Below are 57,671 nucleotides of genomic sequence, written 5' to 3' on the forward strand. Positions count from 1 at the left end.
AGAACAACTTGAACATATTTTTGAACCACTTATCCAAGCAGGGCAAGACGCGAGCCGTTATCGTCAAGGTGCAGGACTTGGGCTCTCCATTAGCCGTCAATTGATCGAATTAATGGGAGGCTCGTTATACGTCAGTAGCCAACCAATGGTCGGAACTACCTTCAGTTTCACTTTACCGCTCGCCAGTGAAGAAGAAATCCAAGCAACCCAGACTCTAGCTGCGCACGGACACTTCCAAATCCCTGAAGTTAATGTAGAGAACAGTGAAGACTTATCACTTCCAGAGAACCCAGACGGCCCGTTACTGTATGTTGCTGACGATGAACCAGTAAACTTACGCGTGCTTGAAAGCTTTTTACGTTTAGAGGGCTATCGTGTGCGTACCGTCTCCGATGGGCCAGAAACGTTAGCGCTCGTCGAGCAAGAGAAGCCGGAACTTCTGTTATTGGATATCATGATGCCAGGCATGAGCGGCTACCAAGTTTGTAGTGAACTACGTGAAGCCTATGATCATGCCGAATTGCCAATCATTATGCTCACCGCACTCAGTCAAACAGAAGATCGTGTAAGAGGTTTTGAAGCAGGAGCCAACGACTATTTATCGAAACCATTTAATAAACAAGAGTTGGCGGCACGTATCCAAGCGCATTTAACGGCAAGCAAAGCAGAAATGCGCCATATGGAAAACAAAGTGCTAGAGTCTGAACTTAGACAGCGAGCAGTCGTTGAAGCAAGCTTACTTGAGACTCAAGGTCGTTTGTTGGAACAGCTAGAATCGGCTCCTGAAGCAATCATCTGTCTACGTGAAGACAAGCGTATTCGCTTTGCTAACGAAGCTGCTTGTAAGCTATTCAAGCGTAGCTTAGAACAGCTAAAGCGCTCATCTGCTGATGAGCTGATTGCCCCTAAATATCTAACCGTCAAACAACCTCATTACTGTGGCAAGATTGATATCTATATTGAAGATATTCGTCAGAACATCGAAGCAGACATTCTTAAGCTCCCTGAAGGTTCAGGGTTAGATATCATGTACATCTTTAATGTCGGCGGTGGAGCCAGTGCCGCTCGCATACATAATCTAGAAACCGCCGTAGAAGTGCTTTCAAGTTATGCATTTGATGGTGACAAAGACCAATTACAAAAGCTAAAAGAGCTTGGCGGAGAATTTACGCGCCTTGCAGACAAAGCGCTCGGTAATAAAAAAGACAAGCAAGAACTTATGCGAGAAGTTCTAGTAGACGCAATGACACATGCTTTAGAGTATTGGGAATCTGTAACGGGTGAAAGTAAGTTCGCATTTGCAGAGCAAAGTGGCTTGTGGCGCGTTTATCTAGACCGTAGTACTTTGCAAACACGCACTTTAGATAAATACATGCGTATAGAAACATTACCCAAAACACCACGTTGGAGAACGGTGCTAAGCTCGATAGAGTTCATTCTCGAACACTGCAAAGAACAGAGCCCCGAGAGAGCATACATAGAAGCACAACGAGATAAACTACAGCGACTATTGACCAGCTAATATTTATCAAAAAAACTAGCCCAGCGTGCATGCTGGGCTTTTTTGTTATTCAAGTATTCCCTTCCTAGAGATAAAAGAGACCGCCTCTTCCTACCCCATTAACATATTTCCAATAACGAACATTCGGTTAGACATCGCTATCTATTGTTGGTCTTCAAACGTACGATCTTATCCATTTAACTGGCCTTAATTAGGTAAGTTCGAGCAACCAAAAAACTTCATTCATACAATAAAAAAAGGACGACAAACGGAAGAAAACTGTCGATAAAAAAGGCCACTTTTCAGATAACAAGCGGATTTTGACGAACTATTGATAGAGATTGCGAACTTAATCACAACAGAACGGCAGATTAATTTTTAGCTGATTAATTAACACCATTTCTGCATGTGAGCGAGATCTCCGAACCTAGAAACCAAGCAAGAAACGTATATTTTAAATGGATCACCAGGTTAGTAATCACCAACACTCATTATTAACAAGGATATAAACTGCGACGCATATCAACGTTTATTTTTTGTCCCTCTACTGGTTAAAATTAGCCAAAATAACGTTTATAACGGAGAGCTCAGAGATTTTAACGTTTTTAACGGGAATCAAGTTTGATTATTTTATGGATAAGGTGTTTTCTTACTCCTGCCTAAGGCCTACAGGCCACTCTTGGCGAAACTCAATGTTGTAATGAGTAAGGCATGTACAAGAGGTAGGTCTTAGAGAGTGTTTATCAATTGATGACATTCAATTCCATTTAGTGAAATGAAAGCAAATAGTAAGGAACAGCTATGCTTGCCAATATTAAAAAAACAGCACTAGCAACAGCAATTATTGCAACGGCTACTACAGGTTTTGCATCGGTAGCTACTGCGGCTGAACGCAGTGAACTGACTATCCACCCTAAAGAGTTTACAACTTTCGTTCGTAACTTTAACCCTTTCTTGGGTGCAACTAACCTGCACACAACAACCGACTTTATTTACGAGCCGCTCGTTGTTTTTAACGAAATGCACGGTAACACGCCTGTATTTCGTCTAGCAGAAAACTTTACCATGGCTGATGACCTGATGAGCGTAACCTTCGATATCCGTAAGGGCGTAAAATGGTCTGATGGCAAAGCGTTTACCGCTGATGATGTTGTTTACTCTTTCAACCTAGTTAAAGAGAAGCCAGAGCTAGACCAATCTGGTATCAACTCTTGGGTGACTGGCGTAGAAAAAGTTAACGACTACCAAGTTAAATTCCGTCTAAGCGAAGCAAACTCAAACGTTCCTTACGAAATTGCGAAAGTACCCGTCGTACCTAAGCACGTATGGAGCAAAGTAAAAGATCCAGCAACATTCACAAACGAAAATCCAGTAGGCAGTGGTCCATTTACCGAAATCGACACTTTCACACCGCAGCTATATATCCAGTGTGAGAACCCGAATTATTGGGATGCAGACAACCTAGATGTAGACTGTCTGCGTGTGCCGCAAATCGCGAACAACGACCAATTCTTGGGCAAAATCGTTAACGGCGAAATGGACTGGACGTCTTCATTCGTACCAGACATCGACCGTACGTACGCTGCAGCAAGTCCGAATCACCACTACTGGTACCCACCAGCGGGTACTCAAGCATTTGTAGTGAACTTCAAAAACCCAGACGCTGCGAAAAACGAAGCACTAACTAACGTTGACTTCCGTCGTGCGTTCTCTATGGCGCTAGACCGTCAAACTATCATTGATATCGCTTTCTACGGCGGCGGTACAGTGAACGACTTCGCATCTGGCCTTGGCTACGCATTCGAAGCTTGGTCTGATGAAGAGACGCACAACAAGTACAAAGGCTACAACACATACAACGCGGAAGGTGCGAAAAAGCTTCTAGCTAAAGCTGGCTTCAAAGATGTAAACAAAGATGGCTTTGTGGATACACCATCTGGCAAGTCTTTCGAGCTCCTAATTCAATCACCAAACGGTTGGACTGACTTCAACAACACAGTACAACTAGCCGTTGAGCAACTAGCAGAAGTGGGCATTAAAGCTCGTGCTCGTACACCGGACTTCTCGGTATACAACCAAGCAATGCTAGAAGGTACTTACGACGTTGCTTACACCAACTACTTCCACGGTGCAGATCCACACTTGTACTGGGATAGTGGCTACAACTCGAAGCTACAAGCTGGTGACGGCATGCCTCGCTTTGCAATGCACTTCTACAAGAACGATAAGCTAGACGGTCTTCTTAACAGCTTCTACAAGACAGCAGATAAGCAAGAACAGCTAGAGATCGCTCATGGCATTCAGAAGATCATTGCTCAGGACCAAGTAACTATTCCTGTGCTATCTGGCGCGTACATGTACCAATACAACACAACTCGCTTCACTGGTTGGTGGAACGAAGAAAACCCTAAGGGCCGTCCAAACATTTGGGCAGGTATCCCAGAGCGTCTACTTCACGTACTGGACCTAAAACCAGTTAAATAAGTAGAAGTTCATTTAAAGCGGCATACATCCCGTGTGCCGCCTATAAAAATCCCTTGTTAACGAAACCAATATGTGGCGCTCGTCGTCAGGGGATTTTTCGCTCTAAATTTCGCTAGGAGCGACCTGAAACCAGAAACAGGGAAAAAATCTGGGTGAGTAAGGTGTGAGTTATGGGTTATTTTTTAAGACGTTTGTCGTTCTATCTTGTCGCGCTCTTAGTTGCAGCGACGTTAAACTTTATTATTCCGCGAGCAATGCCTGGTGACCCAGTTACCATGATGTTTGCTAATGCTTCAGTACAGGTGACTCCAGAACGAATCGCAGCAATGAAAGAACTGCTCGGTTTCGTTGATGGGCCAATTTACATTCAGTACTTCTCGTACATTAAAAACATTCTAAGTTGGGAATTGGGCACCTCAATCCAGTTCTACCCACTTTCAGTTAATTCTTTACTAGGTAGTGCATTTGGCTGGTCACTATTTCTAGCTGGTACTGCGGTTGTACTTTCTTTCTCCATCGCTTCTGTCCTTGGTATTTTTGCCGCCTGGAAGCGCGGTAGTAAGTACGATGCATTCGTAACGCCTGGCACATTGATCATTCAAGCTATTCCACAAATGGTTATCGCAATGTTAGCGCTGTTTACCTTTGCGATTGGCCTGAAATGGTTCCCATCTGGCTATGCTTACACGCCAGGTACTATTCCTGATTGGACAAGCTGGGAGTTCATCAAGAACGTGGGTTACCACGCTGTACTACCTCTATTCTGTGCAACCATCGTTCAAATTGGTGGCTTCCTAGTTAACATGCGTAACAACATGATCAACCTTCTCGCCGAAGACTATATCACGATGGCTAAAGGTAAAGGGCTGAGTGAAAACCGCGTCGTCTTTAATTACGCCGCACGTAACGCACTACTTCCAAGTGTTACCGCACTGTCTATGTCTTTAGGTATGGCCATTGGAGGTCAATTAATCATCGAGATGATTTTCAACTACCCAGGCCTAGGTACTGTTCTACTTAACGCAATTCACGCTCGTGACTACCAAGTACTTCAAGGTCAGTTAATTATCATGACGATGTTCATGCTGTGCTTCAACTTAATGGCTGACATGCTGTACATGATTCTAGACCCTCGCCTACGTACGGGAGGCAAATAATCATGAAAGAACTATTCAAACTTATTTTAGGTAACGCATTTGCTCGCATTGGTCTTGGCATTGTTACGCTGTTCGTGTTCGTTGCGATTGCCGCTCCTTTACTTACAAAGCATGCGCCAGACAAGCGAACCGGTAACCCACACGAATACCCAAGCTTTGTTGTAAAACAGGCACAAAACAACCCTGATGGTTGGGTCGCTAAAAACCTAGCAGACGATCGTCGTACACTGCTTATGTCTAAAAAGGCCGACCACGTATTAGGTACTAGCCGAATGGGTCGCGATATCTGGTCGCAGGTGGCTTACGGTGCACGAGTATCACTGGGTGTAGGCTTTGGTGCTGGCATCATCGTGTGTTTCTTAGCAACAGTCATTGGTATATCGGCAGGTTACTTCGGCGGTAAAGTGGATGACGTATTGAGTGCCGCGATGAACATCATGTTAGTAATTCCGCAGTATCCATTGCTATTCGTGTTGGCGGCCTTTATCGGTGAAGCAGGCCCACTCACCATTGCCTTGATTATCGCTGGTACTTCTTGGGCATGGGGTGCACGTGTTGTCCGCTCTCAAACTATGGCACTACGCGAGAAAGAGTTCGTTAAAGCTGCCGAAGTATTGGGAGAGTCTTCATTCCGCATCATCTTTGTTGAGATTTTACCAAACCTTATCCCAATTGTCGGTGCGAGCTTCATTGGCTCAGTAATGCTGGCGATCAACACTGAAGCGGTCATTTCGTTCCTAGGTTTGGGTGATGCCAACACGATCAGTTGGGGCATCATGCTTTACAACGTGCAAACCTCATCAGCCATGCTGATTGGCGCATGGTGGGAAGTACTAGCACCTTGTATTGCCCTAACACTACTGGTTACTGGTCTTGCTCTGTTGAACTTTGCCGTTGACGAAATTGCGAACCCTCAACTTCGTTCTCACAAAGGCATGAAACGCTGGAAAAAACTAGCAGCAAAAGACAAGAAAGAGCGTGAGCCTGAACTGGCACCACAAAATGCACTATGGAGCGGAGATAAATAATCATGACTGCACCACTAATTTCCATCCGTAACCTATGCGTAGACTACATCACAGACGCGGGCGATGTCCGCGCCTGTAACAACGTGAGCTTCGACATTGCACCAGGTGAAGTATTCGGTCTGGCTGGTGAATCTGGCTGTGGTAAGTCCACTGTTGCCTTCTCACTAATGCGCCTTCATAAGCCACCAGCGTTTATCACAGGTGGTGAGGTTATCTTCAACGGTGAAGATATCCTTCAGTACAGCGATGATCGCATGCAAGCGTTCCGCTGGAGTGAAATGTCGATGGTATTCCAGAGTGCGATGAACGCTTTGAACCCTGTTCTAACCATGGAAGAGCAGTTCTGTGACGTCATCATGCGTCATACTAATATGACTCGCGCTCAAGCAAAAACACGCGCTGAAGGTCTGCTGGAAATCGTTGATATCCACCCTAGCCGATTGAGTGATTACCCGCACCAGTTCTCTGGTGGTATGCGTCAACGTCTAGTAATCGCAATCGCTTTGGCTCTGAACCCAAAAATGATCATCATGGACGAACCGACTACCGCATTGGATGTAGTGGTTCAACGTGAAATTCTACAAAAAATTTACGCGCTTAAAGAAGAGTTTGGTTTCTCAATTCTGTTCATCACACATGACTTGTCATTGATGGTCGAGTTCTCGGATCGTATCGGCATCATGTACTCAGGTGAGTTGATTGAAGTCGCGCCTTCTAAGCAAATTCTGGAAAGTCCTTACCACCCTTACACCAAAGGTTTGGGTAGCTCTTTCCCTCCACTAACTGGACCAAAGACCAAATTGACTGGTATTCCAGGTAACCCGTTGAACTTGCTAGAAGTACCACGGGGCTGCCGCTTCCAAGCTCGTTGCGATCGCGTACATGAAGCATGTACACGTGTACCAACCCAATTACGTCAAATTGAACCAGGTCGCCTCTCAAATTGCCATTTGTACGGCGACACCATTGCTCAAGCTAAGGTTTAACAACAAAAAAACGCTAGCTAAGAACAAAAATTACACTGGAGAGAATTATGAGCAAACAATTCGGCGAACTGCTGATTGAGGGTAAAAATGTCGTTAAGGACTTCCCTTTAAACAGTAACTCAATCAAACAATCTAAGATGCGCGCAATCAACGACGTCTCTTTCAAAATGTACAAGAGCCGCGGCTTGTCAGTGGTAGGTGAATCTGGTTCAGGTAAGTCTACTACTGCAAAAATGATTGCAAAAATGTACGCACCAACCGATGGCATCATTGAATACAAAGGTCGTGATATCCAAGACATCACCTCTCGTCACGATTTAATGACCTACCGTGAAGGTGTACAAATGGTGTGGCAAGACCCGTTTGGCTCGCTAAACCCAACGCACAATATCTTCCACCATATTGCGCGCCCGCTGCTGATTCATAAGAAAGTAGCACCGGGCAACAAGAAAGAACTGGAAGAGCGTGTGTACGACCTACTTGAACAAGTTGGTCTTATTCCACCAAAAGAAACGGCGCAAAAGTTCCCGCACCAGCTATCTGGCGGTCAGCGTCAACGTGTAAACCTAGCTCGTAACATCGCAGTTGGTGCAGAAGTGGTATTGGCGGATGAGCCAACATCGATGCTCGATGTATCAATCCGTGCCGGTGTTCTGAACTTGATGGAAGAGATGAAGTTCGAGAAACAAATGTCTCTGCTTTACATCACTCACGACATCGCAACAGCGCGTTACATTGCTGAAGATCTCGCGGTCATGTACGTAGGTCACATGGTTGAATGGGGCGATACTGAAGAAATCATTCACGATCCTCAACACCCATATACGCAACTGTTGGTATCTGCGGTTCCAGATCCATCGAAGTCTATTCACGAGAAACTGAAAGGCAACAAAGGGGAAATCCCACTTTGGACACCAGAATCTGTCGGCTGTCCATTTGCTGGACGTTGTGTACACGCTACCGACAAATGTCGCGAACGACTACCGGGCGTCACTCAACTGTCCGACAACCACTTTGTCCGCTGTTACTTATTTGAAGATTAATCATAACGAGGGTCAGGTTCAGCCTGGCCCATTCCTGTTTTTATCGTTTCCCGGAGACATTGAATGCTGCTACTGACTAACCACATTGGTTATGAACGTCTGGGCCCAAAGAAAGCCATTATCCAGACCGAACAACCACACTTGTCTTCTTACACTGCTCAATTGATTTGTGCCACTAGCGAGCAAACCGTGGCAACTTTTGCGGTTGAAGAACAAGGTAAAGTGGCGAACTGGCATCAGGGCTATTTCTACCTCATCGACTTTTCCTCTTTCACAACGTCAGGTGACTATTTCTTGCAAGTAGAAGATACGCGCTCTTCCTCTTTCATCGTTGGCGAACACATTCTGTTGGATCAAACTTTGTCAGATGTGATCCACTACTTCAAATCGCAACGTTGCGGCGGGATCTTCGATCAACAAGATCGACAACTTCCAGTACTAAACTCCAATAAAAAGGTTGATGTACACGGCGGCTGGTACGACGCATCAGGAGACGTTAGCAAGTATTTAAGTCACCTTTCATACGCGAATTATTTGAATCCTCAACAAACCCCAATGGTGGTTTGGAACATCCTAAAAGGGGTTTCATTGCTTGAAGGAAGCGAAGACATTGCAGCTTTCACACGTACACGTCTGATTGAAGAAGCCCTGTTCGGTGCAGACTTTCTTGTGCGTATGCAAAACGAAAAAGGCTTTTTCTACATGACGGTCTTTGACAAGTGGAGCAAAGATACTGCGCAACGCGAGATTTGCGCGTACGAAACTCAACTTGGTCACAAATTTGACGACTATCAAGCAGGCTTTCGACAAGGTGGCGGTGTCGCCATTGCAGCGCTAGCGGCAGCGTCGCGTTTAAGTGTTCACGGTGAATACGATCAACAAAAATACCGCAACGCTGCCGAAAATGGTTACTGGCACTTAAAAGAGCACAATACGCAGTACCTCAATGATGGGGAAGAAAACATTATCGACGAATACTGTGCGCTACTGGCTTGTGTAGAACTGTTTAAAGCAACCAAAGAAACTCGCTACTTGGAAGAGAGCCGTTTCTGGGCGCAACGTTTAGTTGCACGCCAAATGAGCGACGAACAGATTCAACACTTTTGGTCAGCAAACCAAGACGGCAGCCGTCCATATTTTCACGCAGCCGAAGCTGGCCTACCAGTTATTGCCCTATGCGAATATCTATTAATTGAAGACGACTCAGCACGAGCGGAATCGGTAAAACGTATCGTCAACCTAGCGTGTGAGTTTGAGATCACAATATCGAATAAAGTGATCAACCCATTCGGTTACCCTCGCCAATATGTTAAAGGCGTAAATGAGTCAAAACGCGAGGCATTTTTTGTCGCACAAAACAATGAATCTGGCTATTGGTGGCAAGGCGAGAATGCTCGACTGGGCTCACTCGCGACCATGGCGTACCTTGCTCAACCGCATATAGCGTCGCAAGAAGTACAGCAACAACTTTCTGTGTTTGCTCAAGATGCATTGAACTGGGTTGTAGGCTTAAACCCATACGACATGTGCATGCTAGATGGCCATGGTCGTAACAACCCTGATTACCTCCCTCAATATGGTTTCTTCAACGCAAAAGGTGGCGTGTGTAACGGAATCACTGGCGGCTTTGAAGACGAGGAAGACATTGCATTTAACCCACCAGCACAAAAAGAAGACGTGTTACAAAACTGGCGCTGGGGCGAACAATGGATCCCGCATGGCGCTTGGTACTTACTCGCGATAATGAGTCAAGCTCAGCATGTTTCTCAGTTGGCGACCTCTAAAAATATGAAGGAAGAATAATCATGGGAATGTATTTTGTCGGTATCGATGGTGGCGGCACGTCATGTCGAGCCAGGATTAAAGATTCACAAGGTAATTTTCTTGGCGAGGCCAAAAGCGGCAGTGCCAACATCATGCTAGGTGCTGAAATAGCAATGGCTTCGATTCTTGAATCCATCACTTCGGCTACCGAGCAAGGCGGTCTGACACAACAAGATTTCGCGTCGATGCACGTCGGCTTAGCCCTTGCTGGCGCAGAGCACAAAGCATCTTGGCAAGCCTTCATGTCTCTTCCTCATCCATTTGCCAGTATGACTCTGAATACCGATGCTTACGGTGCGTGCGTTGGTGCGCACAATGGCGAAGATGGCGCAATCATGATTGCGGGAACCGGTTCTTGTGGCATCTACCTTAACGGATTGGAGCAACATGTTGTCGGTGGTCGTGAGTTCCCTATTTCGGATCAAGGTGGCGGCGCAGTGATGGGGCTACGCCTAGTTCAGCAAGTTTTGTTAGCTGAAGATGGCATCAGAGAAAAAACGCCCCTAGCACAACACGTTATGACGCATTTCGAAAATGAGGTCGACAACGTGGTGGCGTGGTCAAAACAGGCGCTTCCTCGTGATTATGGGCAGTTTTCTCCGGCTATTTTCCAACATGCGGAACAAGGCGATGCACTGGCCATTGAAATGCTGAAGCAAACCGCAGCGGATATAGAAATGTTTCTCGTGGCATTAAACAAGCGCGGCGCAACACGTATTTGTTTAATGGGCAGCATAGCTGAACGCATTGTACGTTGGCTTTCACCACCAGTTCAGCAATGGATTGTTGAGCCACAGTTTGACGCGATTGAAGGCGCAATTATGTTTGCTGGCAAACCAGAACATAACCTTTACTCGCTCAGTGCGGCGTAGGAGTAGATATGGAATATCGTGTTGATCTCGTAGTCCTTTCTGAGCAGAAACAAAACTGCCGCTTTGGCCTCACCTTTCATAACTTGAGCGACCAAGACCTAAACAGCTGGAGCTTAACTTTCGCTTTCGATCGTTACATTCTTCCAAACAGCGTTTCAAATGGTCAACTGACTCAAATTGGTAGTTTTTGCACACTTAAACCAGAAGGGGTGGTACTGGCTGCCAACCATCACTATTACTGTGAATTCAGTATTGGTTCGAACCCATTCCGTTATTACTCGGATGGCTTTAACGAAGCGATGATCAACTTTGTCGTTGATGGAAACCCACAGCGCGCACAAGTGGATGTCACGCCTATCGTATTAGCTTCACCATACCGTGAACGCAGTGAGATTCCGGCAAGTTTAACCCATGCACAGCCCTTGCTGCCAAAACCAAACCATATTGAGGTCAGCGATCACTATTTTAGCTTTGATCATCATGCTGGCGTCGCGGTTTATTCAAGCCTGGCCAATTCAGCTAAAGAATGGCTACTTGAAGAGCTTAAGCGCATTCACCAATTTGAGTTCGCATCAGACAATGGCAGTCAGATCATCTTCAAAGGCAACCCAACCTTGGATGAAGGCGCTTACAAACTGAAAGTAGCCGAAGAGTCAATCAAAATTGAAGCAGGATCTTCGTCTGGTTTTACCCATGCTTGTGCAACGTTGTTACAACTAATCAAAGTTGGCGATCAACCTAACTCAATGGAAGTAGTTTGCTGTTCAATCAAGGACAGGCCACGTTTTCGTTACCGCGGTATGATGCTGGATTGTGCTCGTCACTTTCACTCCGTTGAGCAAGTCAAACGCTTGATCAACCAACTGGCTCATTACAAGTTCAATACGTTCCATTGGCATCTCACCGACGATGAGGGTTGGCGAATTGAAATCAAATCACTGCCTCAACTGACCGATATTGGTGCTTGGCGCGGATTGGATGAGATCAATGAACCACAGTACACGCACTTTGATGAACGTTACGGCGGCTTCTACACACAAGAAGACATCAAAGACGTTATCGAATTTGCATCGCAACGAGGCATCACCATCATTCCTGAAATTGATGTACCTGGTCATTGCCGAGCCGCCATCAAGTCGTTACCACACCTATTGGTAGAAGCGGAAGATACCACCGAATACCGCAGTATTCAGCATTACAACGACAACGTCATTAACCCCGCTCTGCCGGGGAGTTATGAGTTTATCGACAAAGTGCTAGAAGAAGTCTCTGCGCTTTTTCCTGCGCCTTACGTTCATATTGGTGCCGACGAAGTACCTAACGGCGTATGGTCAAAAAGCCCAGCATGCCAAGCACTAATGGAACAACTGGGTTACAGCGACTACAAAGATTTGCAAGGACACTTCTTGCGTTATGCCGAAGACAAACTTCGTAAATTGGGCAAACGCATGCTGGGCTGGGAAGAAGCTCAACACGGCGACAAAGTCAGTAAAGATACGGTGATCTACTCATGGCTAAGCGAAGAAGCGGCATTGAACTGTGCTCGCCAAGGCTTTGATGTGGTGCTGCAACCAGCACAAACCACTTACCTAGATATGACCCAAGACTACGCACCTGAAGAACCGGGCGTGGACTGGGCAAACCCACTGCCACTAGAAAAAGCTTACAACTACGAGCCGCTCGCTGAAGTGCCTGCTGACGACCCAATACGTAAGCGCATTTGGGGCATCCAAACAGCATTATGGTGCGAAATTATCAATAACCAACCTCGCATGGACTACATGATCTTCCCTCGTTTAACTGCAATGGCAGAAGCATGTTGGACAGACAAACAACACCGAGATTGGACCGACTATTTATCACGCTTGAAAGGCCATCTACCTCTGCTTGATTTGCAGGGAGTGAATTACCGTAAACCGTGGAAGTAATACAAAACTGATGTCGAAACATCACGCTTGAAGAGTTTTTAAATTTTGGCTGCTGATGCAGCTTCGTAAAAAGGAAAGACACAAATGAAATACGGCTATTTCGATAACGAGAATCGCGAATACGTCATCACTCGCCCTGACGTACCAGCACCATGGACCAACTACCTAGGTACTGAGAAGTTCTGTACGGTTATCTCGCACAACGCGGGTGGCTACTCGTTCTACAACTCTCCAGAATACAACCGTGTTACTAAATTCCGTCCAAATGCGACATTCGATCGCCCAGGACACTACGTTTACTTGCGTGATGATGAGACAGGTGATTACTGGTCAATCTCTTGGCAACCAGTTGCGAAGAGCCTAGACGAAGCAAACTACGAAGTTCGTCACGGCTTGTCTTACTCTAAGTTCAAATGTGAATACAGCGGTATTACCGCAACAAAAACTCTGTTCGTGCCAAAAGGCGAAGACGCTGAAATCTGGGATGTAGTGATTAAAAACACCTCTGACAAACCACGTACGATCAGTGCATTCTCATTTGTTGAGTTCTCATTCAGCCACATTCAATCTGATAACCAAAACCATCAGATGTCTCTGTACTCAGCAGGTACGGCTTACAATGAAGGCGTGATTGAGTACGACCTGTACTACAACACCAACGATTTCGAAGGTTTCTACTACCTAGCTTCAACATTTGATCCAGATTCATACGACGGTCAACGTGACAGCTTCCTTGGCCTATACCGTGACGAAGCAAACCCGCTAGCGGTAGAACAAGGGAAGTGTTTCAACACAGCACAAACGTGTTACAACCACTGTGGCTCTCTGCACAAGCAATTCACTATCCAGCCGGGTGAAGAAGTTCGCTTTGCTTACATTCTAGGTATCGGTAAAGGCAATGGTGACCGTCTACGTGCTAAGTACCAAGACCTTGCAGAAGTCGACAACGCATTTGCGGGTATCAAAGCACACTGGGATGAACGCTGTGGCAAGTTCCAAGTGAAATCACCAAACGAAGGTCTAGATACCATGATCAACGCTTGGACACTGTACCAAGCAGAAACTTGTGTGGTGTGGTCTCGCTTTGCTTCATTCATCGAAGTGGGTGGTCGTACTGGTCTTGGTTACCGCGATACAGCGCAAGATGCAATCTCAGTTCCTCACGCTAACCCAGCAATGACGCGAAAACGTATCGTTGACCTACTGCGTGGCCAAGTAAAAGCGGGCTACGGTCTACACCTATTCGATCCAGATTGGTTTGATCCAGAAAAAGCTGATGTTAAACCATCGAAATCCCCAACCGTAGTTCCAACACCTTCTGATGAAGACAAAATTCACGGCATCGAAGACACTTGTTCCGATGACCATCTATGGCTAGTTCCAACCATCTGTAAGTACGTGATGGAAACCGGTGAGCACAGCTTCTTCGACGAAGTGATCCCTTACGCCGACGGTGGCGATGCAACGGTTTATGACCACATGAAAGCCGCGCTAGACTTCTCGGCTGAATACGTAGGTCAAACCGGTATCTGTAAAGGTCTGCGTGCAGACTGGAACGACTGTCTGAACCTAGGTGGTGGCGAATCTTCAATGGTGTCGTTCCTACATTTCTGGGCACTGCAGGAGTTCATCGACCTAGCGAAATACCTAGGTAAACAAGCCGACGTTGAAAAATACACGGTGATGGCAGCAAACGTTCGTGAAGCGTGTGAAACCCACCTTTGGGATGACGAAGGCGGTTGGTACATCCGTGGTCTGACGAAGAATGGCGACAAGATCGGTACTGCGCAACAAGCGGAAGGCCGAGTACACCTAGAGTCAAACACACTTGCGGTACTTTCTGGTGCGGTATCTCAAGAGCGCGGCGAAAAAGCGATGGACGCTGTCGATGAGAACCTGTTCTCTGAATACGGCCTTCACCTAAACTCACCATCTTTTGCAACACCGAATGATGATATCGGCTTCGTAACTCGTGTTTACCAAGGCGTAAAAGAGAACGGTGCGATATTCTCGCATCCAAACCCATGGGCTTGGGTAGCTGAAGCGAAACTGGGTCGTGGTGATCGTGCAATGAAGTTCTACGATGCGCTAAACCCATACAACCAGAACGACATCATCGAAAAACGTATTGCAGAACCATACTCATACGTTCAGTTCATCATGGGTCGTGACCACCAAGACCACGGTCGTGCAAACCACCCATGGTTAACAGGTACGTCAGGCTGGGCTTACTTCGCTGTTACCAACTTTATTCTTGGTGTGCGTACAGGCTTCGATGGCCTAACTATCGATCCATGTATCCCAACGAACTGGCCTGGTTTCGAAGTGACTCGCCAATGGCTAGGAGCAACGTACAACATCAAAGTCGTTAACCCAGACTCAGTAAGCAAAGGCGTTAAGTCGATTACCGTGAACGGTGAAGCTGTAAATGGTGCCTCTGTCCCAGTTCAAGCGGAAGGTTCAGTAAACGAAGTTATCGTTACTCTAGGTTAATCATCTTTTGGGGGAGTCCTTCTCCCCTTTTGATTTATCCGGTGCATTTATGTTTTACAAGTGCATCGGTTCGCTAGCAAAGATTTAAGACGCGGTGGGATGCCGCTCTTATCGAGGATCGAATCATGATCAAATTTGGTACAGGCGGTTGGCGTGCATTTATCGGTGAGGAGTTCACTAAAGATAACGTACGCTTGGTTGCCCAAGCAGTTGCAAACATCACGAATAACGAATCGGTTGCTGATCGCGGTTTTGTGATTGGCTATGACCGTCGTTTTCTTTCCGATAAAGCAGGTCGTTGGTTCGCTGAAGTTCTAGCAGCAAACGGCATTGTGGTCAGCTTTATCGACAAATTTGTCCCAACACCTATCGTAATGTTTAAAGCGAAAGAAATGGGCTGCGCATACTCGGCATGTATTACCGCATCACACAACCCTGCCGATTACAACGGCATTAAAGTCTTCATTGAAGGCGGTCGTGACGCAGATGAAATCATCACCCAAAAAATCGAATCACAAATAGACGCGCTCACTGCGCAAGATGTAAAAAGCGTCGACTTTGAACAAGCGGTTGAAGATAAGCTGATTGAAATCATCAATCCGATGAACGAATTCGTTGACTCAATCATCGACTTTATCGACATCGAAGCGATCAAGAAGGCGAATTTACGTGTTTTGATCGACCCAATGTTTGGTGTCGCGAAAAACGCACTGCAAACCGTATTAATCAACGGCCGCTGTGACGTTGATGTGATTAACGATGGCAAAAACCCAGATTTCGGTGGCTTAATGCCTTCGCCAAGCGCTGCAACACTCTACCGTTTGATGCACCTAGTGAAAGAGCAAGGTTACGATATTGGCATCGGTACTGATGGCGATGCGGACCGTCTTGGTATTATCGACGAAAAAGGTAACTTCATTCATCCAAATGAAGTGCTACTGCTGCTTTACTACTACCTACTTGAATACAAAGGCTGGAAAGGCTCCGTGGTACGTAACATCGCAACCACCCACCTTCTCGATAAAGTCGCCGAAGATCATGGCGAGAAATGCTTTGAGGTTCCTGTAGGCTTTAAGCACATCAGCTCCCAAATGGAAGCGGATGACTCACTGATTGGCGGGGAAAGCTCTGGTGGCCTAACCATTCGCGGCCACATCAAAGGTAAAGACGGCGTATTCGCATCAAGCCTATTGGTAGAAATGATTTCAGTAACCGGCAAGAAGCTGTCTGAGTTGCTGGATGAAATCTACGGCAAGTACGGCTATGCCTACATGGCAGAAGGCGATTGCAAGTTCAAACCAGCGCAAAAAGACGTACTGTTCAACAAGATTTATGTTGAAAAGCAGTTGCCTGAGTTTGAGCTTGAAATCGAAAAAGTCAGCTATGAAGATGGTGCGAAAGTCTACTTCAAAAACGGCGGTTGGATCATCGCTCGCTTCTCTGGTACTGAGCCACTGCTACGAATTTTTGCAGAGATGCAAGATAAGGACACTGCGGAACGTGTTCTTCAACAGTTTAAAGACTTCTTGTCTTTATAACTGAACCTTGTGCCCGCTTCGAGCACTATGATGAGAGTCGACGCTGTCTGAAAAGGCGCTCATCAACAGGAGAAGAGCACTTGCCCGGCCCCACTGCCGGGCTTTTTTATTGTATGTTGGAAAGTCGTAAACGAGATAGCAAAGATACTCAGGACCGTTAAGCAAATGCCAGGACGCCTTGCGTTTCAATTTTCACCGCGACGGACTCACCTATATTTAATGCTTGCGAAGCTGTAGCTAACAAACGGTCACCATTCGCGTTAATCACATAACGGCAGTGATCACCCATAAAATGCTGTTCCAATACGGTTACCGAACTATCTTCATCGGATTGAATTTGCACATGCTGCGGTCTTAGCAGTAAAGAGCACTCCGCCTGTACTGGAATATCTTGTTGAGCCGTGGCTTCAACCACGCCCAAGTGGGTTTCATATTCTGAATTCGAAACTCGTTTAGCAGCAAGGTAACTGCCACCACCTAAGAAATCAGCGACAAATTTACTTGAAGGTTGGTAGTAAAGCTCAGATGCTGTGCCATATTGCTCGATGACTCCATTGTTCATCACTGCCATTTTATCGGCGAAAGCAAAAGCCTCTTCACGGCTATGCGTAACAAAAATGGCAGTCACACCTTGGGCCTTAAAAATCTTACGGATCTCACTTATCAACTCATGGCGAACTTGCGTATCAATATTAGAAAACGGTTCATCCAGTAACAGTAAGTCTGGGCTGTAAGCTAATGAGCGAGCAATCGCAACACGCTGCTGCTGTCCACCAGACAATTGATGAGGATAACGATCGCCATAACCTTGAAGATGCACGAGTTCTAACATCTCTTGAACTTTGGCATTTTTCTCTTTTGTCGAGCACTGCTTTAAGCCAAAGGCAATGTTTTGCTCCACCGTCAAGTGAGGAAAAAGTGCGTAATCTTGGAAAATCATCCCTATATTACGCTGTTCTGGCGGCAACCAGTTTTCCCCATCATCAATTGTGACGCAATTTAGACTCATTTCGCCTGACGTTAACGGCAATAATCCCGCAACGGCCTTTAATAGTGTTGTTTTCCCACAGCCACTAGCTCCTAGCAAACAGACAATCTGCCCTTGTTCTACCTCAAGAGACAATGATTCGAGTACGGTTTGATCATCATATTGGCACGTTAGGTTTTTAATTGATAATGCACAGCTCATCAGTGATTTTGCTCCAGTGAACGGTTAACAACAACAAGCGGGATCAACCCAACAAGAACCAACAGGACCGCTGGTAAAGCGGCCAATTCTAAATGCTCATCCGAGGCGAAGTTATAAACGTATGTGGCTAGTGTTTCAAAGTTAAACGGACGAAGTAACAAAGCCGCATTGAGCTCTTTCATTGACTCGATAAACACTAATAAAGCCGCAATCAGTGCACCGCGCTTAACCAGCGGAAAGTGCACGCGCCACAGCATGGCATTGGGCTTACAACCCATAGTGCGCGATGCCATATCTAACGACGGAGAAATTTTATTTAAATTACTTTCGATACTACCAATCGCTACCGCGGAAAAGCGCACAACCATGGCAAATACTAGTGCGAACATGGAACCAGAAAAGATAAGTCCCGGCCTTCCCCACTCCATGGCTTTAGCAACGTCGTTGACACGATGATCCATAAACAGCACAGCGACCATCACACCGATGGCTAGTACCGTTCCTGGTACTGCATAGCCCATAGAAGAAAGACGCATAAATGCCAAGCTTTCTCGTTTACCATTGACTCGATGGGTAAAGTTAACGATCAGTGCGACAGCAACACCAATAATCGCAGCAATAACAGACACAACTAAGCTATTCCATGCGTATTCACGAAACTCTGAGGTCCAACTCTGTGCAAAATAAGTGATCGCATAATCAATCAGCTGTAGTAGCGGCAAAATAAACGCGACCGAAACCAAGCCCCAGCACCAAACTAGTGCGGTCCACTTTTTCCAGCCCGTCAACTCGTAACGAAAATCTTCGTGACTGTTAAATTGGCTTTGAAAAAGCTTTTGTTTACGGCGGCTGTATCGTTCGGCACTAAGAAGCAGTACTACAATGACGAGCATCATGGCAGAAATCTTGGCTGCCGCATTAAGATTAGAGTACCCCAACCAAGTATCGTAGACCGCTGTGGTTAACGTATTCACCGCGAAGTAACTTACCGTACCAAAGTCACCAATGGTCTCCATTGCGACCAATGATAAACCCACTGCGATAGAGGGTCTTACTAACGGCATCGAGATGCGCCAAAAACTTTCCCATGGAGAGCACTTGAGCAAACGCGCGCTTTGCAATAAAGAGACATTTTGCTCCATAAACGCAGCCCGGCACAATAAATACACGTAAGGATACAACACCAAAGCCAACACAAAGGTCGCACCAGGCAACGTACGAATGTCAGGGAACCAATACTCGCCAGGTCCCCATCCGGTTACATCACGCAAAAAGATCTGAATCGGGCCTGCAAAATCAAACCAATCAGTAAAAATATAACCAATGATATAACCTGGCATTGCAAGAGGTAGTACCAATGCCCACTGCAACCATTTTTCGGTCGGCAGTTTACACATGGCCATTATCCAAGCGCTTGGAATACCAAGAATTAAGGACAGCACCATTACGCCAACAGTTAGCGCAACCGTGTTAAAAATATAAGTCGGCATGACCGTTGCCATTAAATGAGCAAACAAATCATCCGTTTCACCAATCGCGGTGTAGAAGATCGCTAAGATCGGCAAAACCAGTAGCAGAGTTATTACCCCACTACTGGTTTTCCATAAAGAGTGTTTATCTTTCATCGCCTAATTACTGCAAGGCTGTATGAAATACAAATGCTGTTGCAAATACATCTCATATCCTTTAATCAAATGGGGGTACTGTTATACCCCCACAAGGAATTAAAGGTCAAATTTCACTTCGTCTAATAGCTTAATTGCCGCTTCGTGGTTGGCTGCAATATCGTCTAGAGAAAGCTTGTCTGCTTTAAAGTCACCCCAAGATTCCACAAGCTCAGAACGCTTCACGCCTTCTTTAACTGGGTACTCATAGTTAACTTCTGCGTACATTTGCTGCGCTTTGTCACCCGTTAGGAATTCCATTAGCTTCACAGCATTGTCTTTGTTTGGAGAGTACTTCGCCATCGCCATACCAGAGATATTCACGTGAGTGCCTGTAGTCTCTTGGTTAGGGAAGTTGATGTAAACTGCATCAGCCCAAGCCTTTTGCTCTTTGTCGTTAACCATTTTACCTAGGTAGTAGCTGTTACCCAGAGAAACATCACATAGGCCTTCTTTGATCGCTTTAACTTGTGCACGGTCGTTGCCTTGTGGTTTGCGAGCAAGGTTTGCTTTCACGCCTTCCAACCACTCTTTGGTTTCTGCTTCGCCATTGTGAGCAATCATTGCTGAAACTAGAGAAACGTTGTACGGGTGCTTACCGCTACGAGTACAAATTTTACCTTTGAACTCTGGCTTAGCTAAGTCTGCGTAGTTGAAATCTGCGCCTAGTTTACCTACGCGATCACGTGATGAATAAACGCTACGAGAACGTAGAGTTAGAGCAAACCACTCATTCTCTTTATCTTGGTATTGAGCAGGTACGTTTTCTTCAATGATTTTGCTATCGACTTTCTGAACTAAACCTTTGTTTGTCAGTTCAGCTAGACGGCTGATGTCTGTCGTAAGAATAACGTCAGCAGGGCTGTACTCACCTTCTTGAGCTAGCTTTTCTGCTAAGCCTTTTTTAGCAAATTTTACGTTTACTTTGATGCCAGTTTCTTTAGTGAACTCATTGAACATAGGTTCAACTAGGAAAGGTTGACGGTAAGAGTAGACGTTCACTTCTTCAGCAGCCATTGCTGTTGGAGCTAGAGTAGCGCAAGTTAGTGCTGAAAGAGTTAGCAGTTTTTTCATTGTTTAATCCTTTACCATGCTAATGATAACGTTTATCAGTTGCGTTATTATATGTATGTTCAATAAGAAGACAATGACGAATATTAAAAAACCTGCTCATCGGAGCAGGTTTTATTGTGTTAAGTGTGTAACCATTTATTACAAGCTCATGATTATTTCACCGTAACAAACTCTGGGTAAGCACCAACACCACAATCATGCATGTCCATACCTTCCATTTCTTCATCTTCTGTAACGCGAATCCCAACGGTTGCTTTCAAGATTGCCCACACAACTAGGCTGGCACCAAATACCCAAGCAAAGATAACTACGGCACCTAAAAGCTGTGCACCAAACGTTGCATCACCGTTGCTCAGTGGCACTACCATTAGGCCGAAGAAACCACACACACCGTGAACTGAGATAGCACCTACTGGATCGTCAATTTTAAGTTTATCTAGAGCAATGATACTGAATACAACTAGTGCACCCGACACTGCACCAATCGCAACCGCGTACAGTGGTGATGGCGATAGAGGGTCTGCAGTGATGGCAACCAAGCCAGCTAGCGCGCCATTGAGAATCATCGTTAAATCGGCTTTACCCCAAGTAGTTTTACAAACGAATAGCGCCGCAATTGCACCGGCAGCCGCTGCTGCGTTAGTGTTTAGAAAGATCTGACCTACCGCTGTAGCATTCTCAAAATCTGAAACCATCAACTGAGAGCCACCGTTAAATCCAAACCAGCCAAACCAAAGGATAAAAGTACCCAACGTTGCCAAAGGCATGTTAGAACCTGGAATCGGATAAATTTCACCATTTTTACCGTACTTACCCTTACGCGCGCCAAGCAGTAACACACCAGCAAGAGCAGCAGAAGCACCTGCCATATGTACGATACCAGAACCCGCAAAGTCACTAAATCCAGCTTCTGCTAGGAAGCCTCCACCCCATGTCCAGTAACCTTCCATTGGATAGATAAACGCAGTTAAAATCGCAGAGAAAATCAAGAAAGACCAAAGCTTCATGCGCTCAGCTACCGCACCAGAAACGACGGACATGGCAGTTGCAACGAAGACAACTTGGAAGAAGAAGTCAGATTCTAAAGAGTGGTCGGCCCCTTCACCTTGAGTACCAATTAGCGTACCAAATGAAGGTAACCAGCCTCCTTCTCCATTATCGACATACATGATGTTATAACCGACGATCAGAAACATCGTACATGCGATGGCGTACAAACAGATGTTCTTCGTAAGAATTTCTGTTGTGTTTTTAGAGCGCACAAGGCCAGCCTCTAGCATCGCAAAGCCTGCTGCCATCCACATTACCAACGCACCGGAAATGAGGAAGAAAAAGGTGTCAAGTGCGTAACGTAACTCGGTTACTGTTGTTGTTAATTCCATAATAAGTATCTCCAATCCTTTGAATTCTTAAAGTGCTTCTGCGTCCATTTCGCCAGTTCGGATACGCACCGCTTGGTTCAGATCGTAAACAAAAATTTTACCGTCGCCGATTTTTCCGGTTTGCGCAGCTTTTGTAATTGCTTCAACAACACGATCTACATTGTCTGCGTGAGTCGCGATTTCAATTTTCACCTTTGGTAGAAAATCGACTTGATACTCTGCACCGCGGTACAATTCCGTGTGACCTTTTTGACGACCGAACCCTTTAACTTCTGATACTGTCATCCCTTCGATACCGACATCAGCCAATGCTTCTCGTACATCGTCTAATTTAAACGGCTTAATAATGGCATTGATTATTTTCATTGAGTTATCTCCGAAGCTTTCATCCTGAAACACTTCTTATAATCCAATCTACGTGCCAAGTTTTTAAGTTATTGAATAATAAAAACTAACCTCAATTTACATATCTATAAACAAAAAGGGCGCACCATATCGGTGCGCCCTTTTCACAAATTTAAAGCAACGGCAGAGAAGTTACCCAAAACTGTGCATTAAATGTTCAAAAAGTCTTTCCACTGTTCGATAAGTGCCATGAAATCCTCTATCCCACAACTTGCTGTACTTTCTGCATTGTAGAAGTCGAACTCACTTTCCATCTCGACATCATATTCATGGGCTAATGCGTTTTCTTGTATAAGAACTTCATCGCCCTGAATCATCAAGCTAATTTCCGTGCCTGTTAGGTTATGCTCCTGAGAAGGCGCTAAAAATGACTGCTCAATTAGCTTTTCAACTTGTGCAATCTTCATCGGTTCTTTGCCAATTTCTTCTTGCAACCAGCGCCCTACAATCTCATGTCCCATGCTACATTTTACGTAGTACTCGCCCATCAACGTGTTACGAATGAATTCAAATTCCACCGAGATTGCCTATTTCGTATCAATTTGGTGCGAGTATAGCGAATTGCTCCCATAAAAAAAGCACCTCATGTGAGGTGCTTTTGAATTGTGCATTTCTGATTATGCCGGCTCTTGGAAGATCACTTCGTCCGCTTTCTTGGTGTATTGATCCATTTTATGGAAGTTCAAGTAGCGGTACGTATCCGTTGCCGTAGCGTCGATTTGCTTCGCGTATTCTAGGTATTCTTCTTTGGTTGGAATCTTACCTAGAATTGCACCTACTGCAGCTAGCTCAGCTGACGACAGGTAAACATTCGCACCAGTACCCAGACGGTTCGGGAAGTTACGCGTTGAAGTCGACATTACTGTTGATTTATCTGCAACACGCGCTTGGTTACCCATACAAAGTGAACACCCTGGCGTTTCAATACGCACCCCTGCACGTCCGAAGATACCGTAGTAGCCTTCTTCAATCAGTTGGTCTTTATCCATCTTTGTTGGTGGCGCTACCCAAAGGCGCGTTGCTAACTGGCCATTGAACTTATCAAGCAATTTACCTGCTGCGCGGAAGTGACCGATGTTCGTCATACAAGAACCGATGAACACTTCATCAATCGCTGTGCCTTGTACTTCAGACAACAAACGAGCGTCATCTGGGTCATTCGGTGCACATAGTACTGGCTCATTGATTTCAGCCATATCGATTTCAATCACATGTGCGTATTCAGCGTCTTTATCTGCTTGCATCAGCTCAGGGTTTGCTAGCCACTCTTGCATTGCTGTAATGCGGCGCTCGATAGTACGGCGATCACCGTAGCCTTCAGAGATCATCCACTTCAGCATCACGATGTTAGAGTTTAAGTACTCTTCGATCGACTCTTGAGACAATTTCACAGTACAACCTGCCGCCGAACGCTCTGCAGATGCATCAGAAAGCTCAAATGCTTGCTCAACCGTTAGCGTTTCTAAGCCTTCAATCTCAAGGATACGGCCAGAAAATTCGTTGATCTTGCCCGCTTTTTCTACCGTTAGTAGACCTTGCTGAATCGCGTAGTAAGGGATGGCATGAACAAGATCACGTAGTGTGATACCCGGTTGCATCTCACCTTTAAAACGAACCAAGATTGACTCTGGCATGTCTAGCGGCATAACGCCTGTCGCAGCTGCAAAGGCAACCAAGCCCGAGCCGGCTGGGAATGAAATACCTAGAGGGAAACGAGTATGTGAGTCACCACCCGTACCGACAGTATCCGGTAGTAGCATACGGTTCAGCCATGAGTGGATAATACCGTCACCAGGACGAAGAGATACACCACCGCGGTTCATAATAAAGTCCGGAAGTGTATGGTGAGTGTTAACGTCTACTGGTTTTGGATAAGCCGATGTGTGACAGAAAGACTGCATGACAAGATCAGCAGAGAAGCCGAGACACGCCAAGTCTTTAAGTTCATCACGAGTCATAGGGCCTGTAGTATCTTGCGAACCTACTGTCGTCATTTTCGGCTCACAGTAGGTACCAGGGCGAATGCCTTCTACGCCACACGCTTTACCAACCATTTTCTGTGCAAGCGTGTAACCCTTGCCAGAATCTGCGATTTCACCAGGTTTGCGGAATACGTCCGAAGGCTCAAGACCTAGAGACTGGCGCGCTTTGTCTGTCAAACCACGACCGATGATCAATGGGATACGACCACCAGCACGAACTTCATCAATCAGTACTTCTGTTTTTAGCGAGAACTCAGCTAGAACCTCACCAGTTTCGTGGTTGCAAACTTTACCTTCATATGGGTAAACATCGATAACATCGCCCATGTTGAGCTTAGTTACGTCAACTTCGATTGGTAGTGCGCCAGCATCTTCCATTGTGTTAAAGAAGATAGGGGCAATTTTGCCACCAAGCACATACCCACCAGCTCGTTTGTTTGGAACGTAAGGGATATCATCACCCATAAACCAAAGCACTGAGTTGGTTGCAGATTTACGTGAAGAGCCAGTACCAACAACATCACCAACGTAAACCAATTGATGACCTTTGTCTTTTAACTCTTCAATTTGCTTGATCGGGCCAATAGTACCCGGTTGATCAGGGTTTATTCCTTCACGCTCGTTTTTAAGCATCGCCAGTGCGTGTACTGGGATATCAGGGCGAGACCAAGCGTCAGGTGCAGGTGAAAGGTCATCCGTGTTCGTTTCACCTGTTACTTTAAATACGGTTAGAGTGACTTTTTCTTCAAGCTTAGGCTTAGAAAGGAACCACTCAGCATCAGCCCATGATTGAAGTACTTTCTGTGCATGCGCATTGCCTGCTTTCGCTTTCTCTTCTACGTCATAGAAAGCATCAAACATCAGCAGCGTATGAGACAGCGCTTTTACTGCGATCTCTGCCAGTGCTTCATCATCCAATAGCTCAACTAGCGGTTCGATGTTGTAACCACCTTGCATAGTGCCTAGCAGTTCAGCCGCTTTTTCACGACTCACTAATGGTGATTTAACTTCACCTTTTGCTACTGCTGTTAGGAAACCCGCTTTTACATAAGCAGCTTCATCAACACCTGGAGGGATACGGTTTTCAAGTAGGTCAAGAATGACTTCTTCTTCACCTTGCGGGGGATTTTTCAGAAGTTCTACAAGTCCAGCAACTTGTTCTGCGTCTAGCGGTTTAGGAACAACTCCTTCAGCAGCACGCTCTTCGACGTGTTTACGGTAGGCTTCAAGCACGACTTTTTCCTCTCATTGCGGTTCCTCCTCTATTATTACTATTGTTAAAGTAAAGGAGTGAACATCCTTGGAAACTTGGCTCTCCATTGCCCTTGTTTTCATTCAATTATGATTGAGAAACAGCGCCGTAGAGGCCAAACTGTGGGCAAAATAATAGCAAATTTAACCTTAAATTAAAATCTTATCATTTTGACCAACATAGCAACTTACGACTAAAGTTCTGCTAATTTTGACCAAATATGCCAAGTTTTTGCTTTCTCATACCCGATTAATTAAACGATGTTCCTACGATCAAATACACAGCATCCAAATCTTGCTCGGTACGACCGTATGCCAACATTATTGGTCCTATTGGTGAGTCAACACCAAAGAAGATGGAGCCAGCATTGTAAAGCGGCGCTTCGTTTAGTTTCAGATCATTATCAGACCAAACACCGCCATATTCGACCGATGCGCCCAGGTAGACTGGAGCTTCAAACAACCCAAAATCATTATCAAACCACTTATATCGGTACACCAAACTGCTGAAAAATAAGTTCTGTCCGATCAGGCTATTTCTTGGGATTCCCGATAGGCTTAAGAAGCCGCCCAACTCTCTGGGATCAAGCGGTAAAGATGAGTTTTTACTCTCTACAAAACTATATTCAGCATGTCCGACTAAAGTATGACGCTGATGACTCACTGCACCTTTAAATCGTGCAGAGATTTCATACACGGTATCTTCAATAATTTTGTCAGTTTCTAAAAGGCTAACGCCTTGAGGACTTTGATCATGAGACACTAAATATTCGAGATCGACTAAAAGCCCACGAGTCGGAAATGCGAAATCATCAAGTGTATCTAGGCGATAATTGGCAAACAGGCCACGACGTTCAAAATCCAATTTACCAGCAGAAGCCAAAGTAGAAAGCTCAATATCTCCGGTTGAGTAGCGAGCGCCAAATCGAAGTTCTTGCCACAATGTGGGTTGGATACCTATCGCTAACTCTGTTGTAAAATCATCGTAAGTGACCGGAAAAAAGTCATTTACTGACTCTAAATCTGGTGCTTGAGGCTCTGTTAAAGGTAAGTTTCGGCTCTCACTACCATAGGAAATTCGCCCCGATACAAAAAGTTCTTGGCTAGATAAAACAGGGGAATACAACTCAGCTTCAATCAGCTTATCCGTGCCCATTTCTACGTTGAACGCCAACTCCGCGCCATGAGAGTTCAAGTTGGTAAAGTTGGTCGATATTCCTATGCCGTACTGGCTATCTGTATCGAAGTCATCTTCAAGAAAAAATCGGAAGTTGAGATAATTAGGCCCCCACGACTTCTCGTTAACATCAAAAACCAACAATGTCTCACCATCAACCTCTTCAAAGTGATAAGTGATGAGCTCGAACCGATCTAACGCGTAGAGGTTTTCAACGGCTTTCTCAATTTCGGCCGTTGAAATACGACGTCCGGTTTCTAATTCAATACGATTCGTCAACAGCACATCGCTGTAGTGCGTGTTATTAACAATCACTATGTCATCAACCACACGCTGATCGCCATAAATTAAAGTTTTACGAACTTCTTGTTTGCGATCGATGTATTTTTGATAGTCCGCATTGGACAAGCGCAACCCTTTCAGCTTGTCTTTTAACTGCTTGGTAATATCGTACCCAGCTTGAAAAGCCCAAGGCATTTTGTCGAACTCGACAGTTTCCATGGTGCCCACATTGGGACGAATATAGATATCTTGAGGTTCAAGCTCGTCCACTTGCTGTTGTGTACTACGACGAACGAGATAGTTAGAGAGTTGGTCCGCGACAGTAAACAGCCCCGTAAATTCATCTTCGGTTTTGTAGTCGGTGCTAATATCGACGGCAATAACGACATCAGCCCCCATGGCGCGAGCCACATCGACAGGCATGTTATTGACGACGCCGCCATCAACAAGCATATGGCCATTGAGCTTATAGGGAGGAAGCGCTCCTGGTACAGACATGCTAGCCATCATGGCGTCCACAAGGTAACCATTGCCCAGTACGACTTCTTCTAAGGCAAGAATATCTGTCGCAACAGAACGATAAGGAATGGCAAGATCATCAAAAGAATCGAATCGCCCTAAGTTCCCTGTAGTCTCACGCAATACTCGCAACATGTTCTGGCCTTGCACCACACCCGTTGGTGCTCGTACCTCACCGAACCTTAAGCCGAGGTCGGTATTAATTTGATAGCGGTCTTCATACTCTTTGTCACGAACTCGACGTTGGCTACGGTCAACACGATCTCGATAACCGCTGCCCCAATCGACGGTGTAGATAAAACTCTCGATTTCTTCAGCACTCATCCCCGTGGCATAGAGCCCACCCACATAGGCGCCCATACTGGTACCGGTCACAATATCCACAGGAATCTGCATTTCTTCCAATGCTTTTAAAACTCCAATGTGTGCCGCCCCTTTCGCTCCGCCACCAGCGAGCACAACCGCCACCTTTGGTCGAGGTTCCAAGTCATCCGTTTTTGTTAGAGAGTTTGCGAGGGAAACAGAAGGGGTGATCATCAAAAAGGTACTAACCCAAAGCGCAAAGTTGCGAACCGATGGGCTTGATAACAGCTTTTTGAACATTCACTTCTTCCTTTATTGAATATCTGATCAAGTAGGGCGTGCTAGCAGTACTGTACTAACACGCCCTAATATGTACTAAGAATTAATCAGATAAACAAGCTAATGTTGTTGATTTGGCGATGCTACCAATCAAATATGCTATTTAACCAGTTTGATTTCTTCTCACACTGTTGCTTTATCTGACCGGTTTTATCCCAAACCGGCAGTTTGTAATCACTACGGCAGTTCATTTCTAAACCTCCATCAGATGTAGGCTTGAACCCTAATGTGGTGATTTCTCTTGGCCATGGGAGCTCTAAGCGCTCAGGAATACGCTGCTTCAAGTACTCTGCGTACACTCGTAATGCACCACTCGACCCCGTTAGATTCACGGGTTTATTATCGTCGCGGCCTAGCCAAATTGTCGTCACCTCACGACCATCAACACCGACAAACCAACTATCGCGGTTGTCATTACTGGTACCCGTTTTTCCTGCCAATGCAGCCCAACCAAACTGGCTTTGTAAGAAGCGGCCAGTGCCTTGAGCAACCCCTTGTTTCATCGCGTAGGTCGTTAGCCATGCAGCTTGTTCATCCACGGCTCTTGATGAACGAGGCAAGGATTGATACAGCACATTACCTTCCATATCCATGACTGAGCGCAGAGCGGTCAGTTTTGCACGCTTACCTGAATTCGTCAGAGTCTGATACATCTGTGCGACTTCGAATGGCGTCAAAGAAAACGAACCCAAAAACATCGAAGGCACTGGGCGAATTTCGTCTTTGTTCACGCCCAAACGCTCTAAAGTATTGGACACTTCAGGAATGCCAAGTGCCATACCTAAGCGCACGGTTGGTACGTTAAGTGATTTCGCTAAAGCAATGTAAAGTGGCACATCACCACGATATTTTCTATCGTAGTTGCGCGGCGTCCACACGTTACCTTTACTGCTCTTCAGACTTAACGGCGTGTCGTGTAGCGTCGTGCCTAGGTTGTATTTATCCGGTTGTTCTAGAGCCGTTAAGTAAATCGCTGGTTTCACTAAAGAACCAATTGGACGACTGGCATTGAGCGCTCGGTTAAAGCCTTCATAACCGACACGTTTACCACCAACCATCGCACGGATTTCACCACTATGGCGATCAACGGCCACAGCAGCGGCTTCTAACTCTTTACCACCCCGTTTAGCTAGTTCTGGGATCTTTTTCGCGATAGCTTGTTCCATTTTGCTTTGCGATACTGGGTCCAGAGACGTAAACACGCGCAGTCCGGTCTCTGCTTTAAATCGCTCCCCAACTTTTTCTTTTAATTCAATGCTCAATTGTTGGAAATAAGCTGGCTGACGGCTCGCAATACGTGGCTTGCTTTGCGTATCGAGTGGACGACTTACAGCTTGTTCATACTGCTCTGAAGTCAACATGTTTTGCTGCATTAACAGGCGCAGAACGAGATCACGACGCTCTTTCGTTCTCTCAGGGTAACGAATTGGGTTGTAGTAAGACGGTCCTTTTACCATCCCAACTAACATCGCCAGTTGATCGATTCGCAACTCCTGAATTGGCTGCCCAAAATAGTAACGCGACGCCAAGCCAAACCCGTGGATCGCTTCACCTCCACTTTGACCTAGGTACACTTCGTTTAGGTAGGCTTCTAAAATACGATCTTTGCTGTAACGGTAATCCAAAATTAGCGCGATATACGCTTCTCGAACTTTACGCCACAGTGTTTTATCACGAGTCAAAAACAGGTTTTTTGCCAATTGCTGAGTCAGCGTACTACCACCTTGAACAGTACGACCCGCCTTAATGTTCGCAACCAATGCACGTGCAATCGCGAGCGGTGACACCCCGTCATGTTGATAAAAATCCCGGTCTTCGGTCGCAAGCAGTGCATCCACCAAAATTTCAGGGAACTGATCACGACGTAAGAAAAGGCGCTGTTCATCACGGTCTTTCTCCAGCATGCCCAACATCTTCGGTTCTAGGCGCAAGTAACCAAGGTCTCCTCGAGATTCTAAAGACTGAATACGTTGCAAACCGGAATCAGAGAAATGCAGCATAATGTGACGATCTGGCTCAGGACCATCGGCAAACTCGAATGGACGACGAATCAATTCAATCCGAGTGGAAGAAGAGGAATATTCGCCTGGGTAACGAGGTTGACTCACTTTACGGTAATTCAACACATCTAGCTCGTTGCGCAGTTCTTGGATGGTGATATTCTCACCAGGGCTTAGATTCAAGATACGGGCATAAACTACCGTTGGCAGCTCAAACAGCTGGCCTTCAAAGCGTTCTTTCACCACACTATCTAAGTAAATCCCAACAAACAGCAAAACAGCGGCAAGTGCAACGCCAGCTTTCCAGCTAAACGACCACAGAACTTTCAACCACGAACGTTTCTCGTTAGTCGTTTTTTTACTCGGCGTACGTCGAGTCTGTTTTGCGGTTCCTTTATTGGTTGTACTTTTCTTCGCTGGCGCTTTTTTCGCGCTAGGCTTCTTGCTGTCAGTCATTATTCAATTGTCTTTTTGTTTTCGTTGTTGCTACATGATTGGCAGGATCATCTGGCCAAACGTGTTTTGGGTAGCGCCCTTTCATCTCTTTTTGAACGTCTTTGTAGCTTCCGTTCCAGAAAGCCGCCAAGTCCGACGTTACTTGCAATGGACGTTGTGCCGGTGAAAGCAGTTCAAGCACCAAACGCTTGCGGCCAAGAGCCACCGTTGGGGAACCACTCTCCCCAAATACTTCTTGCATACGCACCGATAATATCGGCTCATGGCCATATTGGTAACGGATACGCTTCTTTGAACCTGTGGGCAGTTGGTAATGCTCAGGTAACCATTCATCCAGTTGTTGATTGAGTGGCCAACCTAATCGAGCATTAAGTGCTTCGACCAAGTTTATCTTGCTCAGGTCTTTAACCGAACTGACAGACGTCATGTATGGTTCTAACCACTCCTCTAATGAATCCAGCAAACTGGCTTCATCAAACATTGGCCATGACTGCTCAGGTAACCATTCCACCGCACAACGAATCCGAGCCAACAAGCTCTCCGCTGCCGGTGTCCAGTTTAGACTCTGTAAGCCCTGGCGGCGGACATACGTGAGTAAAGCTTGTGTCATTTTTTCTTTGCCCGGGCTTGGCAACGGCTCGCGTTCAACGACCAGCAGACCGAGTTTTGTTTGTCGCTCAGCTATTAGACGGCCTCTTTTTTCATCCCAGTCCACTACTTCTTCAGACGAAAATAGCGTATCAAAGGTCGTTCGCAATATATTGACATCCAATTCACATGCCGAATGAATTTGACTTGAATTAGAATGAGAACGCATTAAGTCAACGGCAACCAAATACTCACAGCCACCTAGCATGTCTTCCTGACGACATTCTGCACCATGACCATTAGCCAAAGTAAATCGCCCAAATTGATTTGTGCGCTGCTGTGCAATGCGATCTGGAAATGCCAAACTTAACACCAGCGGTAATGCATCTTCATCCACGCCTTTCAGGTCAAATACCGTATCCAATTTGTACGCCAGAGATTGAGCACGCTTGAACAACATCGACTTTTTTGGATGAGTACCAACAAGCCAACGATGCAAGCTATAAGCGATATTGGTAACATTTCTCTCTGGCTCTTCAATCAGTGCGACCGCCGCCAAAGCAGCATTTAACATCTTATCACTGTAAGATTGCGCTTTAATTAGCATCGCAGCCGCACGAGGCTCAACGCCTAGTTCATGCGCCTGTTTTCCTTCGGACGTTAATTGCCCTTTTTCCGTCAGTAGTCCCAATGACACCAATAGCTGCTTCGCTTGTTCCAATGACGCATTAGCGGGAACATCAAGCCACTTTAGATCGTGGATATCACTCGCTCCCCAAAAGGCAAGCTCCATAACTAAACTAGCTAAATCGGAATGCAAAATTTCGGGTTGGGGAACCAGCGGTTGCTGCTTGAACTGGTTTTCAGAATAAAGACGAACACAAATGCCCTCTTCTATTCGTCCCGCTCGTCCTGTACGCTGAATCGCTGAAGACTGTGCAATGCGTGTTTGCTCTAAGCGTGTTAAACCGTTTTTCAAATCAAAGCGGGCAATACGCTCTAACCCAGAATCAACGACGAGGCGAATGCCTTCAATCGTTAGTGAAGTTTCTGCAATGTTGGTCGCTAGAACGACTTTACGCTTACCTTGTTCTGCTGGCGTAATCGCTTTTTGTTGATCTGCAAAGCTCAGTTGACCATAAAGTGGGCATACGTCGATATCATCCGCTAAATGAGACAACCGCTCTTCAACTTGTTTTATGGCACCAACACCCGGTAGGAAAGCTAACAAAGATCCAGACTCTTTGTTCATAAGACTTTCTATTGTTTTTGCCATACTCGTAGGTAAATGCTCGTTCACACCTAACGGCTGGTAGCGCATTGCCACATCAAAGCTGCGCCCTTCAGATTCAATGTAACTGGCTTCCGGCAACAACGATTGTAATGCTTGTTGGTCAAGCGTTGCCGACATTACCACCAGCTTGAGATCGTCTCGCAATGCCTCTTGAACTTCTAAACTGAATGCCAAAGCGGTATCGGCATGAATGCTGCGTTCATGAAACTCATCAAAGATCAGTAGATCAACCCCATCCAGTTCAGGGTCAGTTTGGATCATCCTGGTCATGATCCCTTCGGTCACGATCTCCAGCTGCGTTGCAGAACTTACCTTTGCCTCGCCACGAACTCGATAACCCACGCGTTGACCAACTTGTTCTCCCAATTGCTCAGCAAGATAACGGGCAATGTTACGCGCTGCGAGTCGTCTTGGCTCAAGCATGATGATTTTTCCAGCAACCGAATGATTTAAGAGTAACTGCAAAGGGAAGTAAGTCGACTTACCGGCACCAGGCGCCGCTTTTAAGATCACTTGATGTTGATTTTTGACCGCCGTCAGCAACTCAGGCATCACGGCTTCAATCGGCAATTGTGACAAAGGAAATACCTTATGGTGTAATGGTGGCAACATTGTACATAAAAAATTTTTTGTCTAAATAAGCAAATGCATTTCACACCCGCTTTAGAGTCCGCCACTCTACTCAAACGTTATAAACGCTTTCTTGCCGATATCGAGCTCGATACTGGTGAAATCCGTACAATCCATTGCGCAAATACAGGTGCAATGACGGGTTGTGCAACGCCCGGAAACAAAGTTTGGTTTTCTACTTCCGACAACCCGAAACGAAAATACCCCAATAGTTGGGAGTTGAGTGAGACCGAACAAGGCCACTGTATTTGTATCAACACCGCGCGTGCCAATCAATTAGCCGTAGAGGCTATTGAAAATAATGTCATTTCAGAGCTTTATGGTTATGACACACTTCAAACTGAGGTGAAATACGGCAATGAAAATAGCCGAATTGATATCTTGCTCAGCGCAGACGACAAGCCAAAGTGCTATATAGAAGTGAAAAGCGTCACTCTTCTTGATGAGACCGACTCTACTGGACAAGGATACTTCCCAGATGCGGTCACGACTCGGGGACAAAAACACCTGAGAGAGCTCACAGAAATGGCACAAAATGGAAGTAGAGCCATACTTTTATTCACTGTTTTACATTCAGGTATTGAAAAAGTATCCGCGGCGCACCATATAGACGCGAAATATTCACTATTACTCAAACAAGCACAAGACGCTGGAGTGGAAGTTCTCTGCTACAAAGCTGAACTGAGCGATACTGGAATGAAGCTGATTTCCGCTATTGATTTTATCAATTAAGAGAAAAAATGATGTCGTCTTCACATTGACGATAACTTTGCGATTCAGTATTTGCTTGCACCGCCTCTTTTTGCTATAGATACCCGCCTTAAATTGACTGCGTAGCAGTTGACTAGGTGTAAGTAGGAGATGCTGTATGCCAGAATCAAAGAAGAAAACGATAGGCATCCTAGCCATTGCCGGCGTGGAGCCATATCAGGAAAAACCTGGTGAAGAGTACATGTCACCAGAGCAGGTTGAACACTTTACGAAAATCTTAACAGCTTGGCGCGACCAGCTAAGAGCTGAAGTGGATCGTACTGTTCACCACATGCAGGACGAAGCAGCAAACTTCCCAGATCCAGTTGACCGCGCCTCTCAAGAGGAAGAGTTCAGCCTAGAACTGCGTAACCGTGACCGCGAACGCCGTTTGATCAAGAAGATTGAAAAGACTTTGGATAAAATCAAAGAAGACGATTTTGGCTTCTGTGAGTCTTGTGGCGTAGAGATTGGCGTTCGCCGTCTTGAAGCACGTCCAACCGCTGACCTTTGTATTGACTGTAAAACACTTGCAGAAATCAAAGAGAAGCAAATGCAAGGTTAATCACCCAGCATTATGATTGTTGAAGGGAGCTCAGGCTCCCTTTTTGTTTTGGCTATCTTCGCACCCTATTTGTTTACTAAATTCGAGATACACGCATGACACGCTATGTAGGTCGATTCGCCCCATCTCCTTCTGGTCCACTGCATTTTGGTTCACTGATTGCCGCTCTTGGCAGTTATTTTCAAGCGAAAGCACAAAACGGAGCTTGGTTAGTACGTATTGAGGACTTAGACCCACCAAGAGAAATGCCAGGTGCAGCGCAACTTATCCTAGAGGCACTCAAGGCCTATCAGCTGCATTGGGATGGAGAAGTGGTATACCAGAGCGAACGTCACGACCTTTACCAAGCTCAAATAAACAAATGGCTCGAAAATGGGGAAGCCTATTATTGCCAATGTACTCGTAAGCAAATTAAAGAGCATGGCGGTTTTTATCCTGGCACTTGCCGCGATAAAAACTTGAAAGACGGCGCGATTCGCCTAAAAATGACCAAGCCTGTCGCTCATTTCCTCGACCAAAAGCGGGGAACCATTACTATTCCAGAGCAACTCGTTAATGAAGATTTCATTATTAAACGTCGAGATGGATTATTTGCTTATAATCTTGCGGTAGTATTGGACGACATCGACCAAGGCGTCACAGAAGTCGTGCGAGGTGCAGACTTAATCGAGCCGACAGGGCGTCAAATTAGCCTGTACCAAATACTTGGTCAGCCTGAAGTTAGCTACTTGCATTTACCATTGGCGATGGACAACAACGGCAATAAATTGTCGAAACAAAATCACGCGACGGCTATTGATATAGATACACCAAAACCTACTCTATTGCGCGCCATGACATTTTTAGGTTTCGAGATACCTGAAACCGTCAGGGCGGCCAACATAGAAGATATTCTTCGTTGGGGCTGCGAAAACTGGCGCTTGGAACAGCTTCCAGCAGAGATCGAGATCACACCGTGATTCTCAAATGGCATTGTGTAGGCTATCATTAGCCGCAAATTAGGCCCTAGAGGCGTATAAAACTAACCAAAGCAAGATTGGATTAAACCCAGTTATTGCCAGATGCACATGAATACAAACGACTATACACCAAGCGAACCTGCCACAATTCCAGAGCTCGCTCTCAATGTAATAACTCGTGAAGAGCACAACATTTCGCGTAAGCAGATCAGTGATAATGCGCTGAAGGTACTGTACCGCCTAAATGGTGCTGGTTTCGATGCTTTTCTTGTGGGTGGCGGGGTTCGAGACTTACTGCTTGGACAAAAACCAAAAGATTTTGACATTGCGACCAACGCAACGCCGGAACAGATCAAACAGCTATTTCGTAACTGCCGTTTGATTGGTCGCCGCTTCCGCTTGGCTCATATTATGTTTGGCCGAGACATCATTGAGGTTGCGACATTCCGTGGTCACCACCAAGAGCAAAAGAATAAGAGCATTTCTCAGCAATCAAAAGAGGGTATGCTGCTGCGTGACAACGTCTACGGCACCATCGATGAAGATGCTGAGCGCCGTGATTTCACGATTAACTCGATGTACTACAACATCGCAGATTACTCGATTCACGACTACGCACGTGGTATTGAAGATTTAGAAGATCGCCTAATTCGACTGATTGGTGATCCAGAAACACGCTACCGTGAAGACCCTGTGCGCATGCTGCGTGCGGTTCGTTTCGCGGTAAAACTAGACTTTGATATTGAAGAAGACACCGCAGCGCCAATCGAACACATGGCACCGTTGCTCGGTGACATTCCGTCAGCGCGTCTTTTTGAAGAGTCACTCAAATTATTGCAATCCGGTCATGGCTTAGAAACCTACCACCTACTGCGTGAGTACAACCTATTCCAGCAACTATTCCCGACGATTGCAGCGCACTTTACAGAAGATTACTCCTCTCACACTGAGCAGATGTTGGATCTTGTCCTAGATTCTACCGACATGCGCATCGAAGATGGGAAACGCATCAATCCAGCATTTATGTTTGCTGCAATGCTGTGGTACCCACTGTGTGCGAAAGCCGATGAACTGATGGAAGAGCGCAACTTAGGCCATTACGACGCCATTATGGAAGCGAGCAACATCATTCTTGACGAGCAAGTTCGCACAATTGCCATTCCAAGACGCCACACCGCAACCATTCGCGAGATTTGGCAGTTACAGCTTCGTCTTCCACGACGTAACGGTAAACGTGCATTCCGTCTTATGGAGCTCAATAAATTTAGAGCTGGCTTTGATTTTCTTGAAATGCGCGGTGAAATTGAAGGTGGTGACACTCAGAAGCTTGCCAAGTGGTGGGAAACTTTTCAAAATGCAGGCCGAGAAATGCGTCAAGCAATGGCTGCCGACTTAGACGGTCAATCACCGAAAACAGGCCAGCGCCGCCGTAAAACTTATCGCAAGAAAAAGAGTAAGCCCAAATCATGATTACAGCGTACATTGCGGTAGGCAGTAACTTGGCTGATCCTGTCAGCCAAGCAAAGCAAGCGATTGAAGCATTAAAAACGCTGCCTAAATCAGAGTTTGTTCAAGCTTCTTCGCTATACAGCAGCACGCCAATGGGGCCACAAAACCAACCGGATTACATCAATGCGGTTGTGTCTATTAACACCAGTTTGACGCCTATTGAATTGCTCAATTGCACACAAGCTATAGAGCAAGAACAAGGTCGTGTCCGTAAAGACGAACGCTGGGGACCAAGAACCTTGGACCTCGACATTGTGCTTTATGGCAATGAGGTGATTAATTCCGAGAGGCTGATCGTTCCTCATTATGGAATGAAAGAGCGTGAATTCGTACTCTACCCTCTTGCGGAAATTGCACCAAGTTTACAACTCCCTGATGGGACCGAGGTCTCTGAACTACTGGAACAAGTAGATAGAAACGGCCTCAGTATCTGGCAGTCATAGCCAACTCCTAGTAAGGATAAAACCATGAAAAAAATGACCATCAACGACCTAATCAAGTGGAAGCAAGAAGGTCGTAAATTTGCTACTTCAACCGCTTATGATGCGAGCTTTGCCCAACTGTTTGAAAGCCAAGAAATGCCAGTACTTCTTGTCGGTGATTCTCTAGGTATGGTTTTGCAAGGTCACAACGATACTCTACCAGTAACGGTCGATGATATCGCTTACCATACTCGTTGCGTACGCGCTGGTAGCCCAAATTGTTTGTTGATGGCAGACATGCCATTCATGAGCTACACCACCCCAGAGCAAGCTTGCGAAAATGCGGCTACACTGATGCGTGCTGGTGCCAATATGGTAAAAATTGAAGGTGGTGACTGGCTTTTCGACACGGTGAAAATGCTCACTGAACGATCAGTTCCAGTTTGTGCTCATCTTGGTTTAACTCCTCAAGCTGTTAATATTTTTGGTGGTTACAAAATCCAAGGTCGCGATCAAGAAAAAGCAGACCGCATGGTAAAAGACGCATTAGCGCTGCAAGAAGCAGGCGCTCAAATCGTCTTACTAGAATGCGTACCAGCTGAGCTTGCTGAACGTATTACGCAAGTGCTTGACGTTCCTGTTATCGGTATTGGTGCAGGTAACGTAACAGATGGTCAAATTCTCGTAATGCATGATATGTTTGGTATTTCTGCCAACTACATGCCGAAATTCTCCAAAAACTTTCTTGCTGAAACAGGTGATATGCGCAAAGCCGTTACTAAATACATTGAAGATGTAGCCAACGGTGTATTCCCAGACGACGCTCATACCATTGCCTAGAGGATAAATGCATGCAAACTTTTGCGGAAATCTCAGCAGTTCGTGAACACCTTAAAACCTTTAAACGTGAAGGTCGTAAAGTGGCGTTTGTCCCTACCATGGGCAACCTTCACGAAGGCCACTTAACTTTAGTGCGTAAAGCACGCGAATACGCTGATATCGTTGTCGTAAGCATCTTTGTTAATCCGATGCAGTTTGATCGTGCTGACGATTTAAATAATTACCCACGCACGCTAGAGGAAGACTTAAGCAAGTTAACCTCTGAAGGGGTCGATGTGGTATTTACGCCAACACCAGAAGTTATCTACCCAGAAGGTCTGGATAAGCAAACCTTCGTCGATGTCCCTGGCCTATCAACAATTCTCGAAGGCGCGTCTCGACCAGGTCATTTCCGTGGCGTGACGACGATTGTGAATAAGCTGTTTAACATCGTACAACCGGATGTCGCGTGCTTCGGCGAGAAGGACTTCCAACAACTTGCTGTTATCCGCAAGATGGTTGATGACCTAGCAATGGACATTGAAATCATCGGTGTACCAACCGTACGTGAAATGGACGGTTTAGCAATGAGTTCACGCAATGGCTTGCTTACGCTGGACGAGCGTCAACGTGCTCCTGTACTTGCTCGTACAATGCGTTGGATCAGTAGTGCCATTCGCGGTGGCCGCGATGACTACGCATCGATCATCGAAGATGCAAGCGACCAACTTCGAGCTGCAGGTCTGCACCCTGATGAGATCTTCATTCGTGATGCTCGTACATTACAAGTGATCACACCAGAAACGACACAAGCTGTTATTCTGATGTCTGCGTTCCTAGGCAAAGCTCGTCTTATCGATAACCAAACGGTAGATATGGTTGTCGAAACGAAGGAAGAAGCTGAATCTAACAATACAAACTCAGAGAACGCAGAGTAAGCTCTGAGCCATAAAAGTAAAAAGGTCGACTCTTAGTCGACCTTTTTTATACTCTACGTATAGACGCAATCTAACCCTTCAGGGCGAGTTTTAAACCGCTTGTGCAGCCACATCCACGCTGGAATATCACGTTTTATCATTTTCTCAAGCTCTTGGTTCAAGATGCTTGCCGCTTTAACCGCATTACGTCTCTCGAAACGCTCGCTAATGTCTTTTCCAATGTACAGCGTGTAATGGTGATTTTTACTCACTGTAACGCCAGATATAACCGCGCACTTTGTTGCATCAATGAGAACACTAGACCCGACGGTACTCGCCGCTTGTTCAACAGCAAAAAACGGCGCAAAAACAGAATGGCTAACGCCATAATCATGGTCGGGCAAATACCAAAGTCGATGACCCTTTTTCAGAACTTTGAGCATTGATTTCACGTCTTTTCGATCAATCATTTGATGTCCAAAACGAGTTCGACCTCGATGTTGAATAAACTCATAAGCAGGATTCGAATTTGGGCGATAAACGCCATAACCTTGGGCAAACTGGCTAAAAATACGAGCGGTTATCTCCAAGTTTAAATGGTGACTGCACACCACCAACACACCACGTCCATTCTTTTCCTCAGCGAGTAAACGATCTTTTCCAACAATAGAGGTTATCCGACGTATCCGCCAATCTGGCCAAAACCAAGCGATACTGGTTTCGATGATCGCCATTCCAGTATATTGAAAGTTTTTTCGTACTACGTCCTTACATTGCCAATCCGTAAAATCAGGGAAACACAGCTGGAGATTACGCAGAGCGATCTTGTGTCGGCGCTTCATTACATGCATCGCAATACAGCCGATGCTTCTACCTAAGATTCGCAATACTACGTATGGCAGTACATTAACAAGAATCGCTAAAGATCCAAATGCCAGCCATACAGACCAATATTTGGGCTTAAGTAACTGATAGGAGAAAGGCGGCGGCGGGACAATATTCATAGGATCACTCATTTATTACAAATGATTGAAACCTACCATGATAAAAACCGAAAAATTGTATGGGTATGTATTGTTATGCACGCGAAAGAGCAGCGTGAATCGCCGCTCTTTGCTTTATAAGAATGGCTTAGCTTCTTAGCCCAATCCCTTTGGTTACTAGATAATGCGCAATGGCATACAATGCAACAACAAACACTGCAAGTACACTAAATGAAGTGACAATGCCCACATCCGAGACACCTAAAAAGCCGTAGCGGAACGCATTCACCATGTAGACGATTGGGTTGATCTTAGAAACGCCTTGCCAAAATTCAGGCAGCAGACTAATCGAATAAAAGACACCTCCCAAGTAAGTTAGAGGAGTCAATACAAACGTAGGGATGATCGAAATATCATCAAACGTTTTTGCGTAAACCGCATTGATCAAGCCACCGAGAGCAAATACCACCGACGTCATGAAGACAGTCGCGACAATAATGCCCCAGTGCTCCACTTGCAAATCAACGAACAAAAGTGACACACAAGTAACAATTGCACCGACCAACAAACCTCGAGTCACGCCGCCCATCACGTAGCCAGCAATAATCACATAGTTTGGTACCGGGGCCACCAGCAGTTCTTCAATATTCTTCTGTAGCTTTGCACTAAAGAATGAAGACGCAACATTCGAGTATGAGTTGGTGATCACCGACATCATGATCAAACCTGGAACAATGTACTCCATGTAACTAAAGCCGCTCATCTCACCAATTCGAGAGCCAATAAGATTACCGAAAATGATGAAGTACAACGTCATCGTAATGGCTGGCGGCACTAAGGTTTGCACCCAAATACGTGTAAAACGAGTGACTTCTTTGCTCAGCAAGCTGCGAAATGCCGTCCAATATAAACCGTACATTTAATTACTCCCCTCTCTTACAATGCTGACAAACAACTCTTCAAGTCGGTTGGCTTTGTTACGCATTGAGAGAACTTTAATGCCATGCTCTGTTAACTGACTGAATACCGAATTCAATCCTTGGCTCTTATCTAGTTCTATCTCTAAAGAGCCATCAACAATACTTTGTCGATTAACACCTTCAAGCTCAGGCACCTCGACTTCTGACTCAATATCCAAGATAAATGTCTCGACGCTTAGCTTACCTAGTAACGCCTTCATAGTGGTATTTTCAATCAGCTCACCACGATTAATAATGCCGATATTTCGACACAGCATCTCCGCTTCTTCTAGGTAGTGTGTCGTTAAAATAATCGTAATTCCTTGCTCTTGGTTGATCTCTTTCAGAAACCCCCACATTGAGCGGCGTAGTTCAATATCCACTCCAGCCGTTGGTTCATCTAAAATGAGTAATTGCGGCTCGTGCATCAAAGCTCTTGCGATCATTAAACGACGCTTCATCCCACCGGATAGGTTACGAGCACGCTCTTGGCGTTTTTCCCATAAATCCAATTTTTTCAGGTATTTTTCTGCTCTTTCTTTGGCTAATACTTTAGACACACCGTAATAGCCAGCTTGCTGCATCACAATTTGCTCAACGGTTTCAAACTGGTTGAAGTTGAACTCTTGTGGCACCAAGCCTAAATTCTGCTTGGCCAATTCGAGGTCGGTATCAATGTCATAACCGAAAACTTTCGTCGTTCCGGAGGTTTTATTCACTAAGGAGGAAATGATGCCAATCGTGGTCGATTTTCCTGCACCATTGGGACCCAGAAGCGCGTAGAAGTCACCCTTTTTCACTTGGAGACTTATACCTTTTAACGCCTCAAAGCCACCTGCATACGTCTTGCGCAATTGTTCAATTTCTAATGCGTACATAAGGTCTTGATTGCCGTTTGTTTGTGATTACTAATACCGACTCATATTTAGCAGCGGTTTACTACAAAATCGCCTTGGGTATCGTACTGCCGGTCCATCAGTTTATCGTTGAATAACGATGATTACAAATAAACCTTTCGATAATATTAGAAATATAACCCTTACCTCGTAAAGGTTATCTCTAAGTAAGACAAAATAGAGCATAAAAAAACGCAACAGGACACTGTTGCGTTTTTAACTGTCAGAATGATTACGCCGTTATGCGCTGATACTGGTCTGCCTCAACATGTGCCACCGCCGCATTCAATGCTTCGTAACGGAATTGGTACATATTTTCATCCGGGACAAGGTCAATCACATGGAATTTCTCTAGCTGTTCTCGTGTTCGCTCATTCGGGCATAATAAATACACGGCACAATTGGCATCGAGAGCATCCTTAATCGCATTCTCTAACGCCAAACCGACGGTTACATCAATCATTGGTACATCCGTAAGATCGAGAATCATCACGTCATAGTCCGAAATACTAGAGTGCTGACGTGAAATGGCTTTAGAAACACTAAAGATCATCGGACCGGAAAGATAAAAGAACAGCACTTTACCATTAGCACGATCCAACAAACCACGCTCGCTGTCAGTCAGCGGCACATCATCTTCATCCGCGTCGCTGATCGCTTTTACTTGTCGCGCCTGCTCTCGGCTCAAACGCTCGATGATGATAATGTTCGAGATAAAGACGCCTAAACCCACCGCAACGATAAGATCAACGAATACTGTAAGCAACATAACGCCATACATCACCGCCATTCCGGAAAAGCTTACCTTATGTGCCCTCTGAATAAAGCTCCAGTCTAGGATGTTAAAGCCAACATACACCGCAATGCCTGCTAACACAGCCATCGGGATTGGCTCTGTTAACCCGCCAGCAACCAGTACAACCAACGCCAACATTAGTGCACGAATCACACCAGATAATGGCGAGCGAGCCCCAACTTGAATATTCGTTACCGTCCCCATGGTAGCTCCCGCCCCCGGCAGCGCACCAAACAAGCCTGAGATCATGTTAGCTAACCCTTGACCTCGCAGCTCTTTATCTGAGTCGTGTTCTTTACGAGTTAATGAGTCACCGATAACCGCCGTTAACAAAGTATCAATACAACCTAACGTGCCGAGCACTAATGCATCAATGACCATCTCGACAAACATATCTGTGTCAATATAAGGGGCGACGAGAGAAGGTAACCCAGCAGGAATTTCACCGATACGACGAATATCTTCTGTATCAAAGAGAATCACAGACAATAAAGTTACCGCGACCAATGCCACGAGCTGTGCAGGAACGTATTTACGATATTGCTTAGGGAAGAAAAAAAGAATCCCCAAAGTCAGTAGTCCCAAAAACAACTCACTGAATTTAAGGTTAGAAATGGTCTCCGGCAAAGCAGATAACGTTCCGAGTACTCCCCCTGAAGGCGCAGCATGTCCCATCAAAGGCGATAACTGTAGAATGATAAGAATCACACCAATGCCAGACATAAACCCGGAAATAACGCTATAAGGCATTAAGGTAACGTATTTACCCAGTTTTAACGTCCCCAATAGGATTTGGAACGCGCCAGCCATCATGACAACCGTGAAAGTCATAGCCATGCCCGTTTCTGGGTATTTCGCCATCATACTGGTTAATACTGCGGTCATGATTACCGTCATTGGCCCTGTCGGTTCTGATATTAACGTATTAGAACCACCAAATAACGAGGCAAACAAACCGACCATTATTGCCCCCCAAAGGCCGGCCTCAGCACCGGCTCCGGATGCAACACCAAACGCTAACGCCAGAGGGAGAGAGATAATCGCCGTGGTTACCCCGCCAAATACATCCCCTTTGAAATTGATATCTTCAAAACGACTACCGAACACTGCTGATTTTCCCTGCATTCAATTTTAAAAAGTAAAATATCACTACTTTAACGAGCTAGGCGAAAATTTAAACCATAAATAGATTAAGGCTAAATTCACACCACAAATAGTTTCACCAGATTTTACTTTTTTCTTAATGAAAACTAGTCAGATGAGTCCTATCTGACGAATATTTAACGAGATCGAAATTGTAACATTGTGTATAGTTACAACACTGATCGCTTGCATGTGCACACAAACAGCGGCAGCGATTTTGTCTTTTAAGGGAAGTAGTTTGCAAAATGCCGGAAATAAAACAGTTATTTGAAAACAATTCGAAATGGTCTCAAGAGATCAAATCTGATCGACCTGAATACTTCGCAAAACTCGCAGAGGGGCAAAAGCCTGATTTTCTTTGGATTGGCTGCTCTGATAGCCGCGTTCCTGCCGAGCGACTAACCGGACTATACTCAGGTGAACTCTTTGTTCATCGGAATGTTGCAAACCAAGTTATCCATACTGATCTCAACTGTCTATCGGTCGTCCAGTACGCCGTAGATGTTCTTAAGGTTAAACACATCATTGTCTGTGGACACTATGGATGTGGTGGCGTAAATGCAGCCATTGATAATCCTAAGCTAGGTCTTATTAATAATTGGCTGTTACATATCAGAGATATCTATTTCAAACACCGCACTTACCTAGATCAAATGCCGCAACAAGATCGAGCGGATAAACTAGGCGAGCTTAATGTTGCAGAGCAAGTGTACAACTTGGGTAACTCAACCATCCTGCAAAACGCTTGGGAGCGTGGGCAAGATGTTGAAATTCATGGTGTGGTATACGGAATTGAAGATGGTCGCTTAGAGTACTTAGGCATTCGTTCTAACTCTAAGGAAACCGTAGAAGCGTCTTACCAGAAAGCTCTTTCGACGATTCTAAATACAGACAACAAGCTCCTTTGTCGCTAAGTCATATCTAAAAGTTGAACGAAAAACGCCCATCTTAGATGGGCGTTTTTTTATATTTTAAATGCTGAACTCAATGATTATTCTTGAGGTACAACTTTACCGATGTATGGTAAGTGGCGGTATTTCTGCGCGTAATCAATACCCACCCCAACGACAAATTCATCTGGAATTTCGAAACCAATCCAATCCACAGGAACATTCACTTCACGACGAGATGGCTTATCTAGGAGCGTACAAATCGCGATAGACTTCGGCTCACGTAGCGAAAGAATCTCACGGATTTTATTTAGTGTGTTACCAGTGTCAATGATGTCTTCAACAAGCAGAATGTCTTTACCTTTGATGTCATCATCCAAATCTTTCAAGATACGAACGTCACGTGAGCTTTCCATCGTATTGCCGTAGCTTGACGCTGTCATAAAATCAACTTGGTGAGTCAGTTCGATAGCACGTGCCAAGTCTGCCATAAATACAAATGAGCCACGCAATAAGCCTACCAACACAAGATCTTCACTACCTTGATAACGCTCTGTAATTTGTTTGCCTAATTCACGAACTCGCTCCTGAACTTCTTGCTCAGAAATCATGACTTCTATTGTATGTTTCATACTGTGCTCAATCTAAATTTGTGGGTTGAGGTAAGTCGCACGCAAACGATCACCTAATCTTACGGCGTGTAGTGTATCACCACGTTCATTGGGTTGAAAGTCACATCCTGTTGCCAAAAAATCTTGGAAGAAGGTCTTAGTTTTATAAAGTTCATAGCTAAATTTATCAATAATAATGACATTACTGTATATAAATTGTTCTACAGATGTTGACCTTGTGCATATGCACCATTACACTCATCACTGCTTTAAGCAACTATTAAAATAATCAATTAGGGGGTTACCCCCAATATCAACTCAAATGGCAAGGAAAATGGATATGGACTCAATTGCAAAGAGACCTAGAACTAGGCTTTCTCCAATTAAGCGTAAGCAACAGTTAATGGAAATCGCATTGGAAGTATTTGCGCGCCGCGGCATCGGTCGTGGTGGTCACGCAGATATCGCAGAAATTGCTCAAGTTTCTGTGGCGACTGTTTTTAACTACTTCCCTACACGCGAAGACTTGGTGGATGAAGTTCTCAATCACGTCGTACGTCAGTTCTCAAACTTCCTATCGGATAACATAGACCTAGACTTACATGCACGTGAAAACATCGCCAATATTACTAATGCGATGATCGAGCTTGTCAGCCAAGACTGTCACTGGCTAAAAGTATGGTTCGAGTGGAGTGCTTCAACACGTGATGAAGTATGGCCATTGTTTGTTTCAACTAACCGTACTAACCAGTTGCTGGTACAAAACATGTTCATTAAAGCAATTGAACGCGGTGAGGTGTGTGACCAGCACGATTCAGAACACTTGGCAAACCTGTTCCACGGTATTTGTTACTCACTGTTTGTCCAAGCGAACCGCGCTAAAGGTGAAGCGGAGCTGAAACATCTAGTGAATTCATACTTAGATATGCTTTGCATTTACAACCGTGAACACTAAAGCTTAGCTCGTAATATATGTCAGCCCACCGTTTGGTGGGCTTTTTATTGTCTGCTAAGCACACATTTATATTCCTATATAACAAGCATAAAAAAACCGCTGCAATGCAGCGGCTTCTATCATTCAGTCAGAAAAACCTTACTTCTTCTTAACTGCTTTTTTGTTTGGCAGGTCAGTGATTGAACCTTCAAATACTTCAGCAGCTAGACCTACAGACTCGTGTAGAGTTGGGTGAGCATGGATAGTCAGAGCGATATCTTCTGCATCACAGCCCATCTCAATTGCAAGGCCGATTTCACCAAGTAGTTCACCACCGTTAGTACCAACGATAGCACCACCGATTACGCGGTGAGTTTCTTTGTCGAAGATTAGCTTAGTCATACCGTCTGCACAGTCAGATGCGATTGCACGACCTGATGCTGCCCATGGGAATGTTGCTACTTCGTACTTGATGCCTTCTTCTTTCGCTTCTTTTTCAGTCTTACCAACCCAAGCCACTTCTGGCTCAGTGTACGCAATTGAAGGGATAACTTTAGGGTCGAAGTAGTGCTTCTTACCAGAGATAACTTCAGCAGCTACGTGACCTTCATGCACACCTTTGTGAGCAAGCATTGGTTGACCAACGATATCACCGATCGCGAAGATGTGAGGAACGTTAGTACGCATTTGCTTATCAACGTTGATGAAGCCGCGCTCGTCAATTTCTAGACCCGCTTTTTCACCGTCGATTAGCTTACCATTTGGTACACGACCGATAGCAACTAGAACCGCATCGTAACGCTCAGCTTCAGCTGGCGCTTTCTTGCCTTCCATTGAAACGTAGATACCGTCTTCTTTTGCTTCAACTGCTGTTACTTTCGTTTCTAGCATTAGCTTGAACTTGTCTTTGATACGCTTAGTAAATACTTTCACGATATCTTTGTCTGCTGCAGGAATTACCTGGTCAAACATTTCAACAACTTCAACTTTAGAACCTAGAGAGTGGTAAACCGTACCCATTTCTAGACCGATGATACCACCGCCCATGATAAGCAGTTTTTCTGGCACTTCTTTTAGTTCAAGAGCGTCAGTAGAGTCCCAAATACGTGGGTCTTCATGCGGGATAAATGGCAGTTTGATTGGACGAGAACCAGCCGCAACGATTGCGTTGTCAAAGTTAACAACTGTTGGCTCACCTTCGCCTTCTACAAGGATAGAGTTAGGGCCAGTGAACTTACCGTAACCGTTAACTACTGTTACGTTACGCATCTTAGCCATACCGCTTAGGCCGCCAGTTAGTTGGTTAACAACTTTTTCTTTCCAGATGCGGATTTTGCTGATGTCTGTTTGAGGCTCACCGAACACAACGCCGTGGTCAGCCATCGCTTTCGCTTCTTCAATTACTTTAGAAACGTGAAGCAGTGCTTTAGATGGGATACAACCCACGTTCAGACATACACCGCCAAGCGTGCTGTAACGTTCAACTAGTACAGTTTCAAGACCTAAGTCCGCACAACGGAATGCAGCGGAGTAACCAGCAGGACCAGAACCAAGTACAACAACTTGGGCTTTAATTTCTTTGCTCATTTTGACCTCTTGTAGTCATTATCCCTAACAGGCTGAGTGGGTATCGATTTTTTATGTTTAAGAGAGATTTGTTTTAAACAGTTATTTTCAGACCGCTAACAGTTTACAGAGATGTTAATGGTGTGAAAAGTAAATCAATTTAGCCTGTGAGCTAGACAACAATTCGATTGTGAAAACCCTGAACGAAGCAAGGCTGATAACCAAATTGTCGGTAATTATGATTAGCAGAGGCGGCTAAGTTGCCGCCTCTCATTCATCTAATTTCTATTACAGAACTAGACGACGAATGTCAGATAGACATGCGTTTAGGTAAGTGATGAAGCGCGCACCTTCAGCACCATCGATCACACGGTGGTCGTATGATAGAGACAGTGGAAGTTGTAGACGCGGTTCGAACTCTTTACCGTTCCATACCGGTTTCATTTCTGACTTAGACACACCTAGGATACCAACTTCTGGCGCGTTTACGATTGGAGTAAACGCCGTACCGCCGATACCGCCTAGGCTAGAGATAGTGAAACAGCCACCTTGCATGTCAGCCGCAGTTAGCTTACCAGCACGTGCTTTCTTAGAAACCGCCATTAGCTCTTCAGATAGCTCGTAGATGCCTTTCTTGTTCACGTCTTTAAATACAGGAACAACTAGACCGTTTGGTGTATCTACCGCGATACCAACATTCACGTATTTCTTCAGAATTAGGCTCTCACCGTCTTCTGATAGAGAAGAGTTGAACGCTGGGAACGCTTCAAGCGCTTTAGCTACCGCTTTCATGATGAACACAAGTGGTGTGATCTTCATTCCAGTGTCTTTCTTCGCTTCAATCGCGTTTTGCTCTTTACGGAATGCTTCAAGAGCCGTGATGTCTGCGTTATCCCACTGTGTAACGTGCGGGATCATTACCCAGTTACGGTGTAGGTTTGCGCCAGAGATCTTCTTAATGCGAGATAGCGGTTGAACTTCTGTCTCACCAAACTTGCTGAAGTCCACTTTTGGCCATGGTAGTAGACCAAGAGCCGCGCCGTCGCCTTTGCCAGATGCTGCTGCACCTGCGCCAGACTCAAGACGCTTAAGTGCATCTTTCACGTAAGCTTGAACGTCTTCTTTTAGGATACGGCTCTTACGACCAGAACCTTTAACCTTAGAAAGATTAACGCCAAATTCACGCGCTAGACGACGAACAACTGGAGACGCGTGAGCGTACTCATCGTTTTCTTTGAAATCGCCAGTCGCTGCTGGAGCTGCTGCCGCTGGAGCTTCTGCTTTAGGAGCCGGAGCTGCAGGTGCTGCCGCTGGAGCTTCTGCTTTAGGAGCCGGAGCTGCAGGTGCTGCCGCTTGAGCTGGAGCTGGAGCTGCTGCAGGAGCAGGTGCTGCACCCGCCACTTCGAATACCATGATTAGTGAGCCAGTAGACACTTTGTCGCCAGCTGCAATCTTGATTTCTTTAACTGTGCCAGCGAATGGTGCAGGAACTTCCATAGAAGCTTTGTCACCTTCAACAGTGATTAGAGATTGCTCTTCTTCCACTGTGTCGCCAACCGCAACCATGATCTCAGTAACTTCAACTTCGTCGCCGCCGATATCTGGAACGTTCACTTCTTTTGCCGCAGACGCTGCTGGAGCTGCTGCCGCAGGAGCTTCAGCTGCCGCTGGTGCTGCTGGAGCGCCTGAACCTGCTGTTTCGAATACCATGATAAGTGAGCCAGTCGATACTTTATCGCCTGCTGCAACTTTGATCTCTTTTAGAGTACCTGCGAATGGCGCTGGAACTTCCATAGAAGCTTTGTCGCCTTCAACAGTTAGAAGAGATTGCTCTTCTTCGATGCTGTCGCCAACGGCAACCATGATTTCAGTAACTTCTACTTCATCACCACCGATGTCTGGTACGTGAACTTCTTTTAGTTCTGCCGCTGCTGCTGGAGCTGGAGCTGCTGCTGGAGCTGCTTCTGCCGCAGGAGCAGGTGCAGCGTCAGCTGCACCCTCGGCTTCGAAAATCATGATTAGAGAACCAGTAGAAACCTTGTCGCCTTCTGCAACTTTGATTTCTTTAACGATACCCGCTTGAGAAGCAGGAACTTCCATAGAAGCTTTATCGCCTTCAACTGTGATCAGAGACTGCTCTTCTTCAACCTTGTCGCCAACGCTTACAAGAATCTCAGTAACTTCAACCTCATCCGCACCGATGTCTGGTACATTAATTTCGATTGCCATTTCTTATCTACCTTCTTAATTAAGCGTATAGCGGGTTTGTTTTCTCTGTGTCGATGTCGAATTTCTTAATTGCTTCTGCAACTACAGATTTCTCAACTTCGCCACGTTTCGCTAGTTCAGTTAGCGCTGCTACTACTACGTAACCTGCGTTCACTTCGAAGTGACGACGTAGGTTTTCACGGCTGTCTGAACGACCGAAACCATCAGTACCAAGAACTTTGAAAGACTCAGCAGGAATGTATGCACGAACCTGCTCTGCGTAGTTCTTCATGTAGTCAGTTGCTGCGATAGCAGGTTCAGTACCCATTACTGTTTGGATGTAAGGTACTTTCGCTTCCGCTTCTGGGTGAAGCATGTTGAAACGCTCTGCATCTTGGCCATCGCGAGTTAGTTCGTTGAATGACGTTACAGAGTAAACATCAGAAGCAACACCATAATCTTCGCTTAGGATTTGAGCTGCTTTACGTACTTCATTCATGATAGTACCAGAGCTCATTAGCTGAACTTTCGCTTTGTCGCCCGTGTAAGTTTCTAGCTTGTAGATACCTTTACGGATGCCTTCTTCAGCGCCTTCTGGCATTGCTGGCATTGCGTAGTTTTCGTTCATTAGCGTTAGGTAGTAGAACACATTTTCTTGTTCTGGACCGTACATGCGACGGATACCGTCTTGCATGATTACTGCTACTTCGTACGCGAATGTTGGGTCGTAAGAAATACAGTTAGGAACCGTACCCGCCAAAATGTGCGAGTGGCCGTCTTCGTGCTGTAGACCTTCACCGTTCAACGTTGTACGACCCGCAGTTGCACCTAGTAGGAAACCACGTGCTTGTTGGTCACCAGCCATCCACGCCATGTCGCCAACACGTTGGAAGCCGAACATTGAGTAGTAGATGTAGAACGGGATCATTGGTAGGTCGTTTGTCGAGTATGAAGTCGCAGCAGCAACCCATGAAGACATAGCACCTAGCTCGTTGATACCTTCTTGTAGAACCTGACCTGAAGTCGCTTCTTTGTAGTAAGAAACAACGCCACGGTCTTCTGGTGTGTAAGTTTGGCCGTGCGGGTTGTAGATACCGATTTGACGGAACAGACCTTCCATACCGAATGTACGTGCTTCGTCAGCAATGATAGGAACGATGTTCTTACCAATGTTCTTGTTCTTAAGTAGAACGTTTAGCGCACGTACGAATGCCATAGTAGAAGAGATATCACGCTTCTGTTCTTCTAGTAGTGGCTTGAATTCTTCTAGCTCAGGAACGATGAATTCTTGAGTGAATTTTGGTAGACGCTGTGGCGTGTAGCCGTGTAGCGCTTTACGACGAGCGTGTAGGTATTCGTACTCTTTTGAACCTTCTTCAAGTTTCAGGTACGGAAGTTCTTTCACTGCTTCGTCAGTTAGGATGTCTTGAAGGCCTAGACGATCACGTAGGTGTAGTACGTGAGTCATATCCATCTTCTTAACTTGGTGCGCGATGTTCTTACCTTCAGCCGCTTCACCCATGCCGTAACCTTTAACAGTCTTAGCTAGGATTACTGTTGGACGACCTTTAGTTTCTGCCGCGTTTTTGTATGCCGCGTATAGCTTAGAAGACTCGTGACCACCACGCTTAAGTGCGAAGATTTCGTCATCAGTCATGTCAGCAACAAGTGCAGCTGTCTCTGGGTACTTACCAAAGAAGTGCTCACGTACGTACGCGCCATCTTTTGATTTGAATGTTTGGTAGTCGCCGTCGATCGTTTCATTCATAAGCTGTAGAAGCTTACCAGTCGTATCTTTAGCTAGTAGTGAATCCCAGTTGTTACCCCAGATTACCTTCACTACGTTCCAACCAGCACCTTTGAACAGACCTTCAAGTTCTTGAATGATCTTACCGTTACCCATTACAGGGCCATCTAGACGCTGTAGGTTACAGTTGATTAGGAAGCATAGGTTGTCTAGTTTCTCACGCGCAGCGAAAGAGATAGCACCACGTGATTCTGGCTCATCCATCTCACCGTCACCTAGGAACGCGTAAACGCGCTGCTCTGAAGTATCTTTAAGACCACGGCCTTCTAGGTACTTAAGGAAACGAGCTTGGTAGATAGAAGCGATTGGACCTAGGCCCATCGATACTGTCGGGAACTGCCAGAATTCAGGCATCAGTTTAGGGTGCGGGTATGAAGGAATACCTTTGCCGTCTACTTCTTGACGGAAGTTGTCTAGCTGCTCTTCAGTTAGACGACCTTCAACGAATGCACGTGAGTAGATACCTGGTGAAATGTGACCTTGGTAGTAAACTAGGTCGCCACCATCCTTCTCGTTTGGTGCACGGAAGAAGTGGTTGAAACATGTCTCGTAGAACGCAGCAGAAGACTGGAAAGACGCCATGTGGCCGCCTAGCTCTAGGTCTTTCTTAGATGCACGTAGAACGATCATGATAGCGTTCCAACGAATAATTGAGCGAATACGACGCTCAAGTGTTGTGTCACCTGGGTATGCTGGTTCTTGGTCTGCAGGAATCGTGTTGATGTAGTTAGTTGTGATACCTGTTGGCATATCAACACCGTCTAGACGTGCTTTATCTAGAACTTGCTCTAATAGGAATTGAGCACGCTCTAGACCTTCTTCACGTACAACTGACTCAAGCGCTTGTAGCCATTCTTGAGTTTCCAGTGCATCTACGTCATGCTTCATATCAGACATGGCGATCTATCCTTCTGTTGGTTGGATCTACTTATTTAAGTAACGCTCTTACGAGTCATTACCCTGCTGAATTCGACGTAGAGAACGCTCTCGTCGAGACTCTTCTCGAGTCAAATCCAACAATGTTTCTTCGATGTAAGCCAAGTGCGAGTGGGACATTTCTCGCGCCTTTTCAGGCTGACCAGAAACAATCGCATCCACGATATTGGCTCGGTGTTTACTGACTTTCTCGACCGCTTCTGGGCGGCGACGTAGTAATTTAAAATTTTGTAGAATATTTTGCTCAAGCAAAGGTGCTAAGCTTCGAACAATGTGCAACAAAACCACGTTGTGCGCGGCTTCTGTCAAAGCGATCAAAAATTGCATTACTTCCGCAGATTCAGCTTCGATATCGTTGTTTGCTTGCTCTTGGCTAATGCGCTCAAGGCAACCTTGAATACGCGCAAAATCTTCTTCGGTACCACGTAAAGCTGCAAAGTAGGCTGAAATTCCTTCCATCGCATGACGAGACTCAAGCACATCAAGCTGGGTTTCAGAATGACTAGACAACAAATTCAACAAGGGATCTGAAAAGCTCTTCCAGATATTCTCACTTACGAATGTTCCGCCACCTTGGCGACGAGTCAACAAACGCTTCGCTTCCAAGCGTTGAATGGCTTCTCGGACTGAAGGACGAGACACATCGAACTGTTTTGCCAGTTCACGCTCTGGAGGCAGTTGTTGCCCCGGAGACAATGTTCCTTCCACTATCAACCTTTCTAACTCTTGTTCTATAACATCAGAGAGTTTTGGCTGACGAATCCTTTGATAAGCCATAATTTATTGTTCTTCTACTCTTGCAGGTAATTGGTAATACCAATTTTAAGTTGGTGCAGAAATTAACATAATTAAAACGCCACTGTCCAGCCGAAAATTGACCTAAATCATAGAACGAGCTTACTTCCAACACTCTGATAACAATCGACTGTTAAAACAGCAATAGAATTGGTATGACCAATTACATAAAGCATACAAATGGGAAGTCGACGTGCTAGCAGTTTTGGAAAAGAAATACAGAAAATGACAAAATTATCAGTCTATTTATTCACCAAAACGGCATGTGCGAGCGTAAAAATGTAGTTAACTTTTAACAATCATTAATATTTCTGGTATCAAAAAAAGGCATACCTGATCGTATGCCTTATTTATTTCGCTTTTTTGAATTTACACTTTCGCTACAAATCAACGCTGTATAAGCAGTCTATATTTCACCCAATCAAAGCTTAGACCAGGATCGCTTTTTCTCAAGGGCGCAATATATTGATGACCGGTAATTCGTGGCGGGGTGATTTGAGGATAAGACTGCATAATCACCTCAGTGATCTCTGCAAGTGATTGATATTGCGCTTCTGTGTAGGCAGTAAATTCTGTCCCTTCAAGCTCGATACCAATGGAATAGTCATTACAACGCTCCCTGCCTGCGAAACTGGATTGACCGGCATGCCATGCTCTATCAAGAAAAGAAACAAATTGAACAACCTCGCCGTTTCTTTTAATCAAGCAATGTGCAGAAACGCCCATTTTGTGAATGACTTCAAAAAATGGATGTTCATTTGGGTCTAGCTTGCCAGTGAAGAAGTCCTCTATATATGGTCCACCAAACTGCCCAGGAGGCAAACTGATATTGTGTACCACCAGCAGAGAGATGTCGTTTATATCAGAGCGGGCATCAAAAAATGGTGACGGAACATGCTTTGCTTGTGTCAGCCAGCCATTCTCGATAATTGGGCGCATATCAACCTCTCTACTTTGCAAATTAACTGCTGAAATTATTGACACCGGAGAGTATCATTCGTTGCCATCTCCCTTTCAAGACAAGATTTGCGATGAAGAACACACACAACATTCAAGAACGCCTAGAATACCTTAAACAACAACTCCCTTTAGAGATCACTCGCTCTGTCGCTGATACCTTAAAAGAAGATCTAGGTGGCAGTGTCGACGCAGATAATGACATTACTGCATCTTTGATCCCTGCCGATGCGGTTAATACCGCAACGATTATTACTCGTGAGTATGGTGTGTTCTGTGGTCAAGCATGGGCAGATGAAGTTTTTAAGCAGCTCGGTGGCAAGGTCAGTATTGAATGGCACGTAAAGGACGGCGATAAAGTCGAACCTAACCAAACCCTTTGCACGCTGACAGGCCCTGCTCGTGACTTGTTGACTGGTGAGCGTAACGCAATGAACTTCATCCAAACGTTGTCTGGCTGCGCAACAGTTACCGCAGAGTACGCTGAAAAAATCGCGCATACTGAGTGTCGTCTACTAGACACACGCAAAACCATTCCTGGTCTGCGTAGCGCACTAAAATACGCCGTGACGTGTGGTGGTGGCTTTAACCATCGCATCGGCGTGTTCGACGCTTACCTCATTAAAGAAAACCACATTATTGCTTGTGGTGGCATCACTCAAGCCATCCAAAAAGCGAAAGAGCTTAACCCAGGCAAACCGGTAGAAGTAGAAACGGAAAGCTTAGAAGAGTTGAAACAAGCGATAGAGGCTGGTGCCGACATCATCATGCTCGATAACTTCACAAAAGAAATGATGCGTGAAGCCGTAGCGATTAACGCAGGTCGTGCCGCTTTAGAGAACTCCGGCAACATTACGCTAGAGACCATCGCAGAATACGCAGAAACCGGTGTCGATTACATTTCGGTAGGCGCGTTGACTAAGCATTTAAAAGCGATGGATCTTTCGATGCGCTTCAAATAATAAAAGCAACAAATCTGAAATTACTTCAACTAACTCAGTGAGTTGTGAGTAATTCATCATTTAAAAGGGCCAATTGGCCCTTTCTTTTTATCCACTAAAAAAATAGTACTACTCGCAAAACTCTGCATGCGATATGCAACTTTTCACCAAAGAGTTTTATCTCACTCGAGAGCCCATCCCTTCCCCATTTTCAACCCACCTTAACTCTCCATAATCTTTCGCTAATGCAAGAGCATTATTAATTTTTTAGAAAGGGTTAAAAATGAAAAACAGTAAACAGAAAAAACAGCAAGGTTTTACCTTGATTGAATTGATGATTGTAGTGGCTATTATTGGTGTTTTGGCAGCCGTCGCCATACCAGCTTATCAAGACTACGTAAAAAAATCAGAAGCCGCATCAGCTCTTGCTACGTTAAAGTCCCTAATTACTCCGGCTGAACTCTATTATCAAGAAAATGGAACGAGCTCGGCTGCTGGTCTTTCTGATTTAGGTTCAGTAGCTTCAGCTAACGATTTAGGCACACTAACATCAGCAATTGGATCTGGTTCAGGTGCGGTACCAACTCTAGAATTTGCTTTTGGTTCAAATAGCTCAATGACCTCGAGTGATACTTTAACTTTCTCTCGTAGTGCAACCGAAGGTTGGTCTTGTGCTCGTGCTGGTACAGTCCCAGCAATTGATGGCTGCCAATAACTAGTTGTTAATGTTAACCAACTTATCCACGGTTCTTCGCCAAAGAGGAGTACTGACGTTTTCCCAAGAAGAATCGTTAATAGAGCAAGTCAAAGCTTCTGGCATTTCGATGCCAGAGGCTTTACTCAGTTCTGGATTATTTACATCAAGCGAACTCGCTGAGCACTTAAGTTCTCTCTTTGGTTTAAATCAGCCCGAGTTATCTCAGTACGAGTATGCTTCGCTTTGTCAGCAACTTGGCCTTAGGGAATTAATCACGCGGCATAACGCACTCCCACTCCAGCGTACGTCTTCAACGTTATTACTCGCCGTTGCCGACCCCACCAACCAACAAGCAGAAGATGATTTTCGCTTTGCCACTGGTTTACAGGTTGAATTGGTCTTGGGGGATTTTAGTCAACTCAGCGCGGCAATTCGACGCTTGTATGGTCGTTCATTGAGTCATGAGAAGTCCGGGTTAAAAGAGATCAACCAAGAAGAGTTAGCCAACCTAGTTGACGTGGGCGCAGATGAAATCGACAACATTGAAGACTTGAGCCAAGATGAGTCTCCTGTTAGCCGTTACATCAACCAAATTCTATTGGACGCTGTGCGCAAAGGCGCATCCGATATCCACTTTGAGCCTTATGAAAAGATGTACCGCGTGCGCCTGCGCTGTGATGGCATCTTAATTGAAACACAGCAGCCACCAAGCCACTTGAGTCGCCGCTTATCCGCTCGTATCAAAATCCTCTCTAAGCTTGATATTGCAGAGCGACGTTTACCACAAGATGGGCGTATTAAGCTCAAGTTGAATCAAGACACCGCAATTGATATGCGTGTATCCACGCTGCCTACTCTATTTGGAGAGAAAATTGTACTACGACTGCTCGACAGCAGCTCTGCGTCATTGGATATCGACAAGCTTGGTTATAGCGAACAACAAAAACAATTGTACTTGGATGCGCTGCGTCGCCCACAAGGCATGATTCTGATGACAGGTCCAACCGGGAGCGGAAAAACCGTTTCTTTGTACACCGGGCTGAGTATCCTCAATAAACCAGAAATCAACATTTCTACGGCAGAAGACCCAGTAGAAATTAACTTATCGGGCATTAACCAAGTTCAAGTCCAGCCTAAGATTGGTTTTGGTTTTGCCGAAGCACTGCGCTCTTTCTTACGTCAAGACCCCGATGTGGTAATGGTCGGTGAGATTCGTGACTTA

At 45.4% G+C, this 57,671-nt stretch carries 43 protein-coding genes (2 of these 43 running past the window's edge); 23 read left to right on the forward strand and 20 right to left on the reverse strand.

The features are described 5' to 3' along the window. The 11 genes from R7O13_RS16560 to R7O13_RS16610 all read left to right on the forward strand — a co-directional run. On the forward strand, positions 1–1,522 hold the 3' end of the coding sequence (locus tag R7O13_RS16560) for a response regulator (RefSeq protein ID WP_213973262.1). The gene continues 1,865 nt to the left of window position 1, outside the view; 1,522 of the gene's 3,387 nt are visible here — the last part of the coding sequence; its start codon lies off the left edge, out of view; the stop codon is at positions 1,520–1,522. A gap of 780 nt (positions 1,523–2,302) precedes the next feature. Beyond that, positions 2,303–3,985 carry an ABC transporter substrate-binding protein gene (locus R7O13_RS16565; RefSeq protein ID WP_005380037.1) on the forward strand — a complete coding sequence of 561 codons (1,683 nt, stop codon included), beginning with the start codon at positions 2,303–2,305 and terminating at the stop codon, positions 3,983–3,985. A 170-nt stretch (positions 3,986–4,155) separates the two neighbouring features. After that, positions 4,156–5,142, forward strand: coding sequence for an ABC transporter permease (locus R7O13_RS16570; protein ID WP_005380038.1), 987 nt, complete (start codon positions 4,156–4,158; stop codon positions 5,140–5,142). Positions 5,143–5,144: 2 nt separating this feature from the next. Next, positions 5,145–6,170, forward strand: coding sequence for an ABC transporter permease (locus R7O13_RS16575; protein ID WP_047102642.1), 1,026 nt, complete (start codon positions 5,145–5,147; stop codon positions 6,168–6,170). A 2-nt stretch (positions 6,171–6,172) separates the two neighbouring features. After that, positions 6,173–7,156: an ABC transporter ATP-binding protein gene (locus R7O13_RS16580; RefSeq protein WP_005380040.1), complete on the forward strand. Its 984-nt coding sequence runs from the start codon at positions 6,173–6,175 to the stop codon at positions 7,154–7,156. Between the two features lie 47 nt (positions 7,157–7,203). Beyond that, positions 7,204–8,199 carry an ABC transporter ATP-binding protein gene (locus R7O13_RS16585; RefSeq protein ID WP_005380041.1) on the forward strand — a complete coding sequence of 332 codons (996 nt, stop codon included), beginning with the start codon at positions 7,204–7,206 and terminating at the stop codon, positions 8,197–8,199. Between the two features lie 63 nt (positions 8,200–8,262). After that, positions 8,263–10,002 (forward strand): glycoside hydrolase family 9 protein, encoded by a 1,740-nt coding sequence (locus R7O13_RS16590; RefSeq protein WP_238843853.1) that lies wholly within the window; start codon positions 8,263–8,265, stop codon positions 10,000–10,002. Positions 10,003–10,004: 2 nt separating this feature from the next. Next, the gene (locus R7O13_RS16595) at positions 10,005–10,895 is read left to right on the forward strand and encodes an N-acetylglucosamine kinase (RefSeq protein ID WP_005380046.1); all 891 of its coding nucleotides are present in this window, start codon (positions 10,005–10,007) and stop codon (positions 10,893–10,895) included. A gap of 8 nt (positions 10,896–10,903) precedes the next feature. Continuing rightward, positions 10,904–12,823 (forward strand): beta-N-acetylhexosaminidase, encoded by a 1,920-nt coding sequence (locus R7O13_RS16600; protein WP_213871667.1) that lies wholly within the window; start codon positions 10,904–10,906, stop codon positions 12,821–12,823. Between the two features lie 84 nt (positions 12,824–12,907). Next, entirely contained in the window at positions 12,908–15,316 is a 2,409-nt protein-coding gene (locus R7O13_RS16605; protein WP_238843852.1) for a GH36-type glycosyl hydrolase domain-containing protein, read from the forward strand. 125 nt (positions 15,317–15,441) lie between these two features. Further along, entirely contained in the window at positions 15,442–16,854 is a 1,413-nt protein-coding gene (locus tag R7O13_RS16610) for a phosphoglucomutase/phosphomannomutase family protein (RefSeq protein ID WP_318304286.1), read from the forward strand. Between the two features lie 157 nt (positions 16,855–17,011). Here R7O13_RS16610 and R7O13_RS16615 read toward each other — a convergent pair whose 3' ends face one another. The 10 genes from R7O13_RS16615 to hrpB all read right to left on the reverse strand — a co-directional run bounded on the left by R7O13_RS16615 (position 17,012) and on the right by hrpB (position 33,338). Then, the gene (locus tag R7O13_RS16615; RefSeq protein WP_005380055.1) at positions 17,012–18,043 is read right to left on the reverse strand and encodes an ABC transporter ATP-binding protein; all 1,032 of its coding nucleotides are present in this window, start codon (positions 18,041–18,043) and stop codon (positions 17,012–17,014) included. After that, complete coding sequence (locus R7O13_RS16620) at positions 18,043–19,668, reverse strand: ABC transporter permease (RefSeq protein ID WP_005386564.1); 1,626 nt, start codon at positions 19,666–19,668, stop codon at positions 18,043–18,045. The genes R7O13_RS16615 and R7O13_RS16620 overlap by 1 nt, the downstream gene beginning before the upstream one ends. A 99-nt stretch (positions 19,669–19,767) precedes the next feature. After that, a complete protein-coding gene (locus tag R7O13_RS16625; protein ID WP_005386566.1) occupies positions 19,768–20,781 on the reverse strand; it encodes a Fe(3+) ABC transporter substrate-binding protein in 1,014 nt (337 codons plus the stop codon). 152 nt (positions 20,782–20,933) lie between these two features. Further along, complete coding sequence (locus R7O13_RS16630) at positions 20,934–22,163, reverse strand: ammonium transporter (protein ID WP_005386568.1); 1,230 nt, start codon at positions 22,161–22,163, stop codon at positions 20,934–20,936. Between the two features lie 27 nt (positions 22,164–22,190). Continuing rightward, complete coding sequence (locus R7O13_RS16635) at positions 22,191–22,529, reverse strand: P-II family nitrogen regulator (protein ID WP_005386570.1); 339 nt, start codon at positions 22,527–22,529, stop codon at positions 22,191–22,193. A 188-nt stretch (positions 22,530–22,717) separates the two neighbouring features. Beyond that, positions 22,718–23,086 (reverse strand): YacL family protein, encoded by a 369-nt coding sequence (locus tag R7O13_RS16640; RefSeq protein WP_262638698.1) that lies wholly within the window; start codon positions 23,084–23,086, stop codon positions 22,718–22,720. Positions 23,087–23,185: 99 nt separating this feature from the next. Next, positions 23,186–25,783: a bifunctional aconitate hydratase 2/2-methylisocitrate dehydratase gene (gene acnB / locus R7O13_RS16645; protein WP_005380009.1), complete on the reverse strand. Its 2,598-nt coding sequence runs from the start codon at positions 25,781–25,783 to the stop codon at positions 23,186–23,188. A 268-nt stretch (positions 25,784–26,051) separates the two neighbouring features. Continuing rightward, positions 26,052–28,382 carry a patatin-like phospholipase family protein gene (locus R7O13_RS16650; protein ID WP_171344519.1) on the reverse strand — a complete coding sequence of 777 codons (2,331 nt, stop codon included), beginning with the start codon at positions 28,380–28,382 and terminating at the stop codon, positions 26,052–26,054. Between the two features lie 122 nt (positions 28,383–28,504). Next, positions 28,505–30,877, reverse strand: a complete 2,373-nt coding sequence (gene mrcB / locus R7O13_RS16655) for a penicillin-binding protein 1B (RefSeq protein WP_318304290.1) — start codon at positions 30,875–30,877, stop codon at positions 28,505–28,507. Beyond that, positions 30,870–33,338, reverse strand: coding sequence for an ATP-dependent helicase HrpB (gene hrpB, locus R7O13_RS16660; RefSeq protein ID WP_318304291.1), 2,469 nt, complete (start codon positions 33,336–33,338; stop codon positions 30,870–30,872). The genes mrcB and hrpB overlap by 8 nt, the downstream gene beginning before the upstream one ends. 66 nt (positions 33,339–33,404) lie before the next feature. On the opposite strand from hrpB, the gene sfsA reads away from it, so the two are divergent. The 7 genes from sfsA (at position 33,405) to panC (ending at position 39,351) form a co-directional block, all read left to right on the forward strand. Beyond that, positions 33,405–34,121: a DNA/RNA nuclease SfsA gene (gene sfsA, locus R7O13_RS16665; protein ID WP_318304292.1), complete on the forward strand. Its 717-nt coding sequence runs from the start codon at positions 33,405–33,407 to the stop codon at positions 34,119–34,121. 136 nt (positions 34,122–34,257) lie between these two features. Continuing rightward, a complete protein-coding gene (gene dksA, locus R7O13_RS16670) occupies positions 34,258–34,704 on the forward strand; it encodes an RNA polymerase-binding protein DksA (protein WP_005386584.1) in 447 nt (148 codons plus the stop codon). A gap of 95 nt (positions 34,705–34,799) precedes the next feature. Beyond that, entirely contained in the window at positions 34,800–35,663 is an 864-nt protein-coding gene (gluQRS, locus tag R7O13_RS16675) for a tRNA glutamyl-Q(34) synthetase GluQRS (protein ID WP_005386586.1), read from the forward strand. Positions 35,664–35,765: 102 nt separating this feature from the next. Further along, entirely contained in the window at positions 35,766–37,133 is a 1,368-nt protein-coding gene (gene pcnB / locus R7O13_RS16680) for a polynucleotide adenylyltransferase PcnB (protein ID WP_005386589.1), read from the forward strand. Continuing rightward, on the forward strand, positions 37,130–37,615 hold the full coding sequence (gene folK / locus R7O13_RS16685) for a 2-amino-4-hydroxy-6-hydroxymethyldihydropteridine diphosphokinase (protein ID WP_017635910.1): 486 nt from the start codon (positions 37,130–37,132) through the stop codon (positions 37,613–37,615). The genes pcnB and folK overlap by 4 nt, the downstream gene beginning before the upstream one ends. Before the next feature lie 24 nt (positions 37,616–37,639). Continuing rightward, on the forward strand, positions 37,640–38,434 hold the full coding sequence (gene panB / locus R7O13_RS16690) for a 3-methyl-2-oxobutanoate hydroxymethyltransferase (RefSeq protein WP_318304293.1): 795 nt from the start codon (positions 37,640–37,642) through the stop codon (positions 38,432–38,434). Positions 38,435–38,445: 11 nt separating this feature from the next. Then, entirely contained in the window at positions 38,446–39,351 is a 906-nt protein-coding gene (gene panC, locus R7O13_RS16695) for a pantoate--beta-alanine ligase (protein WP_065274834.1), read from the forward strand. 53 nt (positions 39,352–39,404) lie between these two features. Here the strand turns inward: panC and R7O13_RS16700 are convergent, their stop codons facing one another. The 4 genes from R7O13_RS16700 to R7O13_RS16715 form a co-directional block, all read right to left on the reverse strand. Continuing rightward, positions 39,405–40,334 (reverse strand): Kdo(2)-lipid IV(A) acyltransferase, encoded by a 930-nt coding sequence (locus R7O13_RS16700; protein ID WP_318304295.1) that lies wholly within the window; start codon positions 40,332–40,334, stop codon positions 39,405–39,407. A gap of 127 nt (positions 40,335–40,461) precedes the next feature. After that, on the reverse strand, positions 40,462–41,232 hold the full coding sequence (locus tag R7O13_RS16705) for an ABC transporter permease (RefSeq protein WP_005386598.1): 771 nt from the start codon (positions 41,230–41,232) through the stop codon (positions 40,462–40,464). Further along, entirely contained in the window at positions 41,233–42,150 is a 918-nt protein-coding gene (locus tag R7O13_RS16710) for an ABC transporter ATP-binding protein (RefSeq protein ID WP_005380000.1), read from the reverse strand. Between the two features lie 250 nt (positions 42,151–42,400). Beyond that, a complete protein-coding gene (locus R7O13_RS16715; RefSeq protein WP_005379997.1) occupies positions 42,401–44,071 on the reverse strand; it encodes a SulP family inorganic anion transporter in 1,671 nt (556 codons plus the stop codon). A 281-nt stretch (positions 44,072–44,352) separates the two neighbouring features. On the opposite strand from R7O13_RS16715, the gene can reads away from it, so the two are divergent. After that, positions 44,353–45,021, forward strand: coding sequence for a carbonate dehydratase (gene can / locus R7O13_RS16720; RefSeq protein ID WP_005379996.1), 669 nt, complete (start codon positions 44,353–44,355; stop codon positions 45,019–45,021). A gap of 77 nt (positions 45,022–45,098) precedes the next feature. On the opposite strand, the gene hpt is transcribed toward can, so the two are convergent. Further along, positions 45,099–45,629: a hypoxanthine phosphoribosyltransferase gene (gene hpt, locus R7O13_RS16725; protein ID WP_005379995.1), complete on the reverse strand. Its 531-nt coding sequence runs from the start codon at positions 45,627–45,629 to the stop codon at positions 45,099–45,101. Positions 45,630–45,948: 319 nt separating this feature from the next. Here hpt and opaR point away from each other — a divergent pair, with 319 nt between their 5' ends. Continuing rightward, a complete protein-coding gene (gene opaR, locus R7O13_RS16730; RefSeq protein WP_005379994.1) occupies positions 45,949–46,563 on the forward strand; it encodes a transcriptional regulator OpaR in 615 nt (204 codons plus the stop codon). Between the two features lie 138 nt (positions 46,564–46,701). On the opposite strand, the gene lpdA is transcribed toward opaR, so the two are convergent. The 5 genes from lpdA to ampD all read right to left on the reverse strand — a co-directional run bounded on the left by lpdA (position 46,702) and on the right by ampD (position 54,793). Beyond that, positions 46,702–48,129, reverse strand: a complete 1,428-nt coding sequence (gene lpdA, locus R7O13_RS16735; protein WP_005379993.1) for a dihydrolipoyl dehydrogenase — start codon at positions 48,127–48,129, stop codon at positions 46,702–46,704. Positions 48,130–48,396: 267 nt separating this feature from the next. Then, complete coding sequence (gene aceF, locus R7O13_RS16740) at positions 48,397–50,337, reverse strand: pyruvate dehydrogenase complex dihydrolipoyllysine-residue acetyltransferase (protein ID WP_318304296.1); 1,941 nt, start codon at positions 50,335–50,337, stop codon at positions 48,397–48,399. Between the two features lie 19 nt (positions 50,338–50,356). Then, on the reverse strand, positions 50,357–53,020 hold the full coding sequence (aceE, locus tag R7O13_RS16745; protein ID WP_005386612.1) for a pyruvate dehydrogenase (acetyl-transferring), homodimeric type: 2,664 nt from the start codon (positions 53,018–53,020) through the stop codon (positions 50,357–50,359). A 48-nt stretch (positions 53,021–53,068) separates the two neighbouring features. Further along, complete coding sequence (gene pdhR / locus R7O13_RS16750) at positions 53,069–53,836, reverse strand: pyruvate dehydrogenase complex transcriptional repressor PdhR (protein ID WP_005379989.1); 768 nt, start codon at positions 53,834–53,836, stop codon at positions 53,069–53,071. A 405-nt stretch (positions 53,837–54,241) separates the two neighbouring features. Beyond that, entirely contained in the window at positions 54,242–54,793 is a 552-nt protein-coding gene (gene ampD, locus R7O13_RS16755; protein WP_042521337.1) for a 1,6-anhydro-N-acetylmuramyl-L-alanine amidase AmpD, read from the reverse strand. Positions 54,794–54,885: 92 nt separating this feature from the next. Between ampD and nadC the strand changes: the two genes are divergently transcribed. From nadC to pilB, 3 genes are all read left to right on the forward strand, one after another. Continuing rightward, entirely contained in the window at positions 54,886–55,773 is an 888-nt protein-coding gene (gene nadC / locus R7O13_RS16760) for a carboxylating nicotinate-nucleotide diphosphorylase (RefSeq protein WP_054576329.1), read from the forward strand. 262 nt (positions 55,774–56,035) lie between these two features. Beyond that, positions 56,036–56,467, forward strand: coding sequence for a pilin (locus R7O13_RS16765; RefSeq protein WP_042521333.1), 432 nt, complete (start codon positions 56,036–56,038; stop codon positions 56,465–56,467). 10 nt (positions 56,468–56,477) lie between these two features. Beyond that, positions 56,478–57,671 carry the 5' portion of a type IV-A pilus assembly ATPase PilB gene (gene pilB, locus R7O13_RS16770; RefSeq protein ID WP_318304299.1) on the forward strand. The gene runs 492 nt beyond the window's last position, so 1,194 of the gene's 1,686 nt are visible here — the first part of the coding sequence; its start codon is at positions 56,478–56,480; the stop codon falls past the right edge of the window.

This window comes from Vibrio sp. Y176, from assembly GCF_033438945.1.

Coding starts and splice junctions, on each gene's coding strand:
- R7O13_RS16700 (WP_318304295.1), bottom strand. CDS start 40,334: ATGAATATTGTCCCGCCGCCGCCTTTCTCCTATCAGTTACTTAAGCCC.
- R7O13_RS16705 (WP_005386598.1), bottom strand. CDS start 41,232: ATGTACGGTTTATATTGGACGGCATTTCGCAGCTTGCTGAGCAAAGAA.
- dksA (WP_005386584.1), top strand. CDS start 34,258: ATGCCAGAATCAAAGAAGAAAACGATAGGCATCCTAGCCATTGCCGGC.
- R7O13_RS16590 (WP_238843853.1), top strand. CDS start 8,263: ATGCTGCTACTGACTAACCACATTGGTTATGAACGTCTGGGCCCAAAG.
- aceE (WP_005386612.1), bottom strand. CDS start 53,020: ATGTCTGATATGAAGCATGACGTAGATGCACTGGAAACTCAAGAATGG.
- opaR (WP_005379994.1), top strand. CDS start 45,949: ATGGACTCAATTGCAAAGAGACCTAGAACTAGGCTTTCTCCAATTAAG.
- R7O13_RS16620 (WP_005386564.1), bottom strand. CDS start 19,668: ATGAAAGATAAACACTCTTTATGGAAAACCAGTAGTGGGGTAATAACT.
- R7O13_RS16765 (WP_042521333.1), top strand. CDS start 56,036: ATGAAAAACAGTAAACAGAAAAAACAGCAAGGTTTTACCTTGATTGAA.
- ampD (WP_042521337.1), bottom strand. CDS start 54,793: ATGCGCCCAATTATCGAGAATGGCTGGCTGACACAAGCAAAGCATGTT.
- R7O13_RS16650 (WP_171344519.1), bottom strand. CDS start 28,382: ATGTTCAAAAAGCTGTTATCAAGCCCATCGGTTCGCAACTTTGCGCTT.
- gluQRS (WP_005386586.1), top strand. CDS start 34,800: ATGACACGCTATGTAGGTCGATTCGCCCCATCTCCTTCTGGTCCACTG.
- R7O13_RS16565 (WP_005380037.1), top strand. CDS start 2,303: ATGCTTGCCAATATTAAAAAAACAGCACTAGCAACAGCAATTATTGCA.
- R7O13_RS16570 (WP_005380038.1), top strand. CDS start 4,156: ATGGGTTATTTTTTAAGACGTTTGTCGTTCTATCTTGTCGCGCTCTTA.
- R7O13_RS16635 (WP_005386570.1), bottom strand. CDS start 22,529: ATGAAAATAATCAATGCCATTATTAAGCCGTTTAAATTAGACGATGTA.
- R7O13_RS16600 (WP_213871667.1), top strand. CDS start 10,904: ATGGAATATCGTGTTGATCTCGTAGTCCTTTCTGAGCAGAAACAAAAC.
- pcnB (WP_005386589.1), top strand. CDS start 35,766: ATGCACATGAATACAAACGACTATACACCAAGCGAACCTGCCACAATT.
- panC (WP_065274834.1), top strand. CDS start 38,446: ATGCAAACTTTTGCGGAAATCTCAGCAGTTCGTGAACACCTTAAAACC.
- R7O13_RS16580 (WP_005380040.1), top strand. CDS start 6,173: ATGACTGCACCACTAATTTCCATCCGTAACCTATGCGTAGACTACATC.
- sfsA (WP_318304292.1), top strand. CDS start 33,405: ATGCATTTCACACCCGCTTTAGAGTCCGCCACTCTACTCAAACGTTAT.
- R7O13_RS16630 (WP_005386568.1), bottom strand. CDS start 22,163: ATGGAATTAACAACAACAGTAACCGAGTTACGTTACGCACTTGACACC.
- R7O13_RS16575 (WP_047102642.1), top strand. CDS start 5,145: ATGAAAGAACTATTCAAACTTATTTTAGGTAACGCATTTGCTCGCATT.
- lpdA (WP_005379993.1), bottom strand. CDS start 48,129: ATGAGCAAAGAAATTAAAGCCCAAGTTGTTGTACTTGGTTCTGGTCCT.
- hpt (WP_005379995.1), bottom strand. CDS start 45,629: ATGAAACATACAATAGAAGTCATGATTTCTGAGCAAGAAGTTCAGGAG.
- R7O13_RS16595 (WP_005380046.1), top strand. CDS start 10,005: ATGGGAATGTATTTTGTCGGTATCGATGGTGGCGGCACGTCATGTCGA.
- can (WP_005379996.1), top strand. CDS start 44,353: ATGCCGGAAATAAAACAGTTATTTGAAAACAATTCGAAATGGTCTCAA.
- pdhR (WP_005379989.1), bottom strand. CDS start 53,836: ATGGCTTATCAAAGGATTCGTCAGCCAAAACTCTCTGATGTTATAGAA.
- R7O13_RS16710 (WP_005380000.1), bottom strand. CDS start 42,150: ATGTACGCATTAGAAATTGAACAATTGCGCAAGACGTATGCAGGTGGC.
- R7O13_RS16610 (WP_318304286.1), top strand. CDS start 15,442: ATGATCAAATTTGGTACAGGCGGTTGGCGTGCATTTATCGGTGAGGAG.
- folK (WP_017635910.1), top strand. CDS start 37,130: ATGATTACAGCGTACATTGCGGTAGGCAGTAACTTGGCTGATCCTGTC.
- R7O13_RS16605 (WP_238843852.1), top strand. CDS start 12,908: ATGAAATACGGCTATTTCGATAACGAGAATCGCGAATACGTCATCACT.
- R7O13_RS16625 (WP_005386566.1), bottom strand. CDS start 20,781: ATGAAAAAACTGCTAACTCTTTCAGCACTAACTTGCGCTACTCTAGCT.
- aceF (WP_318304296.1), bottom strand. CDS start 50,337: ATGGCAATCGAAATTAATGTACCAGACATCGGTGCGGATGAGGTTGAA.
- R7O13_RS16615 (WP_005380055.1), bottom strand. CDS start 18,043: ATGAGCTGTGCATTATCAATTAAAAACCTAACGTGCCAATATGATGAT.
- panB (WP_318304293.1), top strand. CDS start 37,640: ATGAAAAAAATGACCATCAACGACCTAATCAAGTGGAAGCAAGAAGGT.
- nadC (WP_054576329.1), top strand. CDS start 54,886: ATGAAGAACACACACAACATTCAAGAACGCCTAGAATACCTTAAACAA.
- mrcB (WP_318304290.1), bottom strand. CDS start 30,877: ATGACTGACAGCAAGAAGCCTAGCGCGAAAAAAGCGCCAGCGAAGAAA.
- R7O13_RS16585 (WP_005380041.1), top strand. CDS start 7,204: ATGAGCAAACAATTCGGCGAACTGCTGATTGAGGGTAAAAATGTCGTT.